Genomic DNA, 57,165 nt, shown 5'->3' on the forward strand with positions numbered 1-57,165 from the left:
GTCGAGTCGACGCTCGCGCAGATCTGGAAGGTGCGCGGCAAGGACGGCGAGTTCCGCGGCGGTCCGGCGTACTACATTGAAAAGGCGCTCGGCGCGCGCTGGTTGGGCATCGTGTTCGCCATTCTGCTCATCCTGTGCTTCGCCTTCGGGTTCAACGGGCTGCAGGCGTTCAACGCGACGTCGGCGCTCGAGTACTACATTCCCGATTACGCCACGAACGGTGCGGCGGTGGCCTGCGGCATCGTGCTGGCCGTCATGACCGCGTTCGTGATCTTCGGCGGTGCGAAGCGCATCAGCATCATCACTTCCATCATCGTGCCCATCATGGCGCTCGGCTATATCGCCATCGCGCTGTGGACCACTATCGTCAACATCGGCGAGCTGCCGGCCGTGTTCTCGCTCGTGTTCGCCTCGGCGTTCGATTTCCAGTCCATCTTCGGCGGATTCGCCGGATCGGTGGTCATGCTGGGCATCAAGCGCGGCCTGTACTCCAACGAGGCCGGCATGGGCTCCGCTCCGAACGCCGCCGCTACGGCCAGCGTGTCGCATCCGGTCAAGCAGGGTCTCGTGCAAAGCCTCTCCGTGTACATCGACACGCTGCTCATCTGCACGTGCTCGGCTATGATGGTGCTCGTGTTCTACGTGCAGGACCCCGAGGCTGCCGCGTCGCTCAACGGCATGCCGCTTGTGCAGATGGCCGTGAACAACTCGGTGGGCGAGATCGGCATTCATTTCATCACGTTCGCCATCTTCGCGTTCGCGTTCTCCAGCTTGATCGGCAACTATTTCTACGCCGAAAGCAACCTGCGCTTCATCAAGGGCAACAGCAAAGTGCTGTTGACGGTGTTTCGCCTGGTGTGCCTGGGCGTGGTGTTCTACGGTGCCGTCAATAGCTTCGACCTGGCGTGGAACCTGGCCGACATCTTCATGGGCTTCATGGCGCTGGTGAACCTGATCGCCATCTTGCTTCTGGGCAAATGGGCGCTGGCTGCGCTCGACGACTACACGCGCCAGCGCAAGCAGGGCGTCGACCCGGTGTTCGTGGCCGACAGCATTCCCGGTTTGCCGAAGACCGATTGCTGGCACGTGTCGGAGGTCGAGGATTACGGCAAGCCTCCGGTGCAGGAGTATCTGGACGAGGCGCTTGATGCGGAGTACGCAGGATTGAAGTAGCGAAGAGTCGGGCGGCTCGGTCGCCCGAGAACATGCACGGGAAGGGAAGCGACTCATGGCAGGCAACGAAAGGCGTCCGGGAGACTGGCAGCGCAAGGATCTGCGACAGAACGCGAACGACCTGGTAGAAGACGATAATCCTAAGAAGTGGTACGACCAGACGTTTTGGATCATCTTCTTCTTGGTGATATTCTGGCCGGTGGGTATCGTGCTGGTGTGGCGCAGCGATTGGCATATCGTGGTGAAGCTGCTCTGCACGGTGTTCGTAGCCGTAACCGTGTACTTCGCGTGGACCATGTCGCAAGCCGTGCAGGCGATGCAGGTTGGCTAAGCGATTCGCGTGCCGCCGTCGTTGAAACGGGCTTTGCGCAAAAAAGGGGCGGGATCCTGATTCGGGTCCCGCCCCTTTTCGTTGTTCGTTCCAATGTGTCCTATACCATTCCTCTATTTTCGTATTTCGTCTCCGAGGTGCACCAGGGCCATACGTCGTGGAGGTAGCCCCAGCCGTAGCCCACCCAGTACACGCTTTCGTGCCGCGCGGCCGTAACGCCGCGCATTACCCGGGATGTCTTGATGTCGTACACGTCTACCGAAACGGTGCGCACGTGGCGAACAGCTAGCTGGTCGCTCACCTTGTTGTAGCTCGCATCGCTTACCACCACATGGGCGGGCGGCGCTTCCTTGCTCTTCCACTGCACGAGCGGTTTCGGACGCCCCTTGGGGTAGTCGCCGGTATGGGTGTTGCTGGTGCGGGTCGCGAGCATAGTGAAGCCTAGCGCGCGCAGTTCGCTGAAGATGTTGCTTGCGTCGCTCATGTTCAGCTCGTAGTCGTGAAGGGGCCTTTGGTTGTACTTGATCTTTCGGATCTGGGGCAGGTTTGCTTCCATCTGCTGCCATTGAGCCAGATTGAGATCGCCGGTGAACGAGTACATCAGGACGTCTTCGCGATCTACGCTCTTCCCGAACGAAGCGTTTCCGAAGTATGCATCGTCGTACATGCGCCCGGAAAGCGGGCCGGTGTGGTTGTCGAGCGAATACACATGCTCGTTGATCAAGCAGCGTATTTTTTTGTTCGCAAGCGGCTCGGTTGCTTGGCGCAGCGGGGACTTCTGGAACTTTTCCTTATAGGTCATAGATTCTTGGTCCCACACGCGCTCTCGTTGCCCAACAAGCTTCTTCAACACCTGATCTGCCTGTTTCTTGAGGTCTTCTTTGGCGAGCGTGGCGTTGAGTTTCTCGGCGTCAGTGCCAGTGCCCTCGACTGCCGAAAGGTATGCCATGGACGACATGTAGCCGTACAGGTACGAGGTGATCATGCAGCCCAGGTACACGTCTTTGATCTCGAAGGTTTCCGGATCCCAGTTGTAGTACGTTTCGATCCAGTTGTAGTAGTCGCTCACCACGTCTTTGGTACCGGTTCCTGTGATCATGCTGCCCAGGTTCACCGTGTCGGCGTACACGGTGGTGCTGAGCAGCCCGTTTTTGGCGTCGATGGCTTGCTTGAAGTTCGTCAGCGTCTCCTGGTTCTCGTCCGTCAATTTTTCGAAGACCTCCGCGTCCGCGCCTCCGTTCGCCAGTTCTTCCTTTGTCATGCTCCCGATGGTTGCCGTGTACAGGGTTCCGTAGCTGTTCAGATGGTCCATGAGCCACTTCACCTGGTACCAGTCCGACTCGAAGCCGCCGCGCTTGTCGATGGCGCGCAGCTGGATAGCCAGGTTGTCAACGCTGGTTTCCATGCGCGTGAGCTGGCCCTTCATCTGATTCAGTTCGTCAAGCACGTCCTTGATGTCGTATTGGGGGCCGGTTTCCAGCAGCGCGGCGATGATACCCAGGATCTGCGAGATGCCCTGGCCGATGTTGGATGGGTCGGACGAGCAGAAGTAGCTGATAGCCGAAACCAGCTTCTCCAGCACCTCGAACACCATTTTCGCGGTGCGCATGTCGTCCTCTTGGCTGTAAAGCGCCGTTCCACCTACGATGTTGGCCAGCGATTCGTCGGAGAGGTTGATGGCGCAGGGTCCCTGGGCGATGCCCAGCTTGTTGAGGACCACGCCGTCGGCCAGGTCGACCTCGTGGCCGCACATGAGCTGCGTCATCTCGTTGAGGAACTGCTCCCGAGCCTTTTCTTTTTCCTCCTTTTCAGAAAGGCCGCTTCCGGCGTACGCGTCAACATAGGCGCCATACCAGCTTTTCACCGTGGCGGCGTCGATGGCGAAATCGAAATCGAAGCCGTTCTTGCGCACCTCGGTGAACTTCACGGCTCCTGGGTTCTTTTCCAGGATTCCCTCGTCTCCCGATTCGCTGGTGTCGTAGCCGGGGGGGAGGGTGGGGGCTTGACCCGGTAGGGTGATCTGGGAGTTGTTGGTCAGGCTGGAATCGGTGATATTCACGCTGCCGTCCAGTGCGCTGAACTCAACCGTGCTGTGCACGGTCAGGGAACCGTCCTCGTTTTCCGTGACGCTTTCCGCCTTTACCGTGCCGTACGGAACGGCTGCTGCGGCATCGGCGGTGGAGACAGCGTCTTCGGTAGCATCGTCTCCATCATAGTAATAGGGGTGCGCGATGGCGACGGGGGCTTCTCCGTCAAGGGCGGCTGGATCGACGGTAAGCTGGTCGTCGGCATCGAGGGCGGCGGACAGCGCCTTGAACTGGTTGAGCGGCGTGTCGGCGGTTACCGTCACGGCAAGGGTGCCGCGCGTCGCGTCGTTCGCGTCGACGGTAAACGACGCAGCGGATAGGGCTCGATCGCTGAAGGCGAAATGCGCAGCCTGCGCGCCTGCAGAGAACCGCCCGTTCTCGAGCGAAACGGGGAAGGTGAACGTGCTGTTTTCGTAGGAACCCTCGTCAACATCGAACGTGATGAGGGCCCCTTCGACGGCCAGCGTGGCTTCGCCGCTTGCGGCGGCGTCGGCGAACGATCCCGGGCCGAAGATCATGACTCCTCGCGCGCCCGGTGCCCCAAGGTCGCCTTCGAGGGTGACGGCGAGGGCCGATCCCTCGGTGCCGTCGAGCATCGTCGCGGTTCCGGCATGTTCGACGGCGGTGACGGACAGGTTTTTGAAATCGCCGTCGAGCGAGATGGCGTCGATGGACGGCTTGTCGGCGAAGGGCAGGCTGGACACCAGGTTGATCCGGGCGCGTTTCGCATTCGCCGAGGCGGCTGCTCCGTCGACCACTTCCACGTTCGCTTGGGAGAACGCGGCTTCCTGGTCGGTGGACCCAACCGTGAGCGTGGCGGCTACGGTGGCGCCCGGCACGGTGCAGGTTGCGGAACCTTCGAGGGTGAACGAGGTCACCGCGCCCTGTTCGCTCGCTTCGTCAGCGTGGGCTTCGCGCGGCACCAGGGGCGCCAAGCCCGCTACGAGCACGACGCTCATGAGCGCCCCCATGGTCCCCTTCGCCCGGCGGCTGCGCGCCTGCTTGCGCGAGAACGTGGCGGCCGCCAGCGCGATGAAGCCCGCAGCTGCAGCGGCCGCCAGCGCGATGCCGGCGGCGCTTCCGCTATCGCCCGTGGGCGCAAGCCGCTTGAACAGGGAGGATTCGAACAAGACGTTCAGCTTCAGCTCGATCGTTTCGCCAGCTGCCAGCGTGTCGGCCTCACGAGCCGTGGCATCGCCGTCGCGAGCCAGCTTCACGCCCTGCGGCAGTTGGGCTTCCAGCCGCACCTTGTTCCAGGTGACAGGCGTGTTGTTCGCAACGGAGAACGTGACGACGGCCTGATCGCCGGGTTCGTACGCGTCCTTGTCGAACGAGCCGACGATCTTCGGGATGGGCGGGTCGTCGGCTCCTGCTTCCTCGGCGTACGCATGCGCGGGAAGCGCGCAGGCGACGGCGATCAGGAGCGCTGCGATCATCGCAAAAGCAAGCGGCATGGATGCGGAGGCTGGTGTGGGGCGCGTCATGGTGCCTCGATTCTATGGCAGGGCGGACCGTTTTACTGGTAAACGCATCAGCGATAGTATAAAACACCAGATGCGTACAGAAGGCGCCGGATCCGCAGAAGATCGTCTCCGGCGCGAGGATTTGTCTTCTTTCGGGTCGCTTGCCGGTTGCGTTTGGTCGCGATCGCGCGCGGCGTCCCGCAAACGCCTCGTGTTTGGGATGCGTGGGATTTTTGACGTTTGCCCGATTACCCTCGCATCGAATGCTTCTTGTGCGCTATCATTTCGGGCGAAAAAGGTGATCTGGTCTGTACGAGTTGCACAAGGATGCTGATATGACGAATTTTTTTCACGGCCGCACGGCTGTTCTGGCGGGGCACGGGTTCGATGAGAATGGCCCCTATCTGTTGATTAACGATGTGGACCGAGCGGAGCAGCTGCGCTTTTCGGTTCTGGGCAAGACTTTCTCGCTCAAGCGACTGCCGCGACGTCGCTGCGTAGGGCGTTTCGACTTGGAAACGCAGGTGAAAAGCACGTGCCCGCTCAACGTGGAGCTGCTGCCCGATGCGAAGGAAACCATGTGCCCCGCGTGTATCGAAGCCACGGGCTTCAACCCTTCGTTCTACTATGCCGACTTTATTTCCGCCCAGCAGCGCGCTTACAATCTGACGCCGCATTTCACGTACCTGGCCTATTTCTCGCCCCAGCACGTGAAGGCCGGCATCTCGTCTGAAACGCGCGGCATCGAGCGCTTGCTCGAGCAGGGCGCTCGTGCGGCTCGCATTGTGGGGCGGTTCGGCTGTGCGGACGATGCGCGCGAACTGGAAGCCGCGCTGTGTTCGCAGCAGGGCATTCTGGAAACCATGCGCGCTTCCGTGAAGACGAAGCTGCTCGTCGAGGCGCGGTTCGACTTTTCCGAGGCGAAGCGCGTGCTTGACGCTACGGCGGAGCGCTTGGGCCTTGAGGACGCCGAGCCGGCGCAGGATCTTTCGCCCTACTACTTCGGCGGCCCGTCGCCTGACGTGCACGACCTGCAGATTCCCGATGGGCACGAAGGCGAATGCGGCGGCCGTTGCATCGGCATGGTGGGCGGCGCGCTCGTTTTCGAGCAGAGCGGCACCAACTACGTGGTGGCGGTGAAGGATTGGGAGTCCCATGAGGTCGAGCTTCTAAAGGATGAGGTCATCTGCGAATACGCCTTCGAGCCTCAGCAGTTCTCGCTGTTCTAGGTTGTTCGCGGGCCGCTGTGCGGGCGGCGGCGCACGCGCTGGCGGGAGAGCGGTGGTCGTTTGGGCGGCTGACCCGCCTCCTGCTTGCGCCGCTGGCAGGCGAAGCGAGGCGCAGGGGTGCGCCATCGGTTCGTTTTTGGCTTCGAAGGGGTGTGCGTCCCTTTTGTGCATGTGCGGGTGTTTGCGATTGCCGCGCGGAGGTCTTGCCTCGATGCTGCCGGAGTGGACGAAGGCCCTACGTGTGATTGCGTGCTCGCGGCCTCCGCGCAGAGGCATTGCGACTCCTGCGCAGATGCCTTGCGCACGAAAAATCCCGTTTGCTGGCAGGTTTTGACGTTTAGGGGTCGTCAGGGCGAGCGTCCTGTCCGCCGCTGTGCGGCTTGCTTTGCGTTTCGCCTGCTCATAGCGCTGGTCTGCTGCATCGCGCGTTCGCGGGCGTTCGTCCTGCTGCTTTCGAAGACCTCAAACCGTCAAAACCTGCCAGCGAAGGCGGTTTTTCGTGCGCGCCCCCTTGCTTCGAGTTGCAAATGCCGTGTCGGTCCTTCTTGCTGCTGCTCGTGAATAGCGAGCAGGCTCCGCCGCCGCGCGCACGCGTCGAAGCTGGCGCTTCTGGCGACATGCCTTGTCGCCGCTTGCACGCAGCGCATCGCTGCTTTTGCCGGTAAACCGCTCTCGATGTGCCGTTCGCGTCGTAAAATGCAGGCAATCCCATATTCTTCTTGCTTTACTACTCTACTGTGATAAAGTACGACGCACGGGGCGGGTTCGCGACCGCAGCGTGGAGGCGCGCGGGGCAACGCAAGCCGCGCAGCAACGCAAGCCGCACGGCAACGCAAGCCGCGCCGCCACGCAGCGCGCCCGCGGCCACAACGCCGCAGCGCGCCATAACGAACAGGTGCAATGCCAAGACGAGCAGGGAAGAGGAGCCGATGAATTTCGCAACGCCGGCAGGTTTCAGAGACGTGCTGTCAGAAGAAGCGCAGCAGCGCGAGCTCATCGCACGCGCCGTGCAGGATCGGTTCGCTTCGTGCGGATACGCGCCCATCGAAACGCCCACGCTCGAAGCGATGGACGTCATGCGGGCGAGCGGCCGTCTGCCCGGATCCCCCTTCAAGTTCTTCGACTCGCAAGGCGACCTGCTGGCCATGCGTCCCGACGTAACGTTGCAAGTGGCGCGCATGGTGGCCACGCGGCTGCCGGGCCAGCCCGGGCCGTTCCGGTTCCGCTACATGCAACGCGTGTTCCGCGAGGCCGAAGTGGAGCTGCAAGCCGCCGCGCGCGAACTTACGCAGATGGGCGTCGAGTGCATCGGCGTGTCGGGCCCCGAGGCCGATGCCGAGGTGGTGGGGCTTCTCGCCGAGGCGCTTTCCCTGGCGGGCGTACGCGATTGCACCATGGCGCTTGCCACGGTGGGCGTCCTGCGCGCGCTTCTGGAGGCAAGTGGCGCGCCCGCTTGGTGGAAGGAGCAGGTGCTCGATGCGTACCACGCCTCGAACTTCGTGGAGCTCGATCGCTTGACAAGCCCCGAGGGGGCGGTCCCGCCGGTCGATCCCGTCTCGAATCCCGATCGCTTCACGGGTCGCGTCGCGGTCCCTCCGGTGTTCGCCGCCGCCATCCGCGCGCTGCCGCGCGTCCGCGGCGGCCGCGAGGCGATCGACGAGGTACGTGCGCTCGTGGCGCCGTTGGGTTGCGAAGACGGCCTGGACGACTTCGCTCGCACGTACGACCTGCTTGCGCAAGCGGGGCTCGGCGCGCGCATCCTGGTCGATTTCTCGGTCATGAGCTCGTTCGATTATTACACGGGCATCGTGTTCGAGGCGTACGCGCCGGGCGTGGGCGCGCCTTTGGGCAGCGGCGGTCGCTACGACAACATGATCGCCGCGTACGGCCAAAGCCGTCCCGCCGCCGGCTTCGCGTTCTTCCTGGAGCAGGCGATGGCCGCTGCCGCCCGCGAACGGGCGGCGGTGCCCGAGGACGAGCGTCCCCTGCGCGTCGCGGTTCCCAAGGGCTCCCTGAACCCGGGCACCATCAAGGCGCTGGCCGATGCGGGCCTGGATGTGTCGGGCCTTGCCGATTCGGGGCGCCAGCTCATCATCAGCAACCCCGGCGTGGATTACGTCATCGTGCGGCCCACTGACGCGCCCGTGTTCGTGGCGCTGGGCGCTGCCGACTGCGGCGTCTGCGGAAAGGACTCGCTTCTGGAGGCGTCCCCCGACGTCGTGGAGCTGGTGGACCTGCGGTTCGGAGCGTGCCGCTTCGTGGTGGCCGAACCTGCCGGCGCGGCCGAGGCCACGGCGGCGCACCATCGCGAGCTGGGATCCATCCGCGTGGCTACGAAGTACCCGCGCATCACGCAGGCCCACTACGCGAAAACGGGCACGCAGGTGGAGATCGTGAAGCTGCACGGCAACATCGAGCTCGCCCCCTTGACGGGCATGGCCGAGCGCATCGTGGACATCACGGCCACCGGCACCACGCTCAAGGAGAACGACCTCGTGGTGGTCGAAGAGGTGCTGTCGTCGACCGCTCGGTTCTTCGCGAACGCCTGCGCGTTTCGCACGGACGCTCGTATCGTACAATTGGCCCAGGCATTGCAGCAGGGCGCGGATGCGCCCGCGTCGCAGCAGAATGCAGAACAGGAGTAAGCCCATGCGTCGTGTTACCCTTGTACCCGGCGAAGTATTCTCGAACGCCCACCTCAAGCGCACCGGCGCTTTCAACGCCGAGGCCCTTGCGGCAGCCACCGACATCATCGCGGATGTGCGCGAGCGCGGCGACGCGGCCTTGCGCGACTACACCGAGCGCTTCGACGGCGTGCGCGTGGATGATTTCCGCGTGCCCTATGCCGACATTGCCGAAGCGGTGACCCGCGTCGACGACCGCACGGTCAAGGCGCTGCGCCAGGCAGCCGACCAGATCCGCGACTTCCACGAGCGCCAGCGCCAGCAAAGCTGGTTCACCGTGCGCGAGGACGGCGCGCTCGTGGGCAGCAAGGTGGAGCCTTTGGAGTCGGTGGGCATCTACGTGCCGGGCGGCCGCGCGCTCTATCCGTCCACCGTGCTCATGAACGCCCTGCCCGCCGCCGTGGCCGGCGTGCCGCGCATCGTGTGCGTTACGCCTCCCGCTCCCGGCGGGGGCGTGGACGCGGCCATTCTGGAGGCCTGCCGCATTTCGGGCGTGACCGAGATCTACACGGTGGGTGGCGCGCAGGCCGTAGGGGCGCTGGCGTACGGAACCGAATCCATCGAGCCGGTGGCGAAGATCACGGGTCCCGGCAACGCCTACGTGGCGGCTGCGAAGAAGATCGTCTCGGGCGATGTCGGCATCGATATGATCGCGGGCCCGTCAGAAGTGTGCGTGGTGGCCGACGCCACGGCCGATCCGGCGCTCGTGGCCATCGACCTCATGGCCCAGGCCGAGCACGACCCCTTGGCGGCGTGCTACCTGGTCACGTTCGACGAAGCGTACGCCGACGAGGTGGAGCGCATGGTCGAGCGGCACCTGGAGTCCTCCACGCGCGCCGAGATCACGGCCGCGTCCCTTGCCGACCAGGGGCTCGTGGTGGTGTGCGACAGCATGGACCAAGCGCTCGAAGCCGTGAACGTCATCGCGCCCGAGCACCTGGAGCTGCACGTCGACCACGCCTTCGATCTTTTGGGCGCCATTCGCAACGCGGGCGCCATCTTCCTGGGCGCTTGGACGCCCGAGGCTGTGGGCGACTACGTGGCCGGCCCGAACCACACGCTTCCCACGGGCGGCACGGCGCGCTACGCGAGCCCGCTCTCGGTCGACGAGTTCGTGAAGAAGTCGAGCGTCATCCAGTACTCGTCGGCTGCGCTCGCTCGCGATGCGGAAGCCGTCATGACCATCGCGAGCCATGAAGGCCTGTGGGCGCATGCGAAGAGCGTCGAGATGCGCAAGAACCTGCTGGAATGCGGGAACGTGTTCGGGGCCGGGGACGGCGGTGCCGATGCGTAGCGTACGCCTTCCTGCCCCGCAGCTGGCGAGTCTTTCGCCGTACGATCCGAAGTACCTGCCGGCCGAGGCGTTTTTGTCGGCGAACGAGAATCCGCACGACGTGAACCAGGACATACGGCACGAGATCATGCGCGAAGTGAAGCGCCTGCCGCTCAATCGCTACCCGGATCCGCTGGCCAACGACCTGCGTGACATGATCGCCGAGGCGAACGGTCTGGATCGCGATCAGGTGCTCGTGGGCAACGGAGGCGACGAGCTGCTGTTCAACATGGCTCTGGCGTGGGGCGGCCCCGGGCGCACGTTTTTGAACCTGCCGCCCACGTTCTCGGTCTACGACAACAACGCGCGCCTGACGGGCACGACGGTGGTCGACGTGCCGCGCCGGGCCGACTACTCCATCGACGAAGAGGCCGTGCTGGCGCGGGTGGCACAAGGCGACATCGATTACTTGGTGGTGACCAGCCCGAACAACCCCACGGGACAGCTGGCCGGCGAGACGTTCATGCTGGAGCTGCTCGACGCGACGGACGCGCTCGTCATGGTGGACGAGGCGTACTTCGAGTTCTCGCGGCAAACCATGCGCCCGTATCTCGATCGCCACAAGAACCTGGTGATCCTGCGCACGTTCTCGAAGGCGTTTTCCCTGGCGGGCGTGCGCATGGGCTATCTTCTGGGCGACGCGGACGTGGTTCGGGAGTTCGCCAAGGTGCGCCAGCCGTATTCGGTCGACGCGGTTTCGCAGGCGGTGGCTCGGGTGGTGTACGCGAACCGCGCGAAGTTCGAGCCCGGCATCCGGCGCATCATCGAGGAGCGGGCTCGCGTGATCGAGGGCTTGCGCAAGATTCCCGGCGTCAAGCCGTTTCCGTCGGATGCGAACTACGTGCTGTTTCGCATGGAGTCGGCGGCGCAGACCTGGCAGGCGCTGTACGATCGCGGCATCTTGGTGCGCGATCTGTCCCGGGCTGCGCATTTGGAGGATTGCCTGCGCGTGAGCATTGGAACGCCGCAGGAGAACGATCGGTTTTTGCGCGCGCTGCGCGACATCGTCATGGAGAAGAGGTAGCTATGGCCGAGCGGGGCATGCGACGTGCGCGGGTCGAGCGCGCGACGAACGAAACGGACATCAAGCTGTCCGTCGACCTGGACGGAACGGGGCGCGCCGACGTGGAGACCGGCATCGGGTTTTTCGACCACATGCTGTGCGCGTTTGGGCGGCATGGGCTGTTCGATCTGGAGGTACGCGTCAAGGGCGACCTGGAAGTGGACGGGCACCATACGGTGGAGGATGCCGGCATCGTGCTGGGGCAGGCGTTCGCCCGCGCGCTTGGCGACAAGCGCGGCATCCGTCGCTTCGGGTCGCTCATGCTTCCCATGGACGAGGCGCTGGTGTTGGCGGCGTGCGACCTTTCGGGGCGCGGGCAGCTGCACTGGGACGTGGACGTTCCTCCCGTTATGCTGGGAACGTTCGACGCAACGCTGGCCAAGGAGTTCTTCATCGCGTTCGCCGCGAACGCCGGCGTGACCTTGCACGTGCGCAAGCTGGCGGGAGAAAACGTCCACCACGTGCTGGAGGCGGCGTTCAAGGCCGTCGCGCGGGCGCTGCGCGAAGCCGTCGAAGCCGACCTGCGCGCTGCGGGCGCGCTGCCCACCACGAAGGGCGCCCTGTAGAGCGTCCCGACCGGCGAGCGGGCACCATACGCCCGCTTTCCGGCCGACCCGTATTGGCAAGCAGAGATTGGAATGCTTGAAACATGATAGCCGTTGTCGATTACCATAAAGGGAACCTGAAGAGCGTGGCGCGCGGCCTGGCTGCGGCCGGCGGCGATGCGGTCGTCACCGACGATGCGAGCGTGATAGCCCGCGCCGACGCCGTGGTGCTTCCGGGGGTGGGCGCGTTCGCCGATGCATCGGCCTCCATGCGCGCGCTGGGGCAGGCCGACGTCGTGCGGGCCCGCATCGCCGCGGGCGTTCCCTTTCTGGGCATTTGCCTGGGACAGCACCTCATGTTCGAAGAGGGCGTCGAAGGCGCGCCCGAGGCCGATGACGAAGCGTCGTCGAACAATGCGCCCGGCCTTGCCGTTCTTCCCGGCGTGGTGGCCAAGATGCCCTCCGTCGACGCGGCGGGCCGGCTTCACAAGGTGCCCCATGTGGGCTGGAACACGGTGGAGGTGACGGATCCGGCCTGCCCTTTGCTCAAAGGCGTCTCATCGGGCACTTATTTCTACTTCACGCACAGCTACGTTGCGCCTTCTGGACCCTTCGTTGCAGCTGAGACCACGCACAGCGTGCCGTTTCCCAGCGTGGTGCAGTACGGGCAGGCGGCGTTCGGCGTGCAGTTCCATCCCGAGAAAAGCTCGGACGCGGGCGCAGCACTGCTGCGCAATTTCGTCGACATCGTGAAAGGGGCGTAGCATGCATTTGCTTCCCGCTATCGACATCCTGGGCGGCAAGGCCGTCCGCCTGGCAAAGGGCGACTACAGCCAGGTGACCGTGTACAACGACGACCCCGCCGCGCAGGCGCAGCTGTTCGAGGAAGAGGGCGCGTCCTGGCTGCATGTGGTGGACCTTGACGGCGCGAAGTCGGGAGCGCCCGAGAATATTGCCATCATCGAGCGGATTCTCAAAAAGACCCTGCTCAAAGTGGAAGTGGGCGGCGGCGTTCGGTCGCTCGACACCATTGCGCGCTTGGCGGACGCGGGCGTGTCGCGCATCGTGCTGGGCACATCGCTCGTGGCCGATCCGTCGTTTGCGGAGGCCGCGATCGACGCGTACGGCAAGCTTTTGGCTGCTGGCGTAGACGCGAAGGGCGGGGAAGTGGCCGTTTCCGGTTGGCGCGAAGGCTCGGGCGTTGCCGCCGAGGAGCTGGCCCGCCACGTTTCCCAGCTGGGATTTCGTCATCTCATCTACACCGACATCGCGCGCGACGGCATGCAGACCGGCATCGAGGCGCAGGCGTACGTGCGCATGGCGCAGGCGTTCGGGCACCCCGTGGTCGCGTCGGGCGGCGTTGCGGGCGTAGCCGACATCGAGCGCTTGGCTCCCGTTGCTGCGAGCATCGAGGGCGTGATCGCGGGCCGCGCCATCTACGAAGGCGCGCTTTCGGTTGCCGAAGGGGTGCGCGCCTGCGAGGCTGCAACGCGCGCTGCCGAAGCGGCGGCCGTGCAGGCGAACCCGTGCGGCGTCGCCCTGCCGACGAAGCCGGCCATCGGCCCGGATGAGCCGCATCCGGCGCCCGTCATGCCCTGTTGATCCATGGCCACCGCCGCAGGTGCGGCGTACGATGCAGTCAAAAAGGGGATCGACAAGCTGTTCAAGGGCAAGCAAAGGTAGGACGGACGAAGAAGGATCGCCGGGCGCTTCTTGCCGACGGCGCGAACGACGGGTAGGAAAGGACAGGCATGCTAGCAAAACGGGTCATTCCCTGCATGGACGTCAAGAACGGGCGCGTGGTGAAGGGCGTCAACTTTGTGAACCTGCGCGACGCGGGCGACCCCATCGAGCTTGCCCAGCGCTACGATCAGCAGAAGGCCGACGAAGTCATCTTCTTGGACATCACCGCCACCAGCGACGACCGGGCCACTACGGTGGAACTGGCCAGCCGCGCGAGCGAGGAGCTGCACCTGCCGTACTGCGTGGGAGGCGGGTTTCGCAGTGTGGCCGACATGCGCACCATGATCGCGGCCGGTGCCGACAAGGTGTCGGTGAACTCGGCCGCCGTGGCTGATCCCGACCTGATATCCCAGGCTGCAGCGGCGTTCGGGTCGCAAGCTATCCTGTGCGCCATCGACGCGAAGAGCGTGGCGGGCAATCCGAACAAGTGGGAGGTGTACGTGGCTGGCGGCCGTAAGGCAACCGGCATCGACGCGGTGGAGTGGGCGCAGGAGGCGGTTCGGCGCGGAGCAGGGGAGATCCTGCTCACCAGCATGGATCGCGACGGCAGTCGCGACGGGTTCGACTGCGCCCTCACGCGCGCCGTGGCGCGGGCGGTGAACGTGCCCGTCATCGCAAGCGGCGGCGTGGGCAAGCTGGAGCATTTCGCCCAGGGGATCATCGAGGGAGAGGCCGACGCCGTGCTGGCCGCGAGCGTGTTCCATTTCGGCGAGCTGACGGTGCGCCAGGTGAAAGAGCACATGCGCGCGCAGGGAATCCCGGTAAGGTTGTGATCATGGACGTTTCCGCTCTTTCGTACAACGAGGCCGGCCTTGTGCCGTGCATCGTCCAAGACGCCGACACGCTTGAAGTGCTCATGATGGCGTGGATGAGCGAAGAATCCCTGCGCCTGACGCTCGAGCGCGGCGAAACCGTGTTCTGGAGCCGCAGCCGCCAAGAGCTGTGGCACAAGGGCGCCACCTCGGGAAACGTCCAGAAGCTGGTCGAACTGCGCTACGATTGCGACGCCGACACGCTGCTCGCTCTGGTGAACCCGGCCGGCCCCGCTTGCCACACCGGCGCGCGCAGCTGCTTTTACCGGGTTGTGGAATAGGGCTGCGGCGACGGCCTTTCGTCTGCGCCCTTCGCCCGGCCGCGCGCTGATCCGTAGCCGTACCTCCATCGCAAATACACGCATCGACCTCGTTTTTGCTTGAACGATATGATGACATGCGCTACCATAAAGCCAGTTCTTTTGCCTTTCAAGGAAGAAAACCCATCACATTGCATCTCATTCACGGGACTCATGCGCGCCTTCGCGCGCGTTTCACACTGATACGTCACAACATAAGGAGGACTGGGTGAAGTTTTTTCTGGACACCGCTGACCTGACCGAAATCGAGGAAGCGGCTAGTTGGGGAGCGCTCGCAGGCGTGACCACGAACCCCACGCTGTACGCGCGCACGGGCGGCAAGCTGTCCGATTTCCACAACCACATCAAGCGCATCTGCGACATCGTGGACGGACCGGTTTCCGCCGAGAGCGTAGCCATGACGCGCGACGAGATCGTGCGCGACGGCCGCGAGCTGGCCGCCATCGCCCCGAACGTGGTCGTGAAGGTTCCCACCATGGTCGAGGGCCTGGCCGCCACGCGCACGTTGGCCGACGAGGGCATTCCCGTCAACATGACGCTGTGCTTCAGCGTGCCCCAGGCCATCCTGGCCGCGCGCGCCGGCGCTCGCTACATCAGCCCGTTCGTAGGTCGCTTCGACGACATCTCCGACGACGGCCTGGACCAGCTGAGCAAGGTTGTTGCGGCTATCGGCAACTACGATTACTCCGACAACACGGTCAACCACGAGCAGGTGGAGATCATCGCCGCTTCCATCCGCAGCGCGAACCACGTGACGCAGGCGGCCCTCATGGGCGCCGACATCGCCACCGTTCCGTTCGGCGTGCTCAAGAAGATGGTTCAGCACCCGCTGACCGATCGCGGCCTGGATTCCTTCATGAAGGACTGGGAGAAAGTGCAGAACGCATGAGCGAAAACGAAGCATCGACTGCGGAGGGCGCACCCGAGGCGCCCTCCGCTCCCACTCCGCGTCGCCGCCGTTCCACAAGCGTGAGGACGAAGTCCGCGGCCAGCAAGGCGGAGAAGTCGGCGGAGCCCGCGAAGGCGGATGCGGGCGAAAAGCCCGGCAAGGAAGCTCCGGCGGCCCAAAGCGACAAGGCCGATTCGTCCGCGTCCGAGCGTCCCGCTCAGGCAAGCAAGACGCCTCGCAAGTCGACGAGGGCGAACGGCAAGGACGCGGCTTCGCAGCCTTCCGGCTCGACGAACAGGCGCCCGAACCAAGGGCAAAGCCAAAGCAACAAGGGCGGCTCCAACCAGAACAACCGCCAGCGGCAGAACAACAACAATCGCCAGAAGCAAGGCGGGCAGCAGAACGGCGGCAACCAGAACTTCCGCCGCCAGCGCCGTCCTCACAGCAATCAGGGCGGTCGTGAAATGCAGCCCAGCGTGTCGCGCGACGATCTGAACAAGCTCAAGGTTGCCGAGCTGCGCGAAAAGGCAGCGGAGCTGCAGATCGACGTGACGGGCCTCAAGAAGGCCGAGCTGGTCGAAGCCGTGTTCGAGGCAAGCGTCAAGGCCGAGGGCTTCATCGAGGTGTCCGGCATCCTGGACATCCTGGCCGACGGCTACGGCTTCCTGCGCACCCAGGGCTACCTTCCTAGCGAGTCGGACTGCTACGTGGGATTGTCCACCATTCGCCGCAACGGCCTGCGCAAAGGCGATCTGGTAAGCGGCCAGACGCGCCCCGCGCGCGAGAACGAGAAGTACGCGGCCATCCAGAAGGTCACGTCCGTCAACGGCACGCCCATCGAAGAGCTGGGCAGCCGCGTGCGCTTCGGCGACCTCACGCCGGTTTATCCGGACGAGTGCCTCAGCATGGAGCACGGCAAGAACACCGTCACGGCGCGCGTCATCGACCTGGTCAGCCCCATCGGCAAGGGTCAGCGCGGCCTGATCGTCAGCCCCCCGAAGGCGGGCAAGACCACCATCCTCAAAGACATCGCGGCGGCCATCAGCGCGAACAACCCCGAAGTGCACCTCATGTGCCTGCTGGTGGACGAACGCCCCGAAGAAGTCACCGACATGGAGCGCTCCATCAAGGGCGAGGTCATCTCCTCGACCTTCGACATGCCCACCGAAAACCACATCGCCGTGTCCGAGCTGGTCATCGAGCGCGCGAAGCGCCTGGTGGAATGCGGCAAGGACGTCGTCGTGCTGCTGGACTCGCTCACGCGTCTGGCGCGCGCCTACAACCTGGCGCAGCCGGCGTCGGGCCGCATCCTGTCCGGCGGCGTGGACTCGACGGCGCTCTATCCGCCCAAGCGCTTCCTGGGCGCCGCGCGCAACATCGAGCACGGCGGAAGCCTGACCATCCTGGCGTCGGCCTTGGTGGACACGGGCTCGAAGATGGACGAGGTCATCTTCGAGGAATTCAAGGGCACGGGCAACATGGAGCTCAAGCTTGACCGCAATCTGGCCGATCGCCGCATCTTCCCGGCCATCGATCCGGTGGCGTCGGGCACGCGCAAGGAAGACCTGCTGCTCGATCCGCAGGAGGCGCCGCTCATCTGGGCCGTTCGCCGCATCCTGGCCAACACGAACAGCACCGAGCGCGCCATGGACATGCTCATCAAGTCGCTCAAGCAGACCGAAACCAACCAGGAGTTCTTGGTTCGCACCGCCAAGAAGGCGCAGCATACCAAGGCCGACGGCACGGTGGAGTTCTAAGCGAGTTGTCATGCGTTCGCTACCGAAGCGAAGCTTCGCCGTTCTATAATGAGCGCATGATGAGGAACCGCGTCCCTTGGGCGCGGTTCCGTGATGCTTTCGCTTGATCGACCCTGCAATTCGTACCAGGAGGGCCCATGTCCCAGGAAAACAACAATTGGCAGCAGCAGGTGTGGCAGCAGCCTGCTGCGCCTCAGCCGTCCCCGCAGCCTGCCGGCGGCTATGCGCCGCAGCCTTACGCGCCGCAGCCGCAGCCCAAGAAACGCGGATGGATCGTGGCGCTCGTCGCCGTCGTGCTCGTTTTCGTGCTCATAGCCATGAGCATGTGGTCGTGCACGTCCATCATGTCGTCGTCCATGGGCTCGCTTGGAGCCGTCGGGTCTCTCGGCGAAACCTCAATGTCCGAGGCTGACTTCCTGACCTCGGATGCGGTGGGGGTCATCGACATCGACGGTACCATCCAGTACGACGGCACCACCTCGTCGCCCGAAGGGTTGAAGGCCCAGCTCGATCGCGCTGCGCAGAACACCTACATCAAGGCGGTCGTGCTGCGCGTGAACTCCGGCGGCGGCACGGCTACTGCCGGCGAGGAGATGGCGGCGTACGTCAAGAAGTTCTCGGAAGATACCGGCAAGCCCGTGGTGGTGTCGAGCGCTTCCGTGAACGCGAGCGCGGCCTACGAGATTTCCAGCCAGGCCGACTACATCTTCACGGCCAAGACCACGGCCATCGGCGCCATCGGCACGGCGCTGCAGGTGACCGACCTTTCGGGGCTGCTGGAGAAGCTGGGCATCAACGTGGACAACATCACGTCGTCTGAAAGCAAGGATTCCAGCTACGGCACGCGCCCGCTTTCCGAAGAGGAGCGCGCTTACTACCAGAACATGGTCGAGCGCATCAACGAAACGTTCGTCCAGACCGTTGCCGAGGGCCGCGGCATGAGCGAAAGCGACGTGCGTGCGCTGGCCACCGGCATGACGTTCACCGGCATGGACGCCGTGGAGAACGGGCTGGCCGACGAAATCGGCACCAAGGAGGACGCGCTGGCGAAGGCGGCCGAGCTGGCCGGCGTCTCGCGCTATTCCGCGGTTGAACTGAAAACGACGAAGAGCACCCTGTCGAGCCTGCTCGACCTTATGTCCGAAAGCAAGAGCCTGTCCGCCGGCGACCTTGCCGCCGCTTTGAAGGAGTTTGAGAACGATGGCAACATCGCCCAGTAACATCGAGCGTCCCTCCTGGCCGAAGAGGGCCGTCGTCACGGCCGGCATGCCGTACGGCAACAAGCCGCTGCACTTCGGCCACATCGCGGGCGTGTTCGTCCCGGCCGACGCGTTCGCCCGCTTCCTGCGCGATCGCATCGGCGCCGCCAACGTCCGCTTCATCAGCGGAACGGACTGCTTCGGCTCTCCCATCAACGAGGGCTACCGCAAGCTGGTGGAGGCCGGGGAGTTCGACGGCACCATCGAGGAGTACGTTCGCAAGAACCACGAGGCGCAGAAGGCAACGCTCGATTCCTACAACGTCAGCCTTTCCATCTACGAGGGGTCGGGGCTGGGCTACGCGAAGTGCGTGCATCAGCTGATCAGCGAGAAGTTCATCGAGAAGCTGCACGAGAACGGCCATCTTCGCAAACGCGCCACGCTGCAGTTCTACGATGCGGAAGCCGGCACGTTCCTGAACGGGCGCCAGGTGGTGGGCCGTTGCCCCGTGCAAGGCTGCAAGTCCGAGCACGGCTACGCCGACGAATGCGACCTGGGGCACAGCTACGCGCCCGAGGACCTGATCGCGCCGAAATCGTCGTTGACGGGAACCACGCCCGAAATGCGGCCGGTGGAAAACTGGTACTTCGACCTGCCCGCGTTCGGCGGCTTCCTTCGCGACCACGTGGCTCGCCTCGAGGCCGATCCCGAGGTGCGCGCCATTGTGCCGAAAACCATCAAGGAGTTCCTGGTTCCGCCCGTGGTCTACATCAAGAACGACGAGCGCGCGGCGTACGAGCAGATCGCGAGCGATCTTCCCGCACACGAGCTGCGCGAACCCGAAAAGGGAAAGCAGAGCTTCGAGATCGAGTTCGCCGACATCGAAGCGCGCGATACGGCGCGCGAAGTCTTGACGCGCGCGGGAATCCGCTTCCGCACGGGCAAGACCTTGGTGCCGTTCCGCATCACGGGCAATATCGAATGGGGGGTCAAGGCCCCGGTCATCGAAGGTTTGGAAGGCTTGACCGTGTGGTGCTGGCCCGAAAGCCTGTGGGCTCCCATGTCGTTCACCATGGCCGTGAACGACCAGATGGGCTTGCCCAGGGGCAGCTGGCGCGATTGGTGGTGCTCGGAGGATTCCGAGGTTTACCAGTTCATCGGGCAGGACAACCTGTACTTCTACGGCGTTGCCCAGCCGGCGCTCATCGAGGCGCTGCGTCCCGGTGACATCTTGGCGCCGGGCGAGACCGACCATCCCATTCGCCAGACGAACCTCGTGGCCAACTACCATATCCTGTTCGGCGACAAGAAGGCATCGTCGTCGGGCGCGGTCAAGCCGCCTACCGCCGATGCGCTGCTCGAGCACTACACCGTCGAGCAGCTGCGCGCGCATTTCCTGGCGCTCGGCCTTGACCAGAAGTCGGTCGGCTTCAAGCCGAAGCCGTACCTGGCCACGGAAGAGGAGCTGGCCGATTCGCGCGTGGCGGACCCCGTGCTCAAGGAAGGCGCGCTTCTGACCAACGTGTTCAACCGCCTTGCCCGCAGCTGCTTCTACGAAGCTCAGAAGAACTTCGAAGGCTATCTGCCGCTCGGCGCCGTGTCGCCGGCCGTGCTGGACAAGGTGAACGAGGTGCTGCGCGTCTACGACGCCACCATGCATCGCGTCGAGCTGCATACCATCATGTCGATCATGGACGAGTTCATTCGCTGGGCGAACAAGTACTGGTCCGACGGAATCCGCGCGGTCGAGAAGGGCGGCGACGACGCGATGCGCCGCCAGGTGCTCGTGGACTCGTTCTTCTTGCTGCGCGTCGCCACGCTGCTCATGCATCCCGTGGTGCCGGCAGGGGCCGAGAAGATCTGCGACTACCTGAGCTTCGAGTTCGACGACTTCTTTAGCTGGAACTACGATTTCGAGAGCTTCGACGAGCTGTGCAGCGCTGGCGAGATCACCGAAGGCCGCCACCGCATCCGCGAGCTGCCTCCGCGCTTCGACTTCTTCGAGAAGCATCCGTCCCAGTACAAGTAGCGCGCCATGTTCCGCCGGTCCTCGAACCGGCGGAACGTTTCTTTGCCGAGTCCCTCCGTTTGAAAGGATGTTTCTTGTTGAAGGTCGATGCATTTACCGACGGGTCCGCGCGCGGGAATCCGGGGCCGGGCGGCTACGGCGCCGTGCTGCGGTTCGTGGATCGCAACGGGCGCACGCACGAAAAGGAGCTCTCGCAAGGTTACGAGCGCACCACGAACAACCGCATGGAGCTTCTGGGCGCTATCGTGGCGCTCGAGACGCTTAAAAGTCCCTGCGAGGTCACGCTCTACACCGATTCGCAGTACGTTGCCAACGCGTTCAACCAGCACTGGGTTGACGGCTGGCTCAAGCGCGGTTGGAAGAACGCCAAGAAAGAGCCGGTGAAAAACGTGGACTTGTGGCAGCGCCTGCTGAAGGCGAAGGAGCCGCATCGCGTGGAGTTCGTGTGGGTCAAGGGGCATGCGGGGCACGCGGAAAACGAGCGGTGCGACCAGCTTGCCACGGCGGCCGCCGACGGGGCGGGGCGCATCGCCGACACGGGTTTCACGGGATAGGCCGGGATTGACGGGCGGCCGCAGCATGGTGCGTGCTGTGGCCTTTCTGTAACGATCGATCGAACGCCCGGCCGTCATGCGCTCGATTTGCTACACTGGTTCGCATTGCATGCACGTTTTCGGATGGCAGGTGGAGGTACCCACATGCAGCAGAAAGCACGGGGCGGTCGCGCGAGGGGCGCGCTCGTCGGATTCATGGCAACGGTGCTTGCCGTATCCCTTATGGTTCCGGGCATCGCCCTGGCAGATCCTTCCGCAGCCGAGAAGCAGGCGGAGGCTCAGGCGGCTTTGGCTTCGCTCAATTCCATGCAGGAAAAGCTCAGCAAGGCGGCGGACGCGTACGACGACGCGCTGGCCGCTCAAAAGGACGCCGAGGCGAAGCGCGATGACGCGCAGGCTCGCATCGACGAGGCTTCGGCTCAGATCGCCGATTTGCAGGATCGCTTGGGATCGCGCGCTCGCAGCATGTATCGTTCGGGCGGCAGCTCGGCGCTCGACCTGCTTTTGGGGGCCACGTCGTTCAGGTCCTTCGCGACCAACTGGGACCTGCTCAATTCCATCAACGAAAGCGATGCCGAGCTGGTGCAGCAGACGAAGGATCTGCGTGCCGAGGTTCAGGAGCAGGAAGCCGTGCTTGCCGAGCAGGAGCGCATAGCTGCGCAGAAGGCGAGCGAGGCTCTGCGCACGAAAGACGAAACCGCTTCCACCATGGCGGCCATGCAGTCGACCTACGATAACTTGAGCGCCGAAGCTGCGGCGCTCGTCGAGCAGGAGCGCGCGGCGCAGGTGGCGGCCTACGAGGCGCAGGCCCAGGCCACGGTAGACGCGTCCGCCGATCAGGCGCAGCAGGGCTCCAATAACGGCAACGGCGGCAACAACGGCGGCGAATCCTCTGGCGGAGGCAGCGTCAACCCGCCTGCTCCCGACTACGACGAGCCTATCGCGGGCTCGGTGGTGGGCCGCGCGTACAGCCAGCTTGGCAAGCCGTACGGCTACACCGATCCCAGTTACGGCGCAGGTCCGTCGTCGTACGACTGCTCGGGCTTCGTGTCGTTTTGCCTGAGCGGCAGCTACAGCCGCATGGGAAGCACGCTCACGTTCATGAACTGGCCCCAGGTAAGCGATCCTCAGCCGGGCGACGTGGCCGTGAACGCCGGGCATTGCGGCATCTACATCGGCGGCGGCCAGATGATCCACGCGGCCACGTACGGCGTGGGCGTGGTGCAGGGTCCCGTGCAGCCCGGCATGATCATCGTGCGACCCTGGTAAACGATCGTTCATTGTCGACGAGGCGGGGAACCCGGAGGCGCTGACGCGCCCTTCGGTCTCCTCGCCTCGCGGTTTATCCGGAGAAGAGCCTAGCGAGCGGCGTTCTTGATGACGGTGCGCAGCTCGTCGATGCCCGTTCCCTTTTCGGAAGAGCACACCACCAAAGGCACGTCGGCATGCAGCTTCAGCTGCTTTTTCAGGGCTGCCTTCTGCTTCATTTGCTGCTGTCGGGATAGCTTGTCGGCTTTCGTCAGCACCACGGCGAAGGGAAGTTCCGCCTCCTGCAAGAACTCGATCATGTTTTCATCCAGGCTTGAAGCGGGGTGGCGGATGTCCACCAGCGACACCACGAGCGCCAGGTTGCGATCTTGGTTGAAGTACCCTTCGATCAGCTCCGACCAGCGTCCCTTCTCGGATTTCGCCACCTTGGCGTAGCCGTAGCCCGGCAGGTCCACGAACCGTACGCCGTCACACGAGAAGAAGTTGATGGTGGCCGTCTTGCCCGGCGTTTGCGACACTTTCGCCAGGCTTTTGCGATTGAACAGCTTGTTCAGCAAAGACGACTTGCCCACGTTGGACCGGCCGGCGAATGCGATTTCGGGCAACGTGGACGCCGGCAGCTGCAGCGAGGTGCCGAACGATTTCTCGAACGCGACGTTGTTGATGTTCATGCTGGGCTCCTTGCGGTTCCGTCCCTCGCGTTGCCTGCGCAAGGGGAGGGTGCGGATGTTGTTGCGTTCATGGTAGCGGAACTGCGCCCATCGTGCGCGGAAAACCCCAAGCTCTCCTTGACGTCGCTTCGCTAGGAGCGCTTCCTGCCCGTGTACATGGCCATGGCCATGCAGGCTATGGCGGCCCAGGCCCAGAACGTATGCTTTTTCATGAGGTTCCTTTCAACGATCGATTCATATTAGTTAGCTTTAATTGACTTTTACCGGAGCTCTCATTATGCTAGAAAAGTTAACTTTAAGCAACTGTAAAGGATGTTGCGAACGATGCGCGCGAGCGCAAGAAAGGGGCATGCATGGACTTCCCGAAGAAGAGCGGCTGGCTGATCGGGGCGGGCGTGTTGCTGGGGGCGGTGGGGGCGAAGGCCCTGACGGGTCCAACGGCTAAGAAGTGCTACGTGCAGGGCGTTGCGAAGGGGCTGCAAGCGAAGGCCGCCTACGAGGGCATCGTCGAGCAGGCCAAGGCCGAAGTCGACGACATCGTGGCCCAGGCTTCCTACATCAACGTGCAGACATCGCTCGCTGACGAGCCGTCCGCTGCCGCCGACGAGCCGTCTGCGGTCGAACCGGCGAAGTCCAAGGCGGATTCGGCTCAGGCATCAAAGAAGTAGCCGCGATGCAGTACGCCATTGCGAACGAACTCCCGGGCCGCGTGCGCGTCAAGCTTGCCGGCCCGGTTCCCTCCGCCGACCTCGACGCACTGTATCGGGTGCTTGCGGCTATCCCAACGGTGGAGAAGGCGTCGGTCTATCCGCGCATCGGCAGCATCGCTTTGACGTACCGCCCGCTCGAGGGAGCGCGGGACCTGGTTTTGGAGCGCCTGTCCGCCATCGATGCGAAATGCATCGACGAGGCTCGATCCGGTTTCGGCCTTGACCTCGCCCCGAGCTCCCAGTCGCTTCTCATGGACCTGGCGCGCCTTGCGGGCCTGTACGTTTTGCGGCGCTGGTTCGTGCCCCGGCCGCTTGCCGCCGTTGCGGCGGCGTGGCGTTACCGGCGCTTCCTGGGGGCGGGTCTGCGCTCGCTCGGGCGCTCGCGCCTTGACGTTGCGGTGCTGGACGCCGCTGCTATCGGGACGTCGTTTCTCAAGCGCGATCCTCGGACGGCCGGGCAGACCATGTTCTTGCTCGATGTGGGCGAAACGCTGGAAGAGTACACGCGCTCGCGCTCGGAAGGTGCCCTTGTCAGCGCGTTGCTCGATCTGCCCGAGACCGCCCAGCTGCTTCGCGACGACCAAGAGGTGCAGGTGCGCGCGTCCGATCTCGAGCCGGGGGATTTGGTTGTCGTGCGCACGGGCATGCCCGTATGCGTCGACGGACGCGTGGTGCGCGGCGTTGCGATGGTGAACCAGGCCTCGCTTACCGGAGAGCCCCTTGCCGTCGAGCGCGCCGAGGGCGACGACGTGTTCGCCGGCACCGCCGTGGAGGACGGCCAGATCGTCGTGCAGGTTCGCGCGAAGGCTGCCGAAACGAAGCTGCGCTCCATCGTGTCGCTGGTCGAGCAGTCCGAGGCGAACAAGGCGCAGGCCCAGTCTCGGATGGAGCGTCTCGCCGACGGCATCGTTGTGTGGAACTTCCTGCTGGCGGCGGGGGTTGCCCTGGTCACGGGCAGTTTGACGAAGGCGTCGGCTGCGCTCATGGTGGACTACTCGTGCGCGCTTAAGCTGACCAGCTCGATCGCCGTGCTTTCGGCCATGAGCCAGAGCGCGAAAGTGGGTTTCGCCGTCAAGGGCGCGAAGCACTTCGAGGCCATGGCCGCTGCCGATGTGATCGTGTTCGACAAAACCGGAACCTTGACCGAGGCTACGCCGGAGGTGGCGTGCGTTTTGGCTCTTGACGGCTGGAACCGGCGCGAGGTGCTGCGGTTGTCGGCATGCCTGGAGGAGCACTTTCCGCATCCCGTGGCGCGCGCCGTGGCGCGCGCGGCGGCGCAGAAGAACCTCAAGCACCGCGAGCGCCATGCCGAGGTGGAGTACATCGTGGCGCACGGAATAGCCTCGTCGTTGGGCGGCAAGCGCGTGGTCATCGGGTCGGAGCATTTCGTGATGGGCGACGAAGGCGTTGCCGTGTCGGAGGACCAGCGCGCGAGGATCGCTTCCGAAACCGAAGGGCTCACGCCGCTGTACCTGGCGGTCGACGGCGAGCTGGTGGGCGTCATCGGCGTCTACGATCCGCTCAAGGAAGGCGTGGCGCAGGCGGTGGCCAATCTGAAGGCGCTGGGATTTCGCCGCGTGGTGATGCTGACGGGCGACGGGGACCGCACGGCGGCGCGCATCGCGCGGGAAGCGGGCGTGACCGAGTACCGGGCCAACCTGCTGCCCGAGGACAAGCATGCGTTCGTCGAACGGCTCAAGGCCGAGGGACGACGCGTGGTCATGGTGGGCGACGGCGTGAACGACGCGCCCGCGCTTTCCGCAGCCGATGTGGGGATCGCCATGGGGCAGGGGACCGCCGTGGCCAAAGAGGTCGCCGACATCACGCTTGCGGGAGGAGATTTGGGGGCTATCGTGGAGCTGAGTCGCTTGAGCAAGGGTCTGACGCAGCGTCTGGATGCATCCTTCAGAGAGGTCATGCTGGTCAACTCGGCCTTGCTCGCGGCGGGCATCGGCGGGGTTCTGACCCCGCAGGCGTCGTCGCTTCTGCACAACGCGTCCACGGTGGCGCTCAGCTTGCGCAGCGCAGGCGCGTACCGCTCGTGACCGCATGCGTGCGGCTGTCGAGCCGGCCGGTCGGACGCCGGCTCGACAGCCGCGAGCGTCAACCGCTTCTCGCGAAAGGACGTGCATGTATGCGGTCTTCGAGAAGTGCTTGCATTTCATTTTCTCTGTGGTAAGATTCAACGGTTTCTAATTACACATGCTTGCGCGACCTGATCCGCCAGTGGCCAACCGAAAAAGGCTGCGGATTCGGGGATGACCGCAGGCAGAGGACTAACGAATGGAGAAAGTCATGACGAAAGTCGGCATTAAGTCGCTGCTCGACGCAGGCGCACACTTCGGACATCAGACCCGTCGCTGGAACCCCAAGATGAAGCCGTACATCTTCGGCAGCCGTGGGGACATCTACATCCTCGACCTCAAGCAGACGCTCGTGGGCCTGGACCAGGCGTACACCTTCGTGTCCGAGATCGCTCGCAAGGGCGGCACCGTGCTGTTCGTCGGCACGAAGAAGCAGGCTCAGGAAGCCGTCGCTGATGCTGCCAACAAGTGCGGCATGCCCTACGTGAACGCTCGCTGGCTTGGCGGCATGCTGACCAACTTCGTCACCATCCGCTCCCGCGTGACCCGCATGGAGGAGCTGGAGGCCATGGAGGCCGACGGCCGCATGGCGATGCTGCCCAAGAAGGAGCAGATCCTGCTGCGCAAGGAGCTGTCCAAGCTGCAGACCAACCTCAACGGTATCCGCAACATGAAGCGCGTGCCCGACGCCGTGTTCGTGATCGACACGAACCGCGAGGCCATCGCCATCCACGAGTCCCGTCGTCTCGACATCCCCGTGGTGGGCACGCTCGACACGAACTGCGATCCGGACGACGTCGATTTCGGCATTCCCGCCAACGACGACGCCATCCGCTCGGTTCGCCTGCTGGCCGACTTCATCGCCGATGCCGTTATCGCCGGCGTGGGCGCGCCTGTGACGGTTGCCGAGATGGCCGCTCCGGCCGAGGCCGAGGCTGCTCCGGCAGAGGTTGAGGCTCCGGCCGAGGCCGCTGCTCCCGCTGCCGAATAACCTGCTTTTCAGATGAACGAATGCGCCGCCGGTTTCGAAACCGGCGGCGTTTGACAGACCAGGGCCGCGCTTGCGCGCGGCGCATAGAGAAAGGAACAACGTGGCTGCTGTTACCGCTTCCATGGTCAAGGAACTCCGCGAGATGACCGGCGCCGGCATGATGGAGTGCAAGAAGGCGCTCGTCGAGGCCGACGGCAACCTGGACGCCGCTGTCGACGTCCTGCGCACCCGCGGTCTGGCCGCTGTTGCCAAGAAGGCCGGCCGTGCCACCAACGAGGGCACCGTCATGGCGCTCGTGTCCGAGGACGGCAAGGCTGGCGCCGTTGTCGAGCTGAACTGCGAGACCGACTTCGTGGGCATGAACGACAAGTTCAAGGCCTACGCCGAGAAGATCGCCAAGGCTGCGCTGGCCGCCAACCCCGCCGACATGGAGGCCCTCAAGGCCGCCGACGCCGAGGGCGAGACGGTGGAGGCTGTCGTGACCGACGCCATCCACACGCTGGGCGAGAACATCCAGCTCTCCCGCTTTGCGGTGGAGCAGGGCGGCGCCGTGTCGTCCTACATCCACGGCGGCGGCAAGATCGGCGTGCTCGTGCAGTTCGAGGTCGAGGGCGTCGATCCCGCGTCCGCTGAGTTCAAGGCGTACGGCCGCGACGTTGCCATGCAGGTTGCCGCTGCGTCTCCCGTTGCCGCGAACCGCGACTCCGTCGACCCGGCCATCGTCGAGCATGAGAAGGCCATCTACATGGCTCAGGCTGCCGAGTCCGGCAAGCCCGAGGCCATCCAGGAGAAGATGGCCGTCGGCCGTCTGGAGAAGTTCTTCAAGGAGAGCACGCTTACGGAGCAGGCCTTCGTCAAGAACCCGGATCAGACCGTTGCCGAGTACACGGCCGAGGTCGCGAAGAACCTGGGCGGCGAGATCAAGGTCGTCGACTTCAAGCGCTTCGTCCTGGGCGAAGAGGCGTAAACCCTCTTTTCCTTACCGGTAAAGCTGGGACCCGAAGCTTCGGCTTCGGGTCTTTTTTGTGCGTCGGAAAAGATGTGCTCTCGCGTGAAATCCGATGGGGGGTCCACCAAACCATCTCAGCCGCCGTCATTGTCGATCCAAAAACACGTTTTTTCGTCCAAAAACGTGTTTTTGGATCGACAATGCATCCGGATGCCACTCGTGTTTCGATGCCGTCGCCCTGGCTTGCTGGGGAAGGGGCGTGCGATTCGACCGCGACCAACATTCCCCCCATGCCGTTCTGCTTTCGTTGTGAAGGGCCGCATTATGCGGGCCTTCACTTTCTATAATGGACGCATTGCGAACTGAACGCGCCGTCTCACGGCGCGCATCCATAGACGAGTCAAGCCGAGGGCGCGCACCTCGGCGTTAAGGAACACCCATGGCAGAAGAGATCATCATTGTCGAAGGCAACGGCGTGCTCGCGGGCGAAGTGGCCGTGTCGGGCGCCAAGAATTCCGCGCTCAAGCTCATTGCCGCCGCCTTGCTCGGCCAGGGCAAAACGCTCGTGCGCAACGTGCCGCTCATCTCCGACATCAGCATCATGTCGGAGGTGCTGCGCCGCTTGGGCGCAACCGTGGAACGCGACGGCCATACGCTGATCGTGGACACGACCGACGTCGAGCAGTTCGAAACGCCGTACGACCTGGTATCCAAGATGCGCGCGAGCATTTCGGTCCTGGGTCCGCTGGTCGGTCGGTTCGGGCGGGCGCGCGTGGCCATGCCCGGCGGGTGCCAGATCGGCGCGCGCAAAATCGACATGCACCTCGTGGGGCTCGAAGCGCTGGGCGTGGAGTTCACCATCGACCACGGATTCCTGGAGGCGCGCACGCCGAACGGCTTGGTTGGAGCGGACGTCGTTTTGGATTTCCCCAGCGTCGGCGCAACCGAGAACTTGCTTATGGCGGCCGTGACGGCGAAAGGCACGACGGTGCTCGAGAACGCCGCGCGCGAACCCGAAATCGTGGACTTGGCGAACATGCTGGTGTCCATGGGAGCGAAGGTGGCCGGGGCCGGTTCCTCGATCATCGAGGTGGAGGGCGTTCCGCTTTCCTCGCTGCATCCTTGCGACCACACGACGGTGGGCGATCGCATCGAGGCGGGCACCTTCTTGGTGGGCGGCGCGCTCACGGGAGGCCCCGTTACGGTACGCGGCATCGATCCGTCGTATCTGCGCGTTGCCCTCATGAAGCTTGCCGCCATGGGCTGCGAGGTGCAAACCGGAGCCGACTGGGTCACCGTCAGCCGTACGCGCCCCCTTGTTCCCATCGATATTCAGACCCTGCCGCATCCGGGCTTCCCGACCGACCTGCAGGCGCAGTTCATGCTGCTGGCCGCGCGCGCGGAGGGCGTGTCGGTCATCACCGAGAACGTGTTCGAGAACCGCTTCATGTTTGCAAGCGAGCTTATCCGCATGGGGGCCGATATCACTATCGAGGATCATCATGCGCTGGTCAGGGGCGTTGCGGGCCTGCAGGGCGCCGACGTGTCCTCCACCGACCTGCGTGCGGGCGCGGCGCTTGTTCTTGCGGGAGTGTCTGCCGAGGGGCAGACGCGGGTGCACAACATCGGCCATATCGACCGCGGCTACGAAGACTACGTTGGCAAGCTGGGCGATCTGGGGGCGTGCGTTCGCCGCGCGCCCGTCGACGGTATGCCGGATATCCGCGGTTAGCGGAGGCCGCACATGGTCAAGCGCCGTAAGGGCTTTTCGGCAACGCAGTCCAAAATCACCTCGCGCCGTTTGCGCACCGCTACGCTGGGCACGCACGTGCCGCGGCGTTCGCGCGGGCGCATGAACGCCGATTCCGTCGGGTTTTCGAGCGCGCGCAAGCAGAAGCGCGCGGCGCGCGGCTACGTGGAAACCATTTTGCCGAACACGTCGTCCGGGGAGAGCGCTTCCCAGTTCTCTCGTCGCGTGAGCAGGCGCGAGTTCTCCCATGGCATCCAGCGCCGCGCGCGCATGCGGCGTCTCGTTGCGGTGGTCGCGTGCGTCGTTTTGGTGGCGGTCGTTGCGGCGGGCGTGGGGACGTTCGCGTTCTTCGGTTCGCTCGATTCCAAGATAGGCCTCAAGAACTCGGACGCCTCGTCGGCGCTTGTCGCTCCGAAAGAGGCAGCCGACGCCTTCTACACGTTGGTCGCTGCAGATTTGGACCCGGTGGGGGCGGCGAACGCCCAAGCCGGGCCTGATGCGCTTGCCCTGGTGCGGGTGGACCGAGCTGCGCGGTCGGCGGTCATCGTGTCCGTACCCGCCACCTTGCAGGTTCAGCTTAAAGACGGAAAGCCCCATCAGCTTCGAGACGCCGCTGTGCAGGAAGGCGATGCGTCCCTGATCAAAGCCGTGTCGAACTTCGCCGGGGTGAACGTGTCGCATCTGGTCAAGATCGATGCCGGCGGCGTGGCGAGCTTGGTCGATGGACTTGGCGGCGTGCAGGTGAACGTAGCCGAAGAGGTGGACGACCCGGCGGCGGGCGACGTCTACCTATCTCCGGGGGAGCAGACGCTCGACGGCAAGGCCGCCCTTACGTTTTTGCGTGCGTCGAACTTTTCGGGAGGCTTGCAGGTGCAGGCGGCCAACCAGCGCGAACTGCTTGCGGCGCTGTCCCTTCGCCTGCTTGACGAGGGGTCGCTTTCCTTCTTGTCCACGCTGGACAAGGTGGGGGGTTCTTTCGGCACCGACATGGGAGCGAAAGACGCGCTGGGCTTGGCCGATGCGCTGCGGGGCATGGACGCGTCTACGGTGAAGGGCGCCCTCGTTCCCGGTTACGAGACAACGCGCGATAGCGTTTCCTATTACGTGGCTTCAACCGACGCATGGTCGTCCATGATGGAATTGGTGAAGCAGGGGCAAGACCCGGTGGTCGAGAAGAAGATCGCCTCGGTCGATCCGGCCAGCTTCACCCTGACCGTCCGCAACGGCGGAGGCATTACCGGCGCGGCGGCCCAGATATCGCAAACGCTTGCAGGCATGGGGTTCAAGGTCGAGGAAACCGGCAATACCGATACTGCCGCTTACGCCGAAACGCTGGTCATCTACAAGGACGGCGCGTTCGAGCCGGCCGCGCAAACCGTGGTCTCCGCGCTGGGCCTTGGCCGTACGGTTGCCGACGCGGGGTTCTATACGTTCGACACGGACGTGCTGCTGGTTCTGGGGAAGGATTGGAAGCCTTCTTCGTAGCGCCATGCGCCTCGTCGATGTTTCCTCCGCATTTCCCGGCTTCGGCCGTGCGCGCCAAGGCTCTGTGGTAGAATCGGCACCTGATAACACCCATTCAGACGAAGGAGCGATTCCTATGGTGGATAAGAACGACGTGGCGGCTGTGCTCGAGCTCATTCGCCCCAGCCTGCAGGCTGACGGCGGCGACGTGAAGCTCGTCGACGTTGCCGAGGACGGCGTGGTCACGGTCGAGCTGCAGGGCGCGTGCAAGGGCTGCCCGATGTCTCAGATGACGCTCGCCAACGGCGTGGAGCGCATCCTGAAAGAGCGCGTCCCCGGCGTGACGAAGGTCGTGCCCGCGGCTGAATAGCCGTGAGCGTTCGGGATTGAAGGGAAGGCGGATATGGCGAACTGCTGGGAACTGCGCGGATGCGACGAGGAGATGATGTCGCGTTGCCCGCACAACATACCCGGAGAGCCTTGTCCTGCCGACTGCCGCTTTGCAGCCTGCGTGCGGTCTACGCATGAAGTGTGCCAGGACTTCAACGTATTGTTGAACCCGGAGCGCGACTACGATGCGGCCATCAAGGAGATATGCCGCTTCTGCACGCACTTTTTAACGCACGGGCCGCACATGGCCGATCGCAAAGAAGGCTGCGTGGCCCGACAGGGCAACCCGAACCGGTTTCTGCTCTAGCCCCGTTCTTCGCTTCGCGCGTTACGGTTGCGTTAACGTGCTCGCGTCGAGGCGCAGGAACGGGTATCGTACATGCTTGGATTCGAGCGCGGCCGCACGGCCATTCGTGCGGCCGCGCTCTGCATGCTGTCGGCGCGTTGCGGGCAGCTACTCGAACGATCGCGATGAAAGGACGGCTCGATGACCGAACAGGCGCATGGCACGCTCAAAGTGAAGACCGGCTTCGCCGAGATGATGAAGGGCGGCGTCATCATGGACGTCGTCAACCCCGAGCAGGCGAAGATCGCCGAGGATGCGGGCGCTGTGGCCGTTATGGCCCTCGAGCGCGTCCCTGCCGACATCCGCGCGCACGGCGGCGTGGCGCGCATGAGCGACCCCACCATGATCGAGGGAATCGTGGAGGCCGTGTCCATCCCCGTCATGGCGAAGTGCCGCATCGGGCATTTCGTGGAGGCGCAGGTGCTGCAGAGCCTGGGCGTGGACTTCATCGACGAGAGCGAGGTGCTCACGCCGGCCGACGACGAGTACCATGTGAACAAGTGGGATTTCGACGTGCCGTTCGTGTGCGGCGCGCGCAACCTGGGCGAGGCTTTGCGCCGTATCGCCGAAGGCGCGGCCATGATCCGCACGAAAGGCGAGCCGGGCACGGGCAACGTGGTGGAGGCCGTGCGCCATATGCGCACCGTGACGACTGACATCGCCCGTATCAAAGGCTTGCGCGACGAGCAGTTGTTCACGGCTGCAAAGGAGCTGCAAGCTCCCTACGAGCTGGTGAAGTGGGTGGCCGAGCACGGGTGCCTTCCCGTGGTGAACTTCTCGGCCGGCGGCATCGCCACGCCCGCTGACGCGGCGCTCATGATGCAGTTGGGCTGCGACGGCGTGTTCGTGGGCAGCGGCATTTTCAAGTCGGGCGACCCGGCCAAGCGCGCTCGCGCCATCGTGGAGGCCACGACGAACTACGACGATCCCGACACTGTCGCGCGCGTTTCGCGCAACCTGGGCGAGGCCATGGTGGGCATCGAGATCTCCGACATCCCCGACAACGAGCTGATGGCGCAGCGCGGCTGGTAGAGACGCGTCGCGTGAACCTATGAGGTCTGGCCATGCAACCTATGAATAAAACCATCGGCGTCCTGGCGCTTCAGGGCGCGTTCCGCGAGCATCGAGCCATGCTCGACGGGCTGGGAGCGGCCACGCGCCTCGTGCGCTGGCCGCACGAGCTCGACGGTTTGGACGGCTTGGTGCTGCCGGGCGGCGAGTCGACGGCCATCGCGAAGCTCTTGGCCATCCACGGCATGTACCAGCCGCTGCGCGATGCGTTCGCGAAGGGGATGGCCGTGTTCGGCACGTGCGCCGGCGCTATCCTCATGGCGCGCGACATCGAAGGCGCGCGGCCCGATCAGGAACCGCTCGCTCTTATGAACGTGCGGATCCGGCGCAACGCCTACGGCCGGCAGATCGACTCGTTCGAGACGGCGGTGCCGTGGGCCGGGATCGAGGGCGGCCCCGTGAAGGGCGTGTTCATCCGCGCGCCGAGGTTCGCCGATTGGGGGCCGAACGTGGAGGTCCTCAGTGCCGCCGAGGACGGCGAGCCGCTTGCTGTGCGCGAAGGGCGCGCGCTCGCCGTGGCGTTTCATCCCGAGTTGACCGACGATGCGCGCGTGCATGCGTTCTTCCTCGACCGCGTAGTGGGCGAGGGGCGCGCCTCGTGCTGATGTGAAGCCCGTCGGCGTGGGCGTCGTTCGGCGTTCGCGTCGGCGGGCTTCTGCTACAATGAGGACAAAAGAAGGCGGGCAAACGAGCGAAGGAGCGTGAACCGATGAGTCGAAGCGCAATCTGCCCTGCATGCGGCGCGAACGATCTGGACGTATGTCGCTACGATGCCATGATGGTCCTGCGGACGGACCTGGCTTTGTTCACGCTGCGCTGCCCGCACTGCGACGCCTCGGTTTCCATCGTGCACCCCATTCCGCCTCAGCTGCGCGACGAGGTTCGCTTCGCCGCTATCGAGGTGGGGGCTGGCATGGGCCAGGAGTAGGCCCTGTACCTCGCTTCCGAAGGCGATCGCTTCGCCTCGGATTTTTGCGAAAGGAACTTCATGCTCAACAACATCTACCAAAGCCTTGACCCGGTTGCGTTCGCTATCGGGCCGTTCGCGGTGCGCTGGTACGGCATCGCCTACGTGCTCGGGTTCGTGTGCGCGGCGCTTGTGGTATGGCGCGTAGCGCGCCGATGGCGCGTGCGCGTGGACGTGGATTCTTTGCTTACCATCATGTTCTGCGTGATCGTCGGCGTGATCCTTGGAGGGCGCTTGGGCTACGTCTTGTTTTACGGCGATGGCTACTACCTGGCTCATCCTGCCGAGATCCTTGCGTTCAACCGTGGCGGCATGAGCTTTCACGGCGGCCTGATCGGGGCGCTTCTTTCGGGTATCGTGGCGGCCAAGCTGACGAACATCCCGTATTTGACGCTGGCTGATCTGGGCTGCATCGGCGCTCCGCTTGGCCTGCTGTTCGGTCGCTGCGCGAACTTTGTGAACGGCGAGCTGTGGGGTGCGCCCACCGACGTCGCGTGGGGCGTGGTGTTCGGTGGGGCCGCTGGAACGATGCCGCGCCATCCCTCTCAGCTGTACGAGGCGTTTCTGGAGGGAATCGTTATCTTCGCCGTGCTCTACCTGCTCTCGCGGATGCGTCCGGCTCGCCCGCGCGGCACCTTCCTGGGCTTGTTCCTGATCATGTACGGATGCTTCCGCTTTCTGGTTGAGTTCGTGCGCGAACCGGACGTGCAACTGGGCTACTTGTGGGGCGGGTGGCTTACCATGGGGCAGCTTTTGAGCGTTCCGTTGATCCTGGTAGGTGTGGGCGTGTTGGTTTATGCGATTGTCGTGAAAAAGCCTCAGCAGGGTCTTCCTGAAATGCAACAGAGTGAGTAACATTTAAGGAGGCAAAGGGTACGGTGCTTGGCAAGCGAGGCGTTTCGACGACGTTACGGTTCGGCTCCAAGCATCGCGGTGCGCTCGCCGCGCATCGGCCCTGCGCTATCATTGGGAAGAAGCAGGTAGACCTGTACGCGAAGCTAAAGGGGGCCCGAATATGGATCTCAAGTTTTACAAGTGCATGCACTGCGGCAACATCGCTGTGAAGCCGTTCGACGCCGGCGTTCCGCTGGTTTGCTGCGGCGAGAAGATGACCGAGCTCACCGCCAACACCACCGACGCCGCGCTCGAGAAGCACGTTCCCGTCGTGAGCGTCGACGGCGCGAACGTCCACGTCGAGGTGGGCAGCACGCTGCACCCCATGACGCCGGAGCACTACATCACCTTCATCTGCCTGGTTACGAAGAACGGCTACCAGATGCGCGAGCTCACCCCCGAGGATGCTCCCGTTGCCGATTTCGCCGTGGCCGAGGGCGACGAAGCGCTCAAGGTGTACGAGTACTGCAACCTGCACGGCCTGTGGGTCGCCGAGGTGTAAAGACGTTTTGCAATCGTTTCGAGAGCGCCCGTTCCGTGCAAGCGGAGCGGGCGCTTTGCGCTATCATGAAGGAAAACGGCGTACGACGGGGAGGCTATGGCTAGGCGAACGAAAATCGTGTGCACGTTGGGGCCGGCGGTCGACGACGAGGGCGCGCTGCGCGACCTCATTGCGGCGGGCATGGACGTGGCGCGCTTCAATTTCTCGCATGGATCGCACGTCGAGCACGCCGCGCGCATGGAGCGCTTGCGCGCGGTATGCCACGAGGTTGACTCCCCGTGCGCGGTGCTGCTGGACACGCGAGGACCCGAGATTCGCACGGGTCGCTTGGCGGGCGGCGCACCGGTGCAGCTTGCCTCGGGGAACCGGATCGTGCTGACTGAAGCCCAGGTAGAGGGTACGGCGCAGCGGGTTTCTCATACGTGTCCGGGTTTGGCGGACGTGGTTGCGCCGGGCACTTCCGTGCTGATCGACGACGGGCTTATCGAGTTGCGCGTGGATGCAACGGAGGGTTCCGACATTCTGTGCACGGTTCTTAACGCGGGCATGCTGGGAGAGCGCAAGTCCGTGAACCTTCCGGGCACTTCGGTTCCGCTTCCGGTTATGACCGATCAAGATCGCGATGATTTGCTGTTCGGCGTTCGCCAGGAGGTCGATTTCGTCGCGGCCTCCTTCGTGAGGGACGCGCGCGGGGTGCGCGAGATTCGCGATTTCCTGGACCAGCACGGCGGAGCGGGCATCATGCTGATCGCGAAGATCGAGTGCTCGGAGGCTGTGGAGAACATCGAGGAAATACTCGAAGCCGCCGACGGGATCATGATCGCGCGCGGAGACTTGGGCGTGGAGGTTCCCGCGTACCGCGTGCCGCATATCCAGAAGGAAATCATCCGCGCATGCAACCGTGCGTCGAAGCCGGCTATCACGGCCACGCAGATGCTGGATTCCATGATTCGCAACCCGCGTCCCACGCGTGCCGAGGTTGGGGATGTGGCGAACGCCATCTACGACGGCACCGACGCGGTCATGTTGTCGGGCGAAACGGCGTCGGGAAGCTATCCGGTGGCTGCGGTGCGCATGATGGCGCGCATCGCCGAAGCCAGCGAACCGTACCTGTTCGAAGAGCGCGCGCCCGACCGGCGACGCGTCCATGCGCGCGTCGCGTTGGCGGTGGGCATGGCGGCCGTGCAGACGGCCGAGAACGTGGGCGCCTCGTGCATCGTCGCCCCCACCATGTCGGGGCGCACGGCGCGCCTGGTGTCGAACCTGCGTCCGCGCGTGCCCATCTACGCGGTTACGCCATTTTCGCGCGTCATGCGTCAGCAGCAGTTGAACTGGGGCGTCGTCCCTATGATCGGCGACGTGCAGGGCGATATGCGCTGCGTTATCGACCATGCGCACGCCACCGTGCTGCAGCGCGGTTTGGTGAACCCAGGGCAGTTGGCCGTGTTCACGGCAGGCGATCCTTTGACCAGCCCGGCGGCGGGTACGGACGCGCAGGGAGCCGAAACGGTAGCCGCCACCAACGTGATGTACGTCGTGCGGATTCGCAATGACGAAGAGCAGCCGGGCGTTGGCGCGCCGTCGCCGGCGCATGAACGATAGGAGAGGCTATGGGTTTTTTCGATGATGCTCAAGAGATGCTCGATCGGGGCGTCTCGGCTGCGAAGGGCGCCGTTTCCGGCGTCGCCGTGGAGCAGCAGCAGTTCGCGAAATCGTTCGTGCGCCTGTGCGCCGACGGGTGGGCGCAGGGGTGGCACGAAAGCAACGGCGGCAACCTGTCGTATCGCATGAAGCCCGAAGAGGTGGCTTCTTGCCGATCGTTTTTCTACGACAACCCCAGCTCATGGGTGCCGCTCGGTCTTCGCGCGGAGAATTTGAGCGGCGAGTTCTTCATGGTCACGGGCGCGGGCCGCGTCATGCGCAACGTCGCGCTCGATGCAGACGGCAACGCCGGCATCGTGGAGATTGCTCCTGCGGGCGACGCGTGGCGCATCGTATGGGGGTTCAAGGACGGCGGCCGCCCCACCAGCGAGTTCGCCAGCCACTGCGCCGTTCATTCGGTGCGCAAGGATGCTTCCTCAGGGGCGGACCGCGTGCTCTACCACGCCCATCCGACCCAGGTCATAGCCTTGACGAACGTGTTGCCGCTTGACGCGCGCACGTTCACGCGCACGTTGTGGAAGGCCATGCTCGAAAGCATGGTGGCGTTTCCGGCCGGCGTCGGCGTGGTGCCGTGGATGGTTCCGGGCGGCCCGGAGATCGCGGACGCGACCGCCGCCGCAATGCGCGATCACGGCGTGTGCGTATGGGCGCATCACGGGCTGTTTTGCGCGGCTCCCGGCTTCGACGCTGCGTTCGGCGTGGTGCAGACCGTGGAGAAGGCTGCCGGGGTGTACGCACAGGCGCGTGCGATGAACGGGGGCGGCGACCGGTTTCTCAATACGATTCCCGACGAGGGCCTGCGCGGCATTGCCGCAGCTTACGGCCTGCCCGTCAACGAAGCGTACCTGTAAGGATCCGCGCCGGCTGTTTTCGATGCGTTTCGCGTTTCGACGGGCTGCCGTATCGTGAAGTTATTCCGCAAAGAAGTGGTATTCGGACTGCTGGTGTGCTATAGTGCAAAGGCTTGTCTTCACCTTGGTCGGAAACCAAGGTCAGTAAAGGAGAACCAGAACCATGAAACAGGGAATTCATCCGGAGTACGGGGAGTGCACCGTCAAGTGCAGCTGCGGCAACACGTTCACGACGCGCTCCACGAAGTCTGAGCTGAAGGTCGACATCTGCAACGTCTGCCATCCGTTCTACACCGGCCAGCAGCGCTTCGTCGACACCGGTGGACGCGTCCAGCGCTTCGCCGACAAGTTCGGCGCTGCCGCCAAGGAGAGCGTGGCCGAGCGCGAGGCAGCCAGGAAGGCTGCGCGTGCCGCCGCCGTCGCCGAGGCCGAGGCCAAGAAGAAGGCCGAGCGCGAGGCGAAGGCCGCCGAGAAGGCCAAGCGTGCCGAGGAGTTTGCGAAGAAGTCCGAGGCCGAGGCCAAGAAGGCCGCCGAGGCTGAGGCTGCTGCCGCCGAGGCTGCTCCGGCTGAGGCTTCCGCCGAGGAAGCTGCCGCCGTCGACGCTCTCGTCGAGGAGGCGCCGGCCGCTGAATAGCGTGCCGAACGCATAACGCGAAACGCGCACAGCAAGGGCCGCATCGAAAACGATGCGGCCCTTGTGCATGCAGAAGCGTTCCGTACGGCCCGCATGCGGTTCGCGTGCGGGCCGTACTGCTTCATCGATTGGCTCGGCGTGCCTCGATGAACTCCTCGCCCCGAAGAAGCTCCACTTCCAGGAGGTCTCCTTCCTCCCAGCCTGCTTCGCCGATAGGGGATACGCGTTGCGCGTTCGACGTCATGCAGGCGGCCAGCTCGCCGGCTTTGAAGTTGAGAAAGCGGGCCGTGTAGCCCTCGCCGTCGCGCTCCACCTGCACGCGCGCGATGTTCGCCATCTTCGGGATGCTCGACTTCGCTGCATCGGCGCGCGCCTGCACCGTGGGACGACGATGCAGGGGGATGTCCAGCATGCGCTCGATTACGGCTTGCAGGCACCATTCGGATCCGAAGTAGGCCGCCATAGTCGGCCCGGGCAGGTTGACGACCGGCTTTTCGTCCACCACGGCCATCATGAGCGGGCGTCCCGGAACGGCAGCGATATAGTGATGCACCACGCGTCCCCGCCGCTTGATCAGGCGGGCGTTGAAGTCCTCCTCGCCAAGCGCGGAACCGCCGTTGATCACCACCAGGTCGGCAGTCGAGAGCGCTTCCTCGAACGCCCGCTCAAGGTCGGCGGGATCGTCGTGCACGAGAGGGAACAGCACGGGTTCCGCTCCGTACTCGATCAGCAGGTGCTTGCACATGAGGCTGTTCGCGTCGACGTTCTGCCCGCGGTACGGCTTGATGCCGGCGGGCACGAGCTCGCTGCCCGTGGGAATGAAGGCGACGCGCGGCTTGGCGCGCACGGGCACCATGGCAACGCCTCCCATGGCAAGCGCGGCCAGATCGGTGGGGCGGACGATGGTTCCTGCGTTCATGAGCGCATCTCCTGCGCGCAGCGTCGATCCTGCGGGTCGTACGCCCGAACCGGGCTCGACGAGCGCGTCCTTGTCGAGTATCACCGATCCGTCTTCCTGGATAGCCGCTTTCTCAATCATCACCACGGCGTCGAACTCGTCGGGGAAATCGTCGCCGGTATCGGCGCGCGCGTAATCGACGCCGAGCTTCCAGCTGCTCGTGTCGGGCAGTCCGTTCGCGAACGCGGCAGACTTCACCGCGATGCCGTCGAACGAGGACGCGCGCACCACCGGCAGGGTGTTCGCGGACGTCAGGTCGCGCGCCAGCACGCGGCCTACCGCATGGTCGAGCGTTACGTATTCGGTGCGCCGCACCGGCTCCCATGCGGCGAAGAAATCGTCCAGAGCCTCTTCCTTCGAGGGGAATCCATCGAGTATCTTTTCTCCCATGCGCCTCTCCTTGTCCGGTTTCCCTTGTGCGTCAGGAGAGCCCGGCGTACCGGGCTCTCCTGCGGTTCTTCTATACGAGCGCGGCTGCTATGCCTTAGGCTGCGCGTGCGCTGCGATCTGATCGAACTCGGCCTTGCTCAAATCGTAGCCGTAAAACGTCTTGAAGTAGCCCGACACCGTTTCGTACAGATCGTTGTCGTACTTGTCAGGATAGAGCAGGCGGGGAAGCCACTGCATGCCCAGCACCTGGTTGACCGTAGGCGGGTTGTTCAGCCAGTTCCACGGCGTACTGGGCACCTCGTAGTAGGATCCGTTCTTGACGGCCGTCAGCTCTGCAAACGCGGCATCGGAACCTACGGAGTCGTAGATGCTTCCTCCTGCGAACAGGATCAGCTGCGGATCCCACAGAGCCAGCTGCTCCATGCTGATCTCGACGCCCGCGCCGCTGCCGGAGACCTTGCCCAGGTCGGCCACGTTGTTGGCAACCAGATCGACCACCTGTCCCTGATAGGAGTTCTTCGCGATGGTGTTCGTCCCCTTGCCACCCAAAAGGTAGGCAACGTTGACGCGATCGGACTCGGGGATGGTGCTCATGACGGACACGGTTTCGTCGTAGGCTGCCTTGCAGTAGTCGGACAGCTCCTTGCCGCGGTCCTGCATGCCCAGAAGGTCGCCGAGCATTTCATAGGCTTTGCCGTAGTCGCTCATCTTGGTTTCGATGACCACCACGGGGATGCCCAGCTGCTGCTGCAGCGTGTCCAGGTCTTCCTTGATGCCGTCTTTGAGCTCGCCGGTATCGATGAGGATTTGGGCCCCGGAGGCGGCGACGGCCTCTTTGTTGAGGTCGCCCTTTGCGCCGAACGCCGCTCCCGTTACGGGCAGGTTCGCATAGTCCGCTCCCAGATACTTCGCCTGATCCGCGGTAAGCTCGGTCGAGATCGACACCAGCTTGTCGGGGGCCATTGTGAGCAGCACCTGTGTTGCGGTGTGGCCGGCCGGCGCAATGCGGTCGATTTGCGCCGGCACCTCGACCGTGCGCCCCGCCGAATCGGTGAACGTGCGGGTCTCGTTTTGCGCGGGCTGATCCTGCTTCGCGCCTTCGTCCGCGCTCGGCGCTTGCTGGGCGCAGCCGCTTGCGACGAACGCCAAGCCAAGACATAGCACGCATGCGATCAGCAAGCGCGCGGTCCAGGGCGCTTTCTTCGTTTTCGTAGTCCCTCCCATGGGAGCCTTCCTTTCCATTGCTTCTTGAGCCTACCGTTCTATCTCGCGTACCGGCACGCAAACGCGCACCTTGTCGCCGTATAGGGAGTTGACCTCCACGTCCACGTGGTAGATGGCGCTTACCAGCTCCTTCGTGATGACCTCTTTGGGGTCGCCGAAGGCGTGCACGCGGCCCTCGTTGATGACGAGGGTGCGGTCGGAGTAGAGAAAAGCCTGGTCAGGCTGATGGGTTGATTGCACGATGCTCATGCCTTCGCGAGCAAGCTGACGTACGGTGGACAGCACGCGCACCGTGTTGCCGTAGTCCAGCGCGCTGGTGGGCTCGTCCATGACGATGGTGCGCGCATTCTGGGCGATGGCGCGCGCGATAAGGACCAGCTGCTTCTCGCCGCCGGATATCTGCGTGTAGGGGCGGTGTCCCAAATGCGCCACGCCCACGCGCTCGAGCGCTTCCCAGGCGCGGTCCGTATGCTGGCGTTTCGGCGTTCCGAACAGCCCGACGTCGCCTCCAGCGCTCATGAGCACCACGTCGAGCACGTCGTAATCGTACGTGGACGAGTGCGACTGCGGGATGTAGGCCACCTCGCGCGCCCGTTCGCGAATGGGGAGGTCGCGCAGGTTCTTTCCATTCACGGTGATCTCGCCTGTCCAGGCGGCGTTCAGGCACAGGATGCAGCGAAACAACGTGGATTTCCCTACGCCGTTGGGTCCCAGCACGTTCACCAGCATGTTGTCGGGGATGGAGAAGCTGACGTTGTGCAGCACCTCGCGGCTTCCGTAGGAAAAGCTCAGGTTCTTGACGTCGATGCTCATAGCTTCTGCTTCTTCCGGGTGATGAGGTACAAGAAGAACGGCGCGCCTACGAATGCGGTCAGTATGCCGATGGGTATCTCCGCGGTTGCGACCAGCCGGGCGATGTCGTCCACTATCAGCATGAAGCTGGCGCCCATGAGCATGCTCGCCGGCAGCAGTTTGCGGTAGTCGCAGCCGATGACCATGCGGGAAAGGTGGGGGATGACCAGGCCGACCCATCCGATCATGCCCGATACGGCTACGCTGGAGGCGGTGATCAGGGTTGCCGCCAGGATGACGATGAGCCGTGTTCGACGCGCGTTCACGCCCATGGTGGAAGCTTCGTCGTCGCCCATGGTCAGCACATTGATGCGCCAGCGCAGGGCGAACAGCGCTCCCAGCCCGACTGCCATGGGGATGGCCGCCAGGGCCATGTCGCTCCACTTGGCTCCAGTCAGGCTGCCCATGAGCCAGTACGTGATGGCGGCAAGCTGGTTGTTGGGATCGGCTATCAGCTTGGTGAACGAGACGCCCGCTGAAAACAGCGAGCTGACCATCACGCCCGCCAGCACCACGATGAGCAGGTGATTCCCTCGGGCTCGCGTGCCGATGAGCAGCACCAGCATCACGGCTGCGATAGAGAACAGGAAGGCGGAGGCGGAAACGCCGAACGCGCCCATGCCCAGCAGAATGGCGCACGCCGCTCCGAACGCCGCGCCTTGCGACGCTCCTAGTATGTCGGGCGATACGAGCGGGTTCTGAAACGTTCCCTGGTAGGCTGCGCCCGCTGTGGCGAGGCTGCATCCCACCATGACGGCCAGCACTATGCGCGGCAGGCGCACTTGGAAGAAGAGCGTTTCCTGCTGCGGGGTCCAGAACGGATCCACGGGAAAGGCTAAGTTGGCTAGCATTCCCACTGCTTCTACCGGCGTGATGGGATAGCGACCCAGCATGAGCGAAGCGAGCGCGCTTGCTATGAGCAGGATGCCGAGCGCGAGCAAGAGGGCGTTGGCGCGACGCGCGTTTCTTCGGGATGCGCAGCGGGCGGCGCGCATCCCGAGATCAAGGTCACGGCTGCTGTTCGCCTCTTTGCCAGGCGCGGTCGCCTTCGATGCGTCGGGCGGGTCGTTGAGCTCTCGTGTCTTCATAGTCCCCCAATGAAGAATAATATTGTTTCTCAAATATATACTAGAATGAGAATATAATCAAACAAATATAAATGGTGCCGAAGCTGGCGCGCGGGCTGCCTGAAGCGGGTTGGGGGTCGGTAGCGGAGGGTCGGCGGGGCGCGGGTCGTGCGGGAGGGCGGTCCGTGCTGCGTCCGGAGCGGGTGGGGGGGGGTTGCGCGAGCGGGCGGCCGAGTGGTCGGTCGAGCGGGCGAAACGGGCGGGGGCGGCCCGACGAGCGATCGGTCCGCGTGGGCGAAACGGGTGGGCCGCCGACCGGCACGGGGGGCCGGATGATGCTGCCGGCCCGCTTCGCGCCCCGATTTCTCCTTCAGCAGAAAATTATGCGATCCGTGGTAGGTTTTGACGGTTTGGGGTCGTTGGGTTGGCTGATCGATCTTGCTTGTATGTGGGTCTATTGCGTTTCCGCAGGTGAGCGAGGTGACGTGAAGCTAAGTGTGCAAACCCGCACGCCCAGCACCTGTCAGGACGACCTCAAACCGTCAAAACCTACCACGGATCGCGGTTTTTCTTGCGCGCCGTCTTCGTGCGCGACGGGCGCAGCGCTTGCTCGCGCGCTCGTCCAGGGCAAGCCCGCACCGCGCTGCCCTCGCGTGCGGCGGACGGCGTGCTTGAGGGTTGCCCCACGGTGCGCGAGGTGGGATCTTGCTACGCGAGCTCCCGCGTGATCGACGTCATTTGGAGCGCTTCGCCGAAGAACTGCCCGGCTCCGCTTTTCACGGCGAAGCGGGCTTTCTCGGGATCGGCTACGACGCTGCCGGCCAGCATGTCGACGCCGCGGTCGAACAGCTGCGTCGACATGACCACGCTCGGGCCCACCATGACGGTGGTCGCGCTCTTCGCCAGGTCCAGCAAGCGGGGCGCGGTCTTGTTGATGATGGTCACGCCCGTTACGAACGCGTAATCGGCCAGGGGGACGACGTATTCGCAGGCGGGGTCGGGCGTGTCGAGCGGCTGCGAGCAGTTTCTTTCGAGCACCGTCAGATTGGCGTATTCGGCAATGCGGTCGACGTGGGGAAAGTGCCCGACCACCACGACGTTGGCGTTGCCTTGCGCCGCGATGCGCGGTCGGTACAGCTCGAACGCGTCTTTGCTTCGCACGGTTCCGTCCGGACGTTCGACGGGTTCGTCGTAGACGGCTCCCAGCGGATCGAGCAGGCGCTTCTGGGCGTAGTAGGCGTTGAGAGCCGCCACCCCAAGCGTGGCTTCCTCGAAGCACCATGACTTCGCAAGCTGGGCCATCGTGCGAAGCGAGCATCCGCGCAAATCGTTTTTGGCCTGGCGCCTCGCTCCGCCTTTGCAGGTGAAGCTCACGCCCATGCCGCAGTCGGCCTCCACGTACGACCAGTGCGTTCCCAAACAGTAATCGCGCACGGCAAGATCTTCGGGGATTCCTTCGATCAGCAAGTCGTAGAATTGCCACGGGGATCGGTTTTCCAGCGTGCCGGAGGAATCGCCCGTCTCCGCTTCGCGTGCGTTCGAGCAGGTGCTGTTCTCGGAGCGTTCCATACGGCTCTCCTTGTTCGCAGGTTTTCGTGTCGAAGCGCCTTTGCGTGCAGCGCGTCGTTTATATTGTACCTATTGGCGTATAATACACCGTTGAGAAGAATCAAGGAAGGGGCGCCGACCATGCTGTTCCTGCTAACAGGCGACGTGCAGATAGGGAAGACCCGCTGGCTGGAGGCTGCGGTGAAAGGACTTGTCGCCCAGGGCGTTGCGGTGGAGGGCGTCTTGGCCCCTGGCGTCTGGCGAGGGAGCGAAGCCGGAAAAGCCGCCGGTTGTTCTGCGGCGGTGGGAGCCGAAACTCTGGAAAAGATCGGTATCGACAACGTCTTGCTTCCGGGCGGCGAGCGGGTTTCCTTTGCCCGGCGGCGCGATCTGGCTTTGGCCGAAGGAACGTTTCGCGAAGAAAGCCAGAGCGCTCGCGCGAAGCTTGCCTGGGAGATATCGGACGATGCCCTTGCGCAGGTGAACGCTCATTTCGATAGGCTGAAAGCTGCTGATCCGCCGCGCAGCCCAGGTTTGCTGGTAGTGGACGAGCTGGGGCAGTTGGAGCTGCTGCGCGGCGGCGGGCTGACGTCGGCCATGGACGTGCTTTCGCAGGGCCCTTCGGCCCGAAGCGCTCACGCCCTCGTGGTGGTGCGGGCATGGCTGCTCGAAGCTGCTGCCGAACGGTTCGGCGATGTTTGGGACGGTGCGAAGATGCTCGCTCCCGACGGCGAGGCTCGTTCGACCTTGCGTTCGGCATTCGATCTTGTTTGAGCAAACGATACCAAGTATCATCAAAATCGACCGATCGGTATTAGACGAGACAGGACCGCGGGCAGGCGCATCGCGGCGGGAAGGTGCCATCATGATCGATAAATCGGCCTTTCATAGCTTGAGCTATGGGCTCTACATCGTTGGCGCGCAGCATGAGGGAAAGCGCTTCGGATGCGTTGCGAACACGTTTCAGCAGGTGACGTCTTCCCCTATGCAGGTGAGCGTGACGTTGAACAAGGAAAACGCTACGACCGAAGCCGTGCTCGAGTCCGGTCGTTTCACGGCAACGTGCTTGTCCCAGGAGGCGACGATGGAGCTTATCGGCACCTTCGGCTTCCATTCGAGCGCCGATGTGGACAAGTTCGCTTCGTGCGAGACGGCCGAAGACGCGGCGGGCGTTCCCTACGTGGCCGAACAGTGCGTTTCGCGCTTCTCGGCGCGCGTCGTGCAGATCGTCAACCTGGGCACGCATATCCTATTTGTGGGCGAGGTGGAGGAAGCGGAGAAAACCTGCGCGGGCGATCCGATGACGTATGCCTATTATCATCTGGTCAAGGGCGGGAAAACGCCACCGAAGGCATCGAGTTACCTGGGCGAGGAGCCTGCTTCTGCGCCCGGTGAAGGCGACGCGAAGCCGAAGTTCGCTTGGCGATGCACGGTGTGCGGCCACATGGAGTACCTTGACGAGCTGCCGGAAGATTACGTGTGTCCCGTGTGCGGCGTGGGCCGGGACATGTTCGAACGGGTCGCCGTGTAGATCGAGGGATGCGGGGCGAGGCGAGGGCGGGTTTGCTCCGCCTCGCCCGCCCTGCTCGTTTTCCCTACGCGTTGCAACTGGATGCGGGGCAGCGGGCCTCGCATCCAGGGCATGCGTCGCCCGTCCTTTTCAGCTCCTTGGCAAGCAGCGCGGATTCCTTGCAGGCTTGCGTGATCAGCATCGAAAGGCCCCGGTACAGGTTGCTGTTCGATTTTTTCAGGATCAGGTCGCGCCAACCTTCCACCCAGGAGTTCGGGTGCTCTTCCAGAAAATCATGTTGATCGGACATCGCCCGCTCGAATCCTTCTTCGTTGCCGGCGTCGAGGCTCTCCTTTGCGATGCGCGCCAGATGCGCCGCAAACAGCAGTTCGGAGGCAAGATGGTCGTCCGGTTCGTGCTGAAAGCCCTCTACCTCCAGGTTGTATGCTCGGTACGCTGCTCGTACTTGCAGCGTTCGCTCCTGAAACACCATGCGCTCGCGGCTGAAGTGCACCGATTCCCAAAGGGGGGCGGCTACCTTTTGGGCGCCCACGAACAGGCGCGTGTAGTCGACGCGGACGGCTTCGAAGTCGCTGTCGGAAAAGGGCGTCGCGCAGGCGTCCATCCAGGCAAGGAGCAGATCCTGCGGCTGCCTTGCCCGCGCGCCGTCTACGAAGGGTATGGACTCGAACAGGCGCTCTTCGACGACGCGGGCGAAAAGATCGCGATCCGGCATGTCGTACAGCAGTCTTCCGAGCAGCGTGAGCAGGGCTTCTTCTTCTGCGAGCCTTGATCGGATGGCATCGGTGTCCATGTCGTCTCCTATCGAATCGTCGACGCAAGGGGCTTCGGGCGATCCGCAGCCCCTTGCGCGTTGGGATTATTGTTCAAGCGAGAGAGGCCGTCCTGCGCCCTCTTCGAACACAGCGTCTTTGTGCGTGGCGATCGCCACGTTGGGAAGCGTTTCCGACGAAGGGGGCAGCGGTTGCACGTCGGCAACCTTGCCGTAGGTGCTGCGGAGCTCTTCGATCTCGCCTATTGCCAGGGCGCGCTGCGGGCAGATTCCCACGCATGCAGGCTCTTCGCCAAGGGCGAGCAGATCTTTGCACAGATCGCACTTGCGCGATTTCTTTTCAGCTTCGACCAGCTGGCACGCGCCGTACGGGCAGGCTGCATTGCAGGTACCGCACCCGATGCACTTCTCGGGATCGATGGTGACGATGCCCGTGTCCGCGTCCTTCGAGATGGCCCCTTGCGGGCATTTGGCGAAGCAGGCGGGGGAGTCGCAGTGCCCGCACGAGAACGATACCGAGTACGAGAACACGCCTTGCGGGGTGAAGCAGTTCAGCGCCTCGTCTTTCTCCCACGTTCCGCCGCACATCATCCGCACGCGGCGAAGCCGAGCGCCCACGTCGAGGTTGTTCTTGTCCTTGCAAGCGAGTTCGCAGGCCTTGCAGCCGGTGCACGAAGCGCTGTCGATGTAAAAGCCCATTTGAGACATGATTAGTCCTCCTTAAACACTTCGCGCGGTTCCCAGGTGTAATCGGGGGCGAGCGGCGTTCCCGTCCATTTCTCGACCTTCACGATGCAGCTGTTCCATGCCTGATGGCCGTATCCTACGCAGTTGGGGCCGTTCAGCACGTTAACGCTGCCGGCCATGTCGATGCCGGTCTCCTCGTCGATCTCCACCCACGAGCCTTGGCCGAGGCCCAGCACTCCGGGCATCATGATCTCGGTGACCAGCAGCGGGCGCAGGCTCTTGCCCCACTTCGAGGTGATGAGCACCGTCTGGCCCGTTTCGCACCCGATGTCCGCGGCGTCGAGCGGATTCATGTACAGCGGGTGGTCGAACGCCTCGCGCAGATTGGGGACGTCGGCGAACGAGGAATGCGAATGGCGCGGAATGTGCAGGCTGACCAGCTGATAGGGGTATTCGCCCTTCACTTTGCCAGCCCAATCGGAAAACGTCTCCTCGTATCCTTCGATGCCGGGTTCGTATTTGGCGATGGGCGGGATTTCGGTCCATCCGCATGCCTTTACGCGCGCGGCGGCGTTCGGCGAGCAGATCTCGAGCTTGCCCGTTTTCGTGGTGGCTATGGGATTCGCTTCGGGATCCTTGCGGAAGGCTTCCAGCACCACGTAATCCAGACCGTCTCCTTCGGAGCGCTCCACCGTGTAGATGCCGTCGCGCTTGAAGTCGAGGATGGGCACGCGACCTTCTTGGGGCTTGCCTTCCACGCCGAGTTCTTTCAGGTCGTCTTCCGTGACGCTGACCAGGTTCTCTACGCCGCTTCCATCCTTTTTGGTTGCGGTTGCGGCGGCAACCCAATCGAAGACCTGCTGCTTGAGCTCGAGCGGGCGCACTTGCTTCGGATCGACGCCGATGTGCTCTGACAGCTCTGCGGCAATGTCCACGTCGCTTTTGGCTTCGAACAAAGGCTCGCATACTTGGCTCGTCCACAGTACTTGCTCGCGATACGCTGCGGTGAAGTCTCCGTAGCGCTCCCATTGGGTGGTGACGGGCAAGACGATGTCCGCATAGCGGCAAGCCGTGGTCATCACGATGTTCTGGGCTACGACGCAGTCCATTTTGCGGTAGGCTTCAATGGCCAGCATGGTCCCCGGTGCCTGGTTGATGATGTTCTCGTGCGTATCGTAGATCATGTGCACGTTGCAGGGGCGCTTCTTGCCCAGGCCGGTGGTGAACTCGCCGGACAGAATGCCCGTCCATGCCTCGTTGATGTTGATGCGGTAATACGGCTCTTCGGGCAGCTTGTACATGCCGTTGGGCACGCCGTACTCGATGGAGTCTCCGCCGAGGGGGTTCCAGATGGGCGCGATGTTTCCCGACGTAGTCCATGAGGGCTCGCCGAGTATGGTGCCGCCCTGCAGCAAGGTCAGGTAGCCGCCCTGCAACCAGGAGTGGCCGGCGTCGGATCCGGTGCAGCAGCCCGGCTTGCCGATGCAGCCGGCCATGGCTCCAAGCGTCATGATGGCCTGGGGCCACGTGGTCCCGTTGGTGGTGCGCGACGGCGCGGGAGACATGATGATGGACACGCGCTCGGTCTGCGCGATCTGCAAAGCAAGATCGGTGATCACGGCGGGGCTTACGCCGCAGATCTCCGCTGCCCATTCCGGCGTTTTCGGCGTATTGTCGTAGGTGCCCAGCACATAGTCTTTGAAGTTGTCCTCGGGCGCCGCTCCTTCGGGCATGTGGTCTGCGTCGAATCCGACGGTGCAGCGGTTCAGGAAATCCCAATCGATGAGCGGCTTTGCAGCGGGGTCGTCGTGGGTCAGCAGCACGTAGGCCATGGCGATGGCAAGCGCCGTGTCGGTGCCCGGTCGCACGCCGACGAACTGGTCGGCAACGGCTTGGGCGGTGGCGTGGCGGAAGATGTCTATGCAGATGAACTTCGTTCCCGCAGCTTTGCATTGCATGTAGTCGTAGGTGGGAAGACCGGTGCGGCTCCAGGCGGGGTTCGATCCCCACAGTACGATGATCTGGGCTTTTCGCAAGTCCATGCGATCGTTCGTGTCTTCGGCCAGGCCGTATATCTTGGCCATCGACCCCCACGCGCCCGAAGAGCAGGCGCCCCAGTGCTCCAGGTACCCTCCGTGCAGCGCCAGCATGCGCCCGATATCCCAGTTCCCGAACAGCGAGGCCACGTAGCCCGGCACGAATATCGCATCGTGTCCGTACGCGGAGGTGATGCGCTTGATCTCGCCGGCGATCAGCTGATACGCTTCGTCCCAGCTGATGCGCTCCCAGTCGTCCTTGCCGCGCAGCGCCCCGTTGGCGTTGTCGCCGCCACCGGGCTGCCAGCTTTTGCGCTTCATGGGGTACTTGATGCGATCGGCGCCGAATACCATGCCGCGCAAAGCCCGTCCGCGGGCGCACGACCTGAGCTGCGGGCAGTCGGGGGAGTCCGCGTGGGTTTTGTCCGTTCCCATGCGGACGCAGTCGCCGTCCTGCACGAACACCTTGTTGAAGCCTTTGCTGCCGCAGTCCGCCCAGCAGTTGCAGGGGATCCAGGTTCCTTCCGATGCCCCCTTCGCCGCTTCTCCTTCCGGCTTTTGGTTGAATCCTGCGCAGCCGGTCGTGCCGAGCGCGGCGGTTCCCGCTACGGCGACGCCCGTCCATTTGAGCAGGTTTCGACGGGTGATGCTCGATCTTGCTTCCGCCGTTTCGTGCGTCGATGCTCCCATGTTCCCTCCTATCGTCGTGCGGCCGCCCCCTTGCTGCGGCCGCTCCAACCCCTTGCAGGGTTCGCGAAGATCATAGAGACGACGGTGCTGCGGTGCCAATGGCCGAAGGCTCTGTATTGCAGAACGGATCGGAATGGAAGCATGCGAGCCGAATTCGGCTTGTTTTGCGGTTTCGATTATTCTCGAAACGGATGGTCGTATTAGCAAATCAACGAAATCGGAAATAAGGAGCCCGCTTGCGGGGCATCGCTCGCGTCGATGCTAGAATGGAGCGCGAGGGGAGGGAGTTTCGGCTCTTGGAGCCGGAGTGCCGCCATGCAGTATTTCGACAGACAGATCGGGCAGGACGACCTTGCGCGGCTCATCGCCGACCTCGCTTCCGTGCGTGCGGAAAAGGACAAGGTCAACCGAAAGAAGCGCTCGGGGGCGCCCTACGAGCCCAAGTTGCTGTGCCCGCGCAACTTCGTTTTGAGCAGCGAGACGGCTGCGGTTGTCGCTCGCGCGGAGATCGCGGTGGCGAAGTCCGACTGTCTGGTCGAGGGGTCGGCCTATCCGCTGCGGCGCTTGCTGTCGCGCGTGGAGGGCGTGGCTTCGGTGCGCACTAACGGCGTGAAGCCGAGCTACCGGGCGTGCTGCTATCTGGACCTTGGCTCCTGGACGCATGCGCCGGCGGGTTCTGCCCGGCTTGTCAAGAACGCAGCCCGCATGCATGCGGGCTGCACGTCGGCTCAACTTGATGCTTCGTACGCCGCTCATTTGGTGGAGGGCGCAGTGAACTTCATACTTTCCGACGTTTCTCAAGACGGCGATATAACGGCCGCGCATCTGGAGGCTTTGTACCGCGGCATCAGCGAAGGGTCGTATTGGGAGAAGGAAGCCGGCCTTCGTTCATGGGATTATAATCATCGGCGCAGCCCCGACGTGGATCTTGACATGTATCGGCCTCCGACCGCGGCGCAGCTTCCTCGGTTCATGAAGGACCTCGTGCAGTTTTGCAACCGCAATTCGTATTCGCCTATAGCGCGCTCGGCCATCGCCCATTACCAGCTTGAGGCGACCAAGGCGTTCATGGCGGGATCCGACCAGATCGGTCGTATTCTGGCTATCCTGATCTGGCGCAAGGCGGGGCTTATCGAGCATTACATGCCCCCGTTCTCCATCACGCCGGCCATGACCACCATGCGCCATACAAGAAGGCTCGAACCGTATCTGACCGAGCATGATTTCGTGGATGCGGGCGAACTGCTTGCCGTGGACGAATGGGTGTACCACTGCGCGCGAGCCTGCGAGCTTTCCGTGCGCATCGCGAAGGTGTGCTGTCGAGAGGCGTCCGCTTTGACCGACTCATGGACTGCGCAGGTCAAGGGAAACGGGATAGAGTTGCGCAAGTGCGTGCGGAAGCTGATGAACGAGCTGATAGGAAGCCCGGTCGTCAGCATCCCCTTTGCAGCCGAGTTGATCGGAAGCAGCTTTTCCACCGCCGCGCGCGCTGTTTCCGATTTGGTGGAGGCGGGCGTTTTGCGTCAGATGGGAGGCGGCGGGCGCAACCGCGTGTTCGAGGCAGCCGAGGCGATCGCGCTGTTCACGCGGATAGAAGGCGCCTTTTTGCCCGAAACGCCGCTGTCGCGCGAATTCTTGATCGAGCAAAGCAAGGGAACGATCGCGTAGCCGGCAAGGCGGGGGCGGCAGGACGCTGCCTTGGCTTCCTGCCTTGCCTTGCCGGCTACGCTTCGGCCCCTTATTTGTTCCAGGCGAGAAACGCCCAGGTGACGGTGCGCGGCTGGCGCAGGCGCAGACGTCCTTGCGCAACGCCCTTCTTGTCGGGCTGCCCGGCGTGCTCGTTGTCCACGAGGTTGTCTTTCGCCCATGCGCGCAGCTTTTCGAGCGCGTTTTCGCGCACATCGTCGTCGACCAGGCCCGTTGCCGCGTCGTTCACCATGCGCGCGAACGCCTCGTAGGCGTCTTCGCGAGAGTCGAAGGTGTCCTCGCGGGCGCTTTCGATGTAGGACAGCTCGGGCTTGAGGCCCTCGTTCGCCAGGATGTTGAAGGCGTACAGGTAGTCGTGCCCCCTTACCTGGTCAAGGCCTATGTCGGCCAGCAGGCGCTCGTCGGTGCGCGGAGAGGCCCCGGTTGACAGCGTGATGCAGACGCGTCGGCGCGCCACGTCGGTCAAGCGCAGCAGCGAGTCGCGCAGGTCTGCGGTGGCGATGGACCGAGAAGCTACGGCAACGTCGGTCATGCCGGGACGCACGCCGAAGCTGGCCCAATCGTCCTCCCAGCTCATGCGCTTGGGAAACACCGTTCGCACGCCCAGCTCCGCAAGCTCTTCCCCCATGCGGTCGAGCATGCCCTGCGAGAAGTCGGCGGCTACCACCTTGTGCCCCGCCTTTCCCAGTGGAATGCAGAGCGCGCCCGTGCCGCATCCCATGTCGAACACCGTCTCGCCCGGTTGCACGTCCGCCAGTTCCAGAAATCGTTCGACGTAGGGGTTCGGCGCGTCCTTCGTGGAGAAGGTGGACGCGCGCTTGTCCCAGTACGAGGCATCGTCCACGCGGCGGCGCAGCTTCTGCAGCGCCTTCCATTCTTCGTTCCAATCGTGCGTGGTAAGCAGGGGGACGAACGGTTCCATGGCATGCCTTTCGCGTGAAGGGCCGCTTGCCCAGCGGGTGCGCAGCCGTCGGTTTCGGGTACTATGGTAAAGAACGATACCGCATCGCGCACGGGTGGAGTGCGTGAAAACGGATTATTTCTAACAGAGGAGTATTCGTCCTATGCACGTTGAACTGCTGTACCATACGCCCGATCCCGAGCGCGCCATCGCAACGGCCGCGCGCCTGTGCTACGCGCCCGTCGGCGCTGCCGAGCTCATGGAAACCATGCCCGAGGAGCGCGTGCGAAGCGTGCTTTCGACCATCATGGCAAGCGGGCATTTCTCCACGCTCGAACACGCCAGCTACACCTTCGCCGTAGACGGGGTGTCCCGCGCGCTCACGCACCAGCTGGTGCGCCACCGCATTGCCAGCTTCAACCAGCAAAGCCAGCGCTACGTGAAGTTCACCGACGGCCTGGCCACCGTCAAGCCGGAGAGCATCGCGGGCGATGCGCAGGCCGAAGCCGTGTTCGACCGGGCGATCGAGGCGGCTATCGAAGCGTACGAGAAGCTGCTGGCCGCCGGCATTCCCGCGGAGGATGCCCGCTACCTGCTGCCCAACGCCGCCGAAACGAAGATCGTCATCACCATGAACGTGCGCGAGCTGCTGCACTTCTTCTCGCTGCGCTGCTGCAACCGCGCGCAGTGGGAGATCCGCGACATGGCGCATCGCATGCTCGAGCTGGCGCGTCCGACCGCACCGTTCGTGTTCATGGACGCGGGCGCGCCCTGCATCCGCGGGAACTGCCCTGAAGGAAAGATGACCTGCGGAAACCCGTATCCGCGCGTGAAGAGGGGCTGACGTGGCCGAGCAGAAGAGCGATCTTTCGCGCGCGTTCTCGGAGGACGGCGCGGTCAAGACCCATGTGGGAGGGCAGGCCCTTATCGAGGGCATTATGATGCGGGGCCGGTACAACTGGTCGGTCGCCGTGCGCGAACCTTCCGGCGGCGTGTACGTGGAAGAGCACGACCTGGCGTCGGGGCAGGGCAAGAACGGCTGGATGTACTGGCCGCTCGTGCGCGGCTGCCGGGCTATGGTGGAGTCGCTCGTCCTAGGCTACAAGGCTCTCGAGATCGCGGCGCTGCACGCGTTCGCGGACGAATCGGACGAAGAGGGGGTTGCTGCCGAGGGGGTCGGAGGGGTCTGCCGCTCGGACAGTCCTGCTCGCACGAACAGCCCGCAGGGCTGTTCGGCTCGTGCGGAACTCGCTTCAGATCCCTCCGGCCCCCTCGTCGACGGATCTCCGTCGTCCGATTCGTCCGCTGGGAACCCTGCGGCCGATCTCGAGGGGCTTGGACCCTCGCTCGCTGGCGGGGGCGGGGAGGGCGGGGAGAAGGCGTTTTCCTGGAAGGACGATTTCGGGCGACCGGAAACGGTGATCGACGGGCTGGGCGCCCAGAGGACGCTTGACGTGGTGGAGGAGCCTGCTTCTTCCGCTCCCGTCCAGGACCCTGCGCCGAAGGACGTCGAGAAAAAGTCGTTCATGGACGAGGAAGTCGAATTCGGCAAGAAGGAGATGGCGGTGTCCATGGTGCTCGGCCTGGTGCTGGGCGTGGTGCTGTTCATCGTGGCGCCGGCGGCGCTCACGAACCTCATCGTGGGCGAGTACGATTCCAATACGGTGCTCTGGAACGTGGTCGACGGTTTGCTGCGCGTGCTCGTGTTCGTGTTCTACCTGTGGCTGATCGGGCGCATGCAGGACATCAAGCGCATGTTCGGCTACCACGGCGCCGAGCACAAGACCATCCACTGCTACGAGCACGGCCTGCCCCTTACGCCGGAAAACGCGCGCAGCTTCCCCCGCTTGCACGTGCGCTGCGGCACCGCGTTTCTCATCATGGTCATGATCATCGCCATCTTCGTGTACACGGTGACGCCCATCAACGCGCTCATCGACGCATGGGGCGTGGCCGACGGCGCGCCCAAGCTGGCGCTGGTCATTTTGATCCGCATCCTGCTCATGCCGGTCATCGCGGGCATATCCTACGAGATCACCGTGAAATGGGCGGGCAGCCACCCGGACAATCCCATCGTCAAGGTGGTTCTGTGGCCCGGCATGCAGATGCAGTACCTTACCACGCGCGAGCCTGATGACGGGCAGATCGAATGCGCTATTGCGGCCATGCAGCGCGTGCTCGAGCGGGAGGAAGCAGAGGACGCGAAGGCGAACGCCGCAGCGGAGGCTCCCACGCCTTCCGCGGCGTAGCGCCGGTTCGGCACGCGCGGTCAACGAACGAAAGGGCATATCTTGGGAGCGGCTATAACGGCGCAGGACCTTCGGAAGTCGTTCAGGCTTTCCGCGAAGCAGCGCAAGATCGAGCGAACGGACAGTCGGATGAAGACGGCTGTCGACGGCTTGTCGTTCGAGGTGCAGCACGGCGAGATCTTCGGGCTGCTGGGTCCGAACGGAGCCGGCAAGACCACCACGCTGCGCATGCTGGCGGCCTTGGTCAAGCCCGATCAGGGCGATGCGTTCATCGACGGAAAGTCGGTCGTGTCCGACCCCGTGGGCGTGCGCAGCTCTATCGGGTTTCTCACGAGCGACCTCAAGTTGGAGGACGTGTTCTCTCCCGATTACCTGTTCGACTTCTTCAGCGAGCTGCATCGCGTTGATCCCGCCGTGCGCGACGAACGCAAGCGCGCCCTGTTCGAGCGCTTCGGCATCGATCGTTTTGCGCAAACGAAGGTGGCCGATCTGTCCACGGGCATGAAGCAGAAGACCTCGCTTGCGGTGTCGGTCGCGCACGATCCGTCGATCATCGTGTTCGACGAGCCCACCAACGGCCTTGACGTCCTTACGGCCAAGACGGTCACGGACTTCTTGGTGGAAATGAAAGGGGAGGGCAAAACCATCTTGCTGTCCACGCATATATTCACCCTGGTCGAGAAGGTGTGCGATCGCGTGGGCATCGTGATCGACGGGCGCATGGCCGCATGCGGCACGCTGCCCGACGTCACGCACGGGCGCTCGCTCGAAGACGCGTTCTTCGATTTGTACGCGGCGGCGGTTCGGAGGGAATCATGAGCAACGGCGCTTTCACCATTACACGCAAGGAGCTTGCGAAGTTCTTCAGCAACCGCGTGTCCGCGCTGGTTTCCATCGTTTTGCCCGGTCTGCTGATATTCGTCGTGTGGACGGTGATGGGCGATGCGATGGGCAGCATGTTCCAGCCCGATGCCGCCAAACGGCCCGTGGTTGCCGTGGTGAACGAACCCGCCAGCCTTGAAGCGCTGGCGGACGCGGCGGGCATCGATGTCGTGAAGGAGGGTTCCTTGCCCGACGCCGATCGGATGCGCGAGGCCATCGAGCAAGGAGACGTCAAGGCGTTCGCCCTGTTCCCCGAAGGGTTCGACGAGTCCGTCGCGGCCTACGATCCCGCTTCGGGCACGGCGGCGCCTCGCGTGGAACTGTACCGCAATTCCACGGATCCCGATTCGGTGCAGGCGTTTTCCGCGCTCAAGGCCGCGCTCGACGCCTACGAGTCGTCGCTGTCGAACCGGTTCGACGTGAACGTCGGCGATGCGTCCTACGATGTTGCCGAAGAGCGCGACGTGGCCGGTTCCGTCGTGGTGTCGATCGTGCCCATGCTGTTGCTTATCTTGCTGTTCACCAGCTGCATGTCCGTGGCGGCTGAGTCGGTTGCCGGCGAAAAAGAGCGCGGCACCATGGCAACGCTTCTGGCGACGCCGGTTCGTCGGCGCGACATCGCATTGGGAAAGGTGCTCGCCGTGTCGATCATCGGCTTGCTGATTGCCGCATCGAGCGCGATCGGCATATTCGCGGGGCTGCCCAGCATCATGCAGGGCAGCGTGAGCATGAGCGTGTACGGCGTTTCCGACTACGTCTTGCTCACATTGGTCATCGCGTCCACGACGCTGGTCGTGGTCGTTCTCATCACGATGGTCTCGGCGTTGGCGCGCACGACCAAGGAAGCGTCCATGTACCTGACGCCGCTCATGATCGTGGTGATGCTCGTGGGCGCTTTGGGCATGTTCGGGGGCGCAACGCAGACGGAGCCGCAGTTCTACCTCATACCGCTGTACAACAGCGTGCAGTGCATGATCTCCATTTTCACGTTCGATTTCCAACCGATGAACGTGGCGTTGTGCGTAGCTTCCAACCTCGCGTACACGGGGGCGGGCGTTCTGGTTTTGCAGCGCATGTTCGACAGCGAGCGCCTGATGTTCGCGCGCTAGGCGCTTCGTCGTTCGAAAGAGAGCCGTTCGAGGGCTTGGCGGAAGGGATCGGCTTGCGGTTCTTGTCGGTTTCGGTTTGCCGGCGGGTTCCCGGCGTCCTGTCGATGCGCAGAGGCTAGAGGACGAAGAAGCCGCTTTTGCCCGCT

General features: G+C 63.9%; 52 protein-coding genes (2 of these 52 cut by a window edge). 40 read left to right on the top strand and 12 right to left on the bottom strand.

What is annotated here, in order from left to right:
• Both LQE90_RS05090 and LQE90_RS05095 read left to right on the top strand, forming a co-directional pair.
• Positions 1-1,173, top strand: partial view of an alanine/glycine:cation symporter family protein gene (locus LQE90_RS05090; protein ID WP_114568029.1) — the 3' portion only. The gene continues 342 nt to the left of window position 1, outside the view; only the last 1,173 of its 1,515 coding nucleotides appear in the window; its start codon lies off the left edge, out of view; the stop codon is at positions 1,171-1,173.
• Between the two features lie 55 nt (positions 1,174-1,228).
• Positions 1,229-1,504 (top strand): holotricin-3, encoded by a 276-nt coding sequence (locus tag LQE90_RS05095; protein WP_114568028.1) that lies wholly within the window; start codon positions 1,229-1,231, stop codon positions 1,502-1,504.
• Positions 1,505-1,604: 100 nt separating this feature from the next.
• Here LQE90_RS05095 and LQE90_RS05100 read toward each other — a convergent pair whose 3' ends face one another.
• Positions 1,605-5,075, bottom strand: coding sequence for a DUF11 domain-containing protein (locus LQE90_RS05100; protein WP_216529777.1), 3,471 nt, complete (start codon positions 5,073-5,075; stop codon positions 1,605-1,607).
• Between the two features lie 314 nt (positions 5,076-5,389).
• On the opposite strand from LQE90_RS05100, the gene LQE90_RS05105 reads away from it, so the two are divergent.
• The 15 genes from LQE90_RS05105 to LQE90_RS05175 all read left to right on the top strand — a co-directional run bounded on the left by LQE90_RS05105 (position 5,390) and on the right by LQE90_RS05175 (position 22,480).
• Entirely contained in the window at positions 5,390-6,283 is an 894-nt protein-coding gene (locus LQE90_RS05105) for a DUF2797 domain-containing protein (protein WP_216529778.1), read from the top strand.
• 929 nt (positions 6,284-7,212) lie between these two features.
• Entirely contained in the window at positions 7,213-8,928 is a 1,716-nt protein-coding gene (gene hisZ / locus LQE90_RS05110; protein ID WP_216529779.1) for an ATP phosphoribosyltransferase regulatory subunit, read from the top strand.
• Positions 8,929-8,932: 4 nt separating this feature from the next.
• Positions 8,933-10,261: a histidinol dehydrogenase gene (hisD, locus tag LQE90_RS05115; RefSeq protein ID WP_216529780.1), complete on the top strand. Its 1,329-nt coding sequence runs from the start codon at positions 8,933-8,935 to the stop codon at positions 10,259-10,261.
• A complete protein-coding gene (hisC, locus tag LQE90_RS05120) occupies positions 10,254-11,324 on the top strand; it encodes a histidinol-phosphate transaminase (RefSeq protein WP_216529781.1) in 1,071 nt (356 codons plus the stop codon). The genes hisD and hisC overlap by 8 nt, the downstream gene beginning before the upstream one ends.
• Positions 11,325-11,326: 2 nt before the next feature.
• The gene (gene hisB / locus LQE90_RS05125; RefSeq protein ID WP_301282396.1) at positions 11,327-11,929 is read left to right on the top strand and encodes an imidazoleglycerol-phosphate dehydratase HisB; all 603 of its coding nucleotides are present in this window, start codon (positions 11,327-11,329) and stop codon (positions 11,927-11,929) included.
• An 83-nt stretch (positions 11,930-12,012) separates the two neighbouring features.
• Complete coding sequence (gene hisH, locus LQE90_RS05130; protein ID WP_216529782.1) at positions 12,013-12,672, top strand: imidazole glycerol phosphate synthase subunit HisH; 660 nt, start codon at positions 12,013-12,015, stop codon at positions 12,670-12,672.
• A gap of 1 nt (position 12,673) precedes the next feature.
• Positions 12,674-13,510 (top strand): 1-(5-phosphoribosyl)-5-[(5-phosphoribosylamino)methylideneamino]imidazole-4-carboxamide isomerase, encoded by an 837-nt coding sequence (gene hisA, locus LQE90_RS05135; protein ID WP_216529783.1) that lies wholly within the window; start codon positions 12,674-12,676, stop codon positions 13,508-13,510.
• A gap of 149 nt (positions 13,511-13,659) precedes the next feature.
• On the top strand, positions 13,660-14,424 hold the full coding sequence (hisF, locus tag LQE90_RS05140; protein ID WP_114567866.1) for an imidazole glycerol phosphate synthase subunit HisF: 765 nt from the start codon (positions 13,660-13,662) through the stop codon (positions 14,422-14,424).
• Positions 14,425-14,426: 2 nt separating this feature from the next.
• The gene (gene hisI, locus LQE90_RS05145) at positions 14,427-14,744 is read left to right on the top strand and encodes a phosphoribosyl-AMP cyclohydrolase (RefSeq protein WP_114567891.1); all 318 of its coding nucleotides are present in this window, start codon (positions 14,427-14,429) and stop codon (positions 14,742-14,744) included.
• Between the two features lie 247 nt (positions 14,745-14,991).
• Positions 14,992-15,672: a fructose-6-phosphate aldolase gene (gene fsa / locus LQE90_RS05150; protein WP_114567867.1), complete on the top strand. Its 681-nt coding sequence runs from the start codon at positions 14,992-14,994 to the stop codon at positions 15,670-15,672.
• Positions 15,669-17,429, top strand: coding sequence for a transcription termination factor Rho (gene rho, locus LQE90_RS05155; RefSeq protein WP_216529784.1), 1,761 nt, complete (start codon positions 15,669-15,671; stop codon positions 17,427-17,429). The genes fsa and rho overlap by 4 nt, the downstream gene beginning before the upstream one ends.
• Positions 17,430-17,566: 137 nt before the next feature.
• Positions 17,567-18,649, top strand: a complete 1,083-nt coding sequence (gene sppA, locus LQE90_RS05160) for a signal peptide peptidase SppA (protein ID WP_216529785.1) — start codon at positions 17,567-17,569, stop codon at positions 18,647-18,649.
• Positions 18,630-20,657, top strand: a complete 2,028-nt coding sequence (locus LQE90_RS05165; protein ID WP_216529786.1) for a methionine--tRNA ligase — start codon at positions 18,630-18,632, stop codon at positions 20,655-20,657. Before sppA ends, LQE90_RS05165 begins: the two co-directional genes overlap by 20 nt.
• A gap of 77 nt (positions 20,658-20,734) precedes the next feature.
• Positions 20,735-21,211 carry a ribonuclease HI gene (gene rnhA, locus LQE90_RS05170; RefSeq protein WP_114567892.1) on the top strand — a complete coding sequence of 159 codons (477 nt, stop codon included), beginning with the start codon at positions 20,735-20,737 and terminating at the stop codon, positions 21,209-21,211.
• Positions 21,212-21,355: 144 nt separating this feature from the next.
• On the top strand, positions 21,356-22,480 hold the full coding sequence (locus LQE90_RS05175) for a coiled-coil domain-containing protein (protein WP_216529787.1): 1,125 nt from the start codon (positions 21,356-21,358) through the stop codon (positions 22,478-22,480).
• 89 nt (positions 22,481-22,569) lie between these two features.
• Here LQE90_RS05175 and yihA read toward each other — a convergent pair whose 3' ends face one another.
• Complete coding sequence (yihA, locus tag LQE90_RS05180) at positions 22,570-23,151, bottom strand: ribosome biogenesis GTP-binding protein YihA/YsxC (protein WP_114567872.1); 582 nt, start codon at positions 23,149-23,151, stop codon at positions 22,570-22,572.
• Between the two features lie 353 nt (positions 23,152-23,504).
• Between yihA and LQE90_RS05185 the strand changes: the two genes are divergently transcribed.
• From LQE90_RS05185 to rpmE, 16 genes are all read left to right on the top strand, one after another.
• Positions 23,505-23,819, top strand: a complete 315-nt coding sequence (locus LQE90_RS05185) for a DUF6110 family protein (RefSeq protein ID WP_231088213.1) — start codon at positions 23,505-23,507, stop codon at positions 23,817-23,819.
• A 5-nt stretch (positions 23,820-23,824) separates the two neighbouring features.
• Entirely contained in the window at positions 23,825-25,906 is a 2,082-nt protein-coding gene (locus LQE90_RS05190) for a heavy metal translocating P-type ATPase (protein WP_216529788.1), read from the top strand.
• Between the two features lie 250 nt (positions 25,907-26,156).
• Complete coding sequence (rpsB, locus tag LQE90_RS05195) at positions 26,157-26,936, top strand: 30S ribosomal protein S2 (RefSeq protein WP_114567893.1); 780 nt, start codon at positions 26,157-26,159, stop codon at positions 26,934-26,936.
• 100 nt (positions 26,937-27,036) lie between these two features.
• Positions 27,037-27,903 (top strand): translation elongation factor Ts, encoded by an 867-nt coding sequence (gene tsf / locus LQE90_RS05200; RefSeq protein WP_114567874.1) that lies wholly within the window; start codon positions 27,037-27,039, stop codon positions 27,901-27,903.
• 421 nt (positions 27,904-28,324) lie between these two features.
• The gene (murA, locus tag LQE90_RS05205; protein ID WP_216529789.1) at positions 28,325-29,617 is read left to right on the top strand and encodes a UDP-N-acetylglucosamine 1-carboxyvinyltransferase; all 1,293 of its coding nucleotides are present in this window, start codon (positions 28,325-28,327) and stop codon (positions 29,615-29,617) included.
• A 12-nt stretch (positions 29,618-29,629) separates the two neighbouring features.
• Complete coding sequence (locus LQE90_RS05210; protein WP_114567876.1) at positions 29,630-31,120, top strand: LCP family protein; 1,491 nt, start codon at positions 29,630-29,632, stop codon at positions 31,118-31,120.
• A gap of 115 nt (positions 31,121-31,235) precedes the next feature.
• Positions 31,236-31,469, top strand: coding sequence for a NifU family protein (locus tag LQE90_RS05215; RefSeq protein ID WP_114567877.1), 234 nt, complete (start codon positions 31,236-31,238; stop codon positions 31,467-31,469).
• Between the two features lie 33 nt (positions 31,470-31,502).
• A complete protein-coding gene (locus LQE90_RS05220) occupies positions 31,503-31,796 on the top strand; it encodes a hypothetical protein (protein ID WP_114567878.1) in 294 nt (97 codons plus the stop codon).
• Between the two features lie 180 nt (positions 31,797-31,976).
• Entirely contained in the window at positions 31,977-32,867 is an 891-nt protein-coding gene (pdxS, locus tag LQE90_RS05225; protein WP_114567879.1) for a pyridoxal 5'-phosphate synthase lyase subunit PdxS, read from the top strand.
• Between the two features lie 32 nt (positions 32,868-32,899).
• A complete protein-coding gene (gene pdxT / locus LQE90_RS05230; RefSeq protein WP_114567880.1) occupies positions 32,900-33,511 on the top strand; it encodes a pyridoxal 5'-phosphate synthase glutaminase subunit PdxT in 612 nt (203 codons plus the stop codon).
• A gap of 104 nt (positions 33,512-33,615) precedes the next feature.
• Positions 33,616-33,834, top strand: coding sequence for a UDP-N-acetylmuramoylalanyl-D-glutamate--2,6-diaminopimelate ligase (locus LQE90_RS05235; RefSeq protein WP_114567881.1), 219 nt, complete (start codon positions 33,616-33,618; stop codon positions 33,832-33,834).
• 60 nt (positions 33,835-33,894) lie between these two features.
• Entirely contained in the window at positions 33,895-34,728 is an 834-nt protein-coding gene (gene lgt / locus LQE90_RS05240; protein ID WP_216529790.1) for a prolipoprotein diacylglyceryl transferase, read from the top strand.
• Between the two features lie 160 nt (positions 34,729-34,888).
• Positions 34,889-35,269 (top strand): desulfoferrodoxin family protein, encoded by a 381-nt coding sequence (locus LQE90_RS05245; protein WP_216529791.1) that lies wholly within the window; start codon positions 34,889-34,891, stop codon positions 35,267-35,269.
• Between the two features lie 96 nt (positions 35,270-35,365).
• Entirely contained in the window at positions 35,366-36,871 is a 1,506-nt protein-coding gene (pyk, locus tag LQE90_RS05250) for a pyruvate kinase (RefSeq protein WP_114567884.1), read from the top strand.
• Between the two features lie 8 nt (positions 36,872-36,879).
• Positions 36,880-37,782, top strand: coding sequence for a rhamnulose-1-phosphate aldolase (gene rhaD, locus LQE90_RS05255; RefSeq protein ID WP_114567885.1), 903 nt, complete (start codon positions 36,880-36,882; stop codon positions 37,780-37,782).
• Between the two features lie 163 nt (positions 37,783-37,945).
• Complete coding sequence (rpmE, locus tag LQE90_RS12470) at positions 37,946-38,416, top strand: 50S ribosomal protein L31 (RefSeq protein WP_114567886.1); 471 nt, start codon at positions 37,946-37,948, stop codon at positions 38,414-38,416.
• 121 nt (positions 38,417-38,537) lie between these two features.
• Here the strand turns inward: rpmE and LQE90_RS05265 are convergent, their stop codons facing one another.
• The 5 genes from LQE90_RS05265 to LQE90_RS05285 form a co-directional block, all read right to left on the bottom strand.
• Positions 38,538-39,764 carry a molybdopterin molybdotransferase MoeA gene (locus tag LQE90_RS05265; protein WP_216529792.1) on the bottom strand — a complete coding sequence of 409 codons (1,227 nt, stop codon included), beginning with the start codon at positions 39,762-39,764 and terminating at the stop codon, positions 38,538-38,540.
• An 87-nt stretch (positions 39,765-39,851) separates the two neighbouring features.
• Positions 39,852-40,988, bottom strand: coding sequence for an ABC transporter substrate-binding protein (locus LQE90_RS05270; RefSeq protein WP_216529793.1), 1,137 nt, complete (start codon positions 40,986-40,988; stop codon positions 39,852-39,854).
• Positions 40,989-41,018: 30 nt separating this feature from the next.
• A complete protein-coding gene (locus tag LQE90_RS05275) occupies positions 41,019-41,801 on the bottom strand; it encodes an ABC transporter ATP-binding protein (RefSeq protein WP_216529794.1) in 783 nt (260 codons plus the stop codon).
• The gene (locus tag LQE90_RS05280; RefSeq protein ID WP_225748862.1) at positions 41,798-42,928 is read right to left on the bottom strand and encodes a FecCD family ABC transporter permease; all 1,131 of its coding nucleotides are present in this window, start codon (positions 42,926-42,928) and stop codon (positions 41,798-41,800) included. The genes LQE90_RS05275 and LQE90_RS05280 overlap by 4 nt, the downstream gene beginning before the upstream one ends.
• 687 nt (positions 42,929-43,615) lie before the next feature.
• Positions 43,616-44,476: a DUF364 domain-containing protein gene (locus LQE90_RS05285; protein ID WP_216529795.1), complete on the bottom strand. Its 861-nt coding sequence runs from the start codon at positions 44,474-44,476 to the stop codon at positions 43,616-43,618.
• Between the two features lie 120 nt (positions 44,477-44,596).
• Here LQE90_RS05285 and LQE90_RS05290 point away from each other — a divergent pair, with 120 nt between their 5' ends.
• On the top strand, positions 44,597-45,229 hold the full coding sequence (locus LQE90_RS05290; RefSeq protein WP_216529796.1) for a hypothetical protein: 633 nt from the start codon (positions 44,597-44,599) through the stop codon (positions 45,227-45,229).
• 91 nt (positions 45,230-45,320) lie between these two features.
• Positions 45,321-45,986: a flavin reductase gene (locus tag LQE90_RS05295; RefSeq protein WP_114567920.1), complete on the top strand. Its 666-nt coding sequence runs from the start codon at positions 45,321-45,323 to the stop codon at positions 45,984-45,986.
• Positions 45,987-46,050: 64 nt separating this feature from the next.
• Here the strand turns inward: LQE90_RS05295 and LQE90_RS05300 are convergent, their stop codons facing one another.
• From LQE90_RS05300 to LQE90_RS05310, 3 genes are all read right to left on the bottom strand, one after another.
• The gene (locus LQE90_RS05300; protein WP_216529797.1) at positions 46,051-46,779 is read right to left on the bottom strand and encodes a TorD/DmsD family molecular chaperone; all 729 of its coding nucleotides are present in this window, start codon (positions 46,777-46,779) and stop codon (positions 46,051-46,053) included.
• A 66-nt stretch (positions 46,780-46,845) separates the two neighbouring features.
• Positions 46,846-47,466 (bottom strand): 4Fe-4S dicluster domain-containing protein, encoded by a 621-nt coding sequence (locus LQE90_RS05305; protein WP_216529818.1) that lies wholly within the window; start codon positions 47,464-47,466, stop codon positions 46,846-46,848.
• A gap of 2 nt (positions 47,467-47,468) precedes the next feature.
• Positions 47,469-50,171, bottom strand: coding sequence for a molybdopterin-dependent oxidoreductase (locus LQE90_RS05310; protein WP_114567923.1), 2,703 nt, complete (start codon positions 50,169-50,171; stop codon positions 47,469-47,471).
• A 315-nt stretch (positions 50,172-50,486) separates the two neighbouring features.
• On the opposite strand from LQE90_RS05310, the gene LQE90_RS05315 reads away from it, so the two are divergent.
• On the top strand, positions 50,487-51,839 hold the full coding sequence (locus tag LQE90_RS05315) for a Fic family protein (RefSeq protein ID WP_216529798.1): 1,353 nt from the start codon (positions 50,487-50,489) through the stop codon (positions 51,837-51,839).
• Between the two features lie 70 nt (positions 51,840-51,909).
• On the opposite strand, the gene LQE90_RS05320 is transcribed toward LQE90_RS05315, so the two are convergent.
• Complete coding sequence (locus LQE90_RS05320; RefSeq protein ID WP_216529799.1) at positions 51,910-52,800, bottom strand: class I SAM-dependent methyltransferase; 891 nt, start codon at positions 52,798-52,800, stop codon at positions 51,910-51,912.
• A 142-nt stretch (positions 52,801-52,942) separates the two neighbouring features.
• On the opposite strand from LQE90_RS05320, the gene thyX reads away from it, so the two are divergent.
• From thyX to LQE90_RS05340, 4 genes are read left to right on the top strand one after another with little or no spacing between them, the layout of a single operon-like run.
• On the top strand, positions 52,943-53,623 hold the full coding sequence (gene thyX, locus LQE90_RS05325) for an FAD-dependent thymidylate synthase (protein ID WP_216529800.1): 681 nt from the start codon (positions 52,943-52,945) through the stop codon (positions 53,621-53,623).
• Position 53,624: 1 nt separating this feature from the next.
• On the top strand, positions 53,625-55,028 hold the full coding sequence (locus tag LQE90_RS05330) for a DUF1385 domain-containing protein (RefSeq protein WP_216529801.1): 1,404 nt from the start codon (positions 53,625-53,627) through the stop codon (positions 55,026-55,028).
• Positions 55,029-55,070: 42 nt separating this feature from the next.
• A complete protein-coding gene (locus LQE90_RS05335; protein ID WP_216529802.1) occupies positions 55,071-55,847 on the top strand; it encodes an ABC transporter ATP-binding protein in 777 nt (258 codons plus the stop codon).
• Positions 55,844-57,019, top strand: a complete 1,176-nt coding sequence (locus tag LQE90_RS05340; protein ID WP_216529803.1) for an ABC transporter permease — start codon at positions 55,844-55,846, stop codon at positions 57,017-57,019. Before LQE90_RS05335 ends, LQE90_RS05340 begins: the two co-directional genes overlap by 4 nt.
• A gap of 115 nt (positions 57,020-57,134) precedes the next feature.
• On the opposite strand, the gene LQE90_RS05345 is transcribed toward LQE90_RS05340, so the two are convergent.
• Positions 57,135-57,165 carry the 3' end of a transporter substrate-binding domain-containing diguanylate cyclase gene (locus tag LQE90_RS05345; RefSeq protein WP_216529804.1) on the bottom strand. Its footprint extends 2,117 nt past the window's final position, so 31 of the gene's 2,148 nt are visible here — the last part of the coding sequence; its start codon lies beyond the right edge, outside the window; the stop codon is at positions 57,135-57,137.

Origin of the sequence: Paraeggerthella hominis, assembly GCF_021044775.1 — a bacterium.
GTDB lineage: Bacteria > Actinomycetota > Coriobacteriia > Coriobacteriales > Eggerthellaceae > Paraeggerthella > Paraeggerthella hominis.

Excerpts from the sequence above, each read along its gene's own strand:
- rho (WP_216529784.1), top strand. The coding sequence starts at position 15,669 with ATGAGCGAAAACGAAGCATCGACTGCGGAGGGCGCACCCGAGGCGCCC.
- LQE90_RS05165 (WP_216529786.1), top strand. The coding sequence starts at position 18,630 with ATGGCAACATCGCCCAGTAACATCGAGCGTCCCTCCTGGCCGAAGAGG.
- sppA (WP_216529785.1), top strand. The coding sequence starts at position 17,567 with ATGTCCCAGGAAAACAACAATTGGCAGCAGCAGGTGTGGCAGCAGCCT.
- pdxS (WP_114567879.1), top strand. The coding sequence starts at position 31,977 with ATGACCGAACAGGCGCATGGCACGCTCAAAGTGAAGACCGGCTTCGCC.
- hisH (WP_216529782.1), top strand. The coding sequence starts at position 12,013 with ATGATAGCCGTTGTCGATTACCATAAAGGGAACCTGAAGAGCGTGGCG.
- LQE90_RS05320 (WP_216529799.1), bottom strand. The coding sequence starts at position 52,800 with ATGGAACCGTTCGTCCCCCTGCTTACCACGCACGATTGGAACGAAGAA.
- LQE90_RS05215 (WP_114567877.1), top strand. The coding sequence starts at position 31,236 with ATGGTGGATAAGAACGACGTGGCGGCTGTGCTCGAGCTCATTCGCCCC.
- LQE90_RS05235 (WP_114567881.1), top strand. The coding sequence starts at position 33,616 with ATGAGTCGAAGCGCAATCTGCCCTGCATGCGGCGCGAACGATCTGGAC.
- hisD (WP_216529780.1), top strand. The coding sequence starts at position 8,933 with ATGCGTCGTGTTACCCTTGTACCCGGCGAAGTATTCTCGAACGCCCAC.
- hisZ (WP_216529779.1), top strand. The coding sequence starts at position 7,213 with ATGAATTTCGCAACGCCGGCAGGTTTCAGAGACGTGCTGTCAGAAGAA.
- LQE90_RS05100 (WP_216529777.1), bottom strand. The coding sequence starts at position 5,075 with ATGACGCGCCCCACACCAGCCTCCGCATCCATGCCGCTTGCTTTTGCG.
- LQE90_RS05280 (WP_225748862.1), bottom strand. The coding sequence starts at position 42,928 with ATGAAGACACGAGAGCTCAACGACCCGCCCGACGCATCGAAGGCGACC.
- LQE90_RS05210 (WP_114567876.1), top strand. The coding sequence starts at position 29,630 with ATGGTCAAGCGCCGTAAGGGCTTTTCGGCAACGCAGTCCAAAATCACC.
- LQE90_RS05305 (WP_216529818.1), bottom strand. The coding sequence starts at position 47,466 with ATGTCTCAAATGGGCTTTTACATCGACAGCGCTTCGTGCACCGGCTGC.
- LQE90_RS05175 (WP_216529787.1), top strand. The coding sequence starts at position 21,356 with ATGCAGCAGAAAGCACGGGGCGGTCGCGCGAGGGGCGCGCTCGTCGGA.
- LQE90_RS05185 (WP_231088213.1), top strand. The coding sequence starts at position 23,505 with ATGGACTTCCCGAAGAAGAGCGGCTGGCTGATCGGGGCGGGCGTGTTG.
- pyk (WP_114567884.1), top strand. The coding sequence starts at position 35,366 with ATGGCTAGGCGAACGAAAATCGTGTGCACGTTGGGGCCGGCGGTCGAC.
- hisA (WP_216529783.1), top strand. The coding sequence starts at position 12,674 with ATGCATTTGCTTCCCGCTATCGACATCCTGGGCGGCAAGGCCGTCCGC.
- LQE90_RS05190 (WP_216529788.1), top strand. The coding sequence starts at position 23,825 with ATGCAGTACGCCATTGCGAACGAACTCCCGGGCCGCGTGCGCGTCAAG.
- LQE90_RS05315 (WP_216529798.1), top strand. The coding sequence starts at position 50,487 with ATGCAGTATTTCGACAGACAGATCGGGCAGGACGACCTTGCGCGGCTC.
- hisB (WP_301282396.1), top strand. The coding sequence starts at position 11,327 with ATGGCCGAGCGGGGCATGCGACGTGCGCGGGTCGAGCGCGCGACGAAC.
- pdxT (WP_114567880.1), top strand. The coding sequence starts at position 32,900 with ATGCAACCTATGAATAAAACCATCGGCGTCCTGGCGCTTCAGGGCGCG.
- LQE90_RS05270 (WP_216529793.1), bottom strand. The coding sequence starts at position 40,988 with ATGGGAGGGACTACGAAAACGAAGAAAGCGCCCTGGACCGCGCGCTTG.
- LQE90_RS05285 (WP_216529795.1), bottom strand. The coding sequence starts at position 44,476 with ATGGAACGCTCCGAGAACAGCACCTGCTCGAACGCACGCGAAGCGGAG.
- rpmE (WP_114567886.1), top strand. The coding sequence starts at position 37,946 with ATGAAACAGGGAATTCATCCGGAGTACGGGGAGTGCACCGTCAAGTGC.
- LQE90_RS05300 (WP_216529797.1), bottom strand. The coding sequence starts at position 46,779 with ATGGACACCGATGCCATCCGATCAAGGCTCGCAGAAGAAGAAGCCCTG.
- thyX (WP_216529800.1), top strand. The coding sequence starts at position 52,943 with ATGCACGTTGAACTGCTGTACCATACGCCCGATCCCGAGCGCGCCATC.
- hisI (WP_114567891.1), top strand. The coding sequence starts at position 14,427 with ATGGACGTTTCCGCTCTTTCGTACAACGAGGCCGGCCTTGTGCCGTGC.
- murA (WP_216529789.1), top strand. The coding sequence starts at position 28,325 with ATGGCAGAAGAGATCATCATTGTCGAAGGCAACGGCGTGCTCGCGGGC.
- LQE90_RS05295 (WP_114567920.1), top strand. The coding sequence starts at position 45,321 with ATGATCGATAAATCGGCCTTTCATAGCTTGAGCTATGGGCTCTACATC.
- LQE90_RS05220 (WP_114567878.1), top strand. The coding sequence starts at position 31,503 with ATGGCGAACTGCTGGGAACTGCGCGGATGCGACGAGGAGATGATGTCG.
- rhaD (WP_114567885.1), top strand. The coding sequence starts at position 36,880 with ATGGGTTTTTTCGATGATGCTCAAGAGATGCTCGATCGGGGCGTCTCG.
- hisF (WP_114567866.1), top strand. The coding sequence starts at position 13,660 with ATGCTAGCAAAACGGGTCATTCCCTGCATGGACGTCAAGAACGGGCGC.
- LQE90_RS05340 (WP_216529803.1), top strand. The coding sequence starts at position 55,844 with ATGAGCAACGGCGCTTTCACCATTACACGCAAGGAGCTTGCGAAGTTC.
- yihA (WP_114567872.1), bottom strand. The coding sequence starts at position 23,151 with ATGAACATCAACAACGTCGCGTTCGAGAAATCGTTCGGCACCTCGCTG.
- LQE90_RS05310 (WP_114567923.1), bottom strand. The coding sequence starts at position 50,171 with ATGGGAGCATCGACGCACGAAACGGCGGAAGCAAGATCGAGCATCACC.
- hisC (WP_216529781.1), top strand. The coding sequence starts at position 10,254 with ATGCGTAGCGTACGCCTTCCTGCCCCGCAGCTGGCGAGTCTTTCGCCG.
- LQE90_RS05275 (WP_216529794.1), bottom strand. The coding sequence starts at position 41,801 with ATGAGCATCGACGTCAAGAACCTGAGCTTTTCCTACGGAAGCCGCGAG.
- lgt (WP_216529790.1), top strand. The coding sequence starts at position 33,895 with ATGCTCAACAACATCTACCAAAGCCTTGACCCGGTTGCGTTCGCTATC.
- LQE90_RS05290 (WP_216529796.1), top strand. The coding sequence starts at position 44,597 with ATGCTGTTCCTGCTAACAGGCGACGTGCAGATAGGGAAGACCCGCTGG.
- rpsB (WP_114567893.1), top strand. The coding sequence starts at position 26,157 with ATGACGAAAGTCGGCATTAAGTCGCTGCTCGACGCAGGCGCACACTTC.
- LQE90_RS05095 (WP_114568028.1), top strand. The coding sequence starts at position 1,229 with ATGGCAGGCAACGAAAGGCGTCCGGGAGACTGGCAGCGCAAGGATCTG.
- LQE90_RS05245 (WP_216529791.1), top strand. The coding sequence starts at position 34,889 with ATGGATCTCAAGTTTTACAAGTGCATGCACTGCGGCAACATCGCTGTG.
- LQE90_RS05265 (WP_216529792.1), bottom strand. The coding sequence starts at position 39,764 with ATGGGAGAAAAGATACTCGATGGATTCCCCTCGAAGGAAGAGGCTCTG.
- LQE90_RS05105 (WP_216529778.1), top strand. The coding sequence starts at position 5,390 with ATGACGAATTTTTTTCACGGCCGCACGGCTGTTCTGGCGGGGCACGGG.